This window comes from Streptomyces sp. NPDC029014 (assembly GCF_055564695.1).
Genome location: NZ_JBVHVT010000050.1, coordinates 1 through 56536, shown reverse-complemented (window position 1 = coordinate 56536; position 56536 = coordinate 1). Strand labels below are relative to the sequence as shown.

Annotated in this window: 46 protein-coding genes and 2 pseudogenes (1 of these 48 cut by a window edge); 23 read left to right on the top strand and 25 right to left on the bottom strand. The window is 73.9% G+C overall.

The window, feature by feature from the left end; all coding sequences use genetic code 11:
• Both ACZ4VL_RS25760 and ACZ4VL_RS25755 read right to left on the bottom strand, forming a co-directional pair.
• Positions 1-161, bottom strand: the 5' portion of a protein-coding gene (locus tag ACZ4VL_RS25760) for a FecCD family ABC transporter permease (RefSeq protein ID WP_468204298.1). It extends 1018 nt beyond the left edge of the window; the window shows 161 of its 1179 coding nt (coding positions 1-161); the start codon lies at positions 159-161; the stop codon falls past the left edge of the window.
• Positions 151-1176, bottom strand: a complete 1026-nt coding sequence (locus ACZ4VL_RS25755) for an ABC transporter substrate-binding protein (RefSeq protein WP_468204296.1) — start codon at positions 1174-1176, stop codon at positions 151-153. The genes ACZ4VL_RS25760 and ACZ4VL_RS25755 overlap by 11 nt, the downstream gene beginning before the upstream one ends.
• Before the next feature lie 146 nt (positions 1177-1322).
• Here ACZ4VL_RS25755 and ACZ4VL_RS25750 point away from each other — a divergent pair, with 146 nt between their 5' ends.
• Genes ACZ4VL_RS25750 through ACZ4VL_RS25740 form a run of 3 tightly spaced genes read left to right on the top strand, consistent with a single transcriptional unit; the run spans position 1323 to position 3206 of the window.
• On the top strand, positions 1323-2639 hold the full coding sequence (locus ACZ4VL_RS25750; RefSeq protein ID WP_468204295.1) for an MFS transporter: 1317 nt from the start codon (positions 1323-1325) through the stop codon (positions 2637-2639).
• A 52-nt stretch (positions 2640-2691) separates the two neighbouring features.
• A complete protein-coding gene (locus ACZ4VL_RS25745; protein ID WP_468204293.1) occupies positions 2692-3003 on the top strand; it encodes a hypothetical protein in 312 nt (103 codons plus the stop codon).
• The gene (locus ACZ4VL_RS25740; RefSeq protein WP_468204291.1) at positions 3003-3206 is read left to right on the top strand and encodes a hypothetical protein; all 204 of its coding nucleotides are present in this window, start codon (positions 3003-3005) and stop codon (positions 3204-3206) included. Before ACZ4VL_RS25745 ends, ACZ4VL_RS25740 begins: the two co-directional genes overlap by 1 nt.
• A gap of 69 nt (positions 3207-3275) precedes the next feature.
• Here the strand turns inward: ACZ4VL_RS25740 and ACZ4VL_RS25735 are convergent, their stop codons facing one another.
• Positions 3276-4712: an aminotransferase-like domain-containing protein gene (locus ACZ4VL_RS25735; RefSeq protein WP_468204289.1), complete on the bottom strand. Its 1437-nt coding sequence runs from the start codon at positions 4710-4712 to the stop codon at positions 3276-3278.
• Here ACZ4VL_RS25735 and ACZ4VL_RS25730 point away from each other — a divergent pair.
• Both ACZ4VL_RS25730 and ACZ4VL_RS25725 read left to right on the top strand, forming a co-directional pair.
• Entirely contained in the window at positions 4711-5946 is a 1236-nt protein-coding gene (locus ACZ4VL_RS25730; RefSeq protein WP_468204287.1) for an aminotransferase class V-fold PLP-dependent enzyme, read from the top strand. The two genes, ACZ4VL_RS25735 and ACZ4VL_RS25730, sit on opposite strands and share 2 nt — an antisense overlap.
• Before the next feature lie 35 nt (positions 5947-5981).
• Complete coding sequence (locus ACZ4VL_RS25725) at positions 5982-7382, top strand: MFS transporter (protein ID WP_468204285.1); 1401 nt, start codon at positions 5982-5984, stop codon at positions 7380-7382.
• A gap of 214 nt (positions 7383-7596) precedes the next feature.
• Here the strand turns inward: ACZ4VL_RS25725 and ACZ4VL_RS25720 are convergent, their stop codons facing one another.
• Entirely contained in the window at positions 7597-9885 is a 2289-nt protein-coding gene (locus ACZ4VL_RS25720; RefSeq protein ID WP_468204282.1) for a DUF7779 domain-containing protein, read from the bottom strand.
• A gap of 1400 nt (positions 9886-11285) precedes the next feature.
• The gene (locus tag ACZ4VL_RS25715) at positions 11286-11729 is read right to left on the bottom strand and encodes a hypothetical protein (RefSeq protein WP_468204280.1); all 444 of its coding nucleotides are present in this window, start codon (positions 11727-11729) and stop codon (positions 11286-11288) included.
• Positions 11730-11878: 149 nt separating this feature from the next.
• Here ACZ4VL_RS25715 and ACZ4VL_RS25710 point away from each other — a divergent pair, with 149 nt between their 5' ends.
• The 5 genes from ACZ4VL_RS25710 (at position 11879) to ACZ4VL_RS25690 (ending at position 18012) form a co-directional block, all read left to right on the top strand.
• On the top strand, positions 11879-12289 hold the full coding sequence (locus ACZ4VL_RS25710; RefSeq protein WP_468204279.1) for a hypothetical protein: 411 nt from the start codon (positions 11879-11881) through the stop codon (positions 12287-12289).
• Between the two features lie 125 nt (positions 12290-12414).
• Positions 12415-12861 (top strand): hypothetical protein, encoded by a 447-nt coding sequence (locus tag ACZ4VL_RS25705; RefSeq protein ID WP_468204277.1) that lies wholly within the window; start codon positions 12415-12417, stop codon positions 12859-12861.
• Positions 12858-16016, top strand: a complete 3159-nt coding sequence (locus ACZ4VL_RS25700; RefSeq protein WP_468204275.1) for a tetratricopeptide repeat protein — start codon at positions 12858-12860, stop codon at positions 16014-16016. The genes ACZ4VL_RS25705 and ACZ4VL_RS25700 overlap by 4 nt, the downstream gene beginning before the upstream one ends.
• 73 nt (positions 16017-16089) lie before the next feature.
• Positions 16090-16665 carry a dihydrofolate reductase family protein gene (locus tag ACZ4VL_RS25695; RefSeq protein ID WP_468204273.1) on the top strand — a complete coding sequence of 192 codons (576 nt, stop codon included), beginning with the start codon at positions 16090-16092 and terminating at the stop codon, positions 16663-16665.
• Positions 16666-16809: 144 nt separating this feature from the next.
• Entirely contained in the window at positions 16810-18012 is a 1203-nt protein-coding gene (locus ACZ4VL_RS25690) for a DUF7847 domain-containing protein (RefSeq protein ID WP_468204270.1), read from the top strand.
• Between the two features lie 182 nt (positions 18013-18194).
• On the opposite strand, the gene ACZ4VL_RS25685 is transcribed toward ACZ4VL_RS25690, so the two are convergent.
• Together ACZ4VL_RS25685 and ACZ4VL_RS25680 are read right to left on the bottom strand one after the other, a co-directional pair.
• Positions 18195-18731 carry a hypothetical protein gene (locus tag ACZ4VL_RS25685; protein ID WP_468204268.1) on the bottom strand — a complete coding sequence of 179 codons (537 nt, stop codon included), beginning with the start codon at positions 18729-18731 and terminating at the stop codon, positions 18195-18197.
• Positions 18732-19006: 275 nt separating this feature from the next.
• Positions 19007-19488, bottom strand: a pseudogene (locus ACZ4VL_RS25680) (ATP-binding protein).
• A gap of 158 nt (positions 19489-19646) precedes the next feature.
• Here ACZ4VL_RS25680 and ACZ4VL_RS25675 point away from each other — a divergent pair.
• From ACZ4VL_RS25675 to ACZ4VL_RS25650, 6 genes and pseudogenes are all read left to right on the top strand, one after another.
• A pseudogene (locus ACZ4VL_RS25675) lies at positions 19647-20517 on the top strand (helix-turn-helix domain-containing protein).
• Positions 20514-20765 (top strand): DUF397 domain-containing protein, encoded by a 252-nt coding sequence (locus tag ACZ4VL_RS25670; RefSeq protein WP_468204266.1) that lies wholly within the window; start codon positions 20514-20516, stop codon positions 20763-20765. Before ACZ4VL_RS25675 ends, ACZ4VL_RS25670 begins: the two are co-directional and overlap by 4 nt.
• A gap of 452 nt (positions 20766-21217) precedes the next feature.
• Positions 21218-21505: a hypothetical protein gene (locus tag ACZ4VL_RS25665; RefSeq protein WP_468204264.1), complete on the top strand. Its 288-nt coding sequence runs from the start codon at positions 21218-21220 to the stop codon at positions 21503-21505.
• A 4-nt stretch (positions 21506-21509) separates the two neighbouring features.
• Positions 21510-23870: a helix-turn-helix domain-containing protein gene (locus tag ACZ4VL_RS25660; RefSeq protein ID WP_468204262.1), complete on the top strand. Its 2361-nt coding sequence runs from the start codon at positions 21510-21512 to the stop codon at positions 23868-23870.
• Between the two features lie 141 nt (positions 23871-24011).
• Positions 24012-25502 carry an MFS transporter gene (locus ACZ4VL_RS25655; RefSeq protein WP_468204260.1) on the top strand — a complete coding sequence of 497 codons (1491 nt, stop codon included), beginning with the start codon at positions 24012-24014 and terminating at the stop codon, positions 25500-25502.
• Between the two features lie 39 nt (positions 25503-25541).
• Positions 25542-26210: a TetR/AcrR family transcriptional regulator gene (locus ACZ4VL_RS25650; protein ID WP_468204258.1), complete on the top strand. Its 669-nt coding sequence runs from the start codon at positions 25542-25544 to the stop codon at positions 26208-26210.
• A 14-nt stretch (positions 26211-26224) separates the two neighbouring features.
• Here ACZ4VL_RS25650 and ACZ4VL_RS25645 read toward each other — a convergent pair whose 3' ends face one another.
• On the bottom strand, positions 26225-26509 hold the full coding sequence (locus tag ACZ4VL_RS25645) for a hypothetical protein (protein ID WP_468204256.1): 285 nt from the start codon (positions 26507-26509) through the stop codon (positions 26225-26227).
• A 238-nt stretch (positions 26510-26747) separates the two neighbouring features.
• On the opposite strand from ACZ4VL_RS25645, the gene ACZ4VL_RS25640 reads away from it, so the two are divergent.
• The gene (locus tag ACZ4VL_RS25640; RefSeq protein ID WP_468204254.1) at positions 26748-27878 is read left to right on the top strand and encodes a hypothetical protein; all 1131 of its coding nucleotides are present in this window, start codon (positions 26748-26750) and stop codon (positions 27876-27878) included.
• Between the two features lie 878 nt (positions 27879-28756).
• Here the strand turns inward: ACZ4VL_RS25640 and ACZ4VL_RS25635 are convergent.
• The 4 genes from ACZ4VL_RS25635 to ACZ4VL_RS25620 form a co-directional block, all read right to left on the bottom strand.
• Complete coding sequence (locus tag ACZ4VL_RS25635; RefSeq protein ID WP_468204253.1) at positions 28757-29053, bottom strand: hypothetical protein; 297 nt, start codon at positions 29051-29053, stop codon at positions 28757-28759.
• Between the two features lie 9 nt (positions 29054-29062).
• Positions 29063-31222, bottom strand: a complete 2160-nt coding sequence (locus ACZ4VL_RS25630) for an RHS repeat-associated core domain-containing protein (RefSeq protein ID WP_468204322.1) — start codon at positions 31220-31222, stop codon at positions 29063-29065.
• A gap of 523 nt (positions 31223-31745) precedes the next feature.
• On the bottom strand, positions 31746-34160 hold the full coding sequence (locus ACZ4VL_RS25625; protein WP_468204251.1) for an RHS repeat domain-containing protein: 2415 nt from the start codon (positions 34158-34160) through the stop codon (positions 31746-31748).
• A 69-nt stretch (positions 34161-34229) separates the two neighbouring features.
• On the bottom strand, positions 34230-34781 hold the full coding sequence (locus ACZ4VL_RS25620) for a hypothetical protein (protein ID WP_468204250.1): 552 nt from the start codon (positions 34779-34781) through the stop codon (positions 34230-34232).
• A gap of 33 nt (positions 34782-34814) precedes the next feature.
• Between ACZ4VL_RS25620 and ACZ4VL_RS25615 the strand changes: the two genes are divergently transcribed.
• The 4 genes from ACZ4VL_RS25615 (at position 34815) to ACZ4VL_RS25600 (ending at position 37916) form a co-directional block, all read left to right on the top strand.
• Positions 34815-35081: a ricin-type beta-trefoil lectin domain protein gene (locus ACZ4VL_RS25615; RefSeq protein WP_468204247.1), complete on the top strand. Its 267-nt coding sequence runs from the start codon at positions 34815-34817 to the stop codon at positions 35079-35081.
• Between the two features lie 790 nt (positions 35082-35871).
• Positions 35872-36843 carry a lysostaphin resistance A-like protein gene (locus tag ACZ4VL_RS25610; RefSeq protein ID WP_468204245.1) on the top strand — a complete coding sequence of 324 codons (972 nt, stop codon included), beginning with the start codon at positions 35872-35874 and terminating at the stop codon, positions 36841-36843.
• A 162-nt stretch (positions 36844-37005) separates the two neighbouring features.
• On the top strand, positions 37006-37677 hold the full coding sequence (locus tag ACZ4VL_RS25605) for a TNT domain-containing protein (protein WP_468204320.1): 672 nt from the start codon (positions 37006-37008) through the stop codon (positions 37675-37677).
• A complete protein-coding gene (locus ACZ4VL_RS25600; protein ID WP_468204243.1) occupies positions 37635-37916 on the top strand; it encodes a hypothetical protein in 282 nt (93 codons plus the stop codon). Before ACZ4VL_RS25605 ends, ACZ4VL_RS25600 begins: the two co-directional genes overlap by 43 nt.
• Before the next feature lie 33 nt (positions 37917-37949).
• Here the strand turns inward: ACZ4VL_RS25600 and ACZ4VL_RS25595 are convergent, their stop codons facing one another.
• Positions 37950-38795 carry a thioesterase II family protein gene (locus tag ACZ4VL_RS25595; protein ID WP_468204241.1) on the bottom strand — a complete coding sequence of 282 codons (846 nt, stop codon included), beginning with the start codon at positions 38793-38795 and terminating at the stop codon, positions 37950-37952.
• A complete protein-coding gene (locus ACZ4VL_RS25590) occupies positions 38792-39169 on the bottom strand; it encodes a VOC family protein (protein WP_468204239.1) in 378 nt (125 codons plus the stop codon). Before ACZ4VL_RS25590 ends, ACZ4VL_RS25595 begins: the two co-directional genes overlap by 4 nt.
• A 194-nt stretch (positions 39170-39363) precedes the next feature.
• Here ACZ4VL_RS25590 and ACZ4VL_RS25585 point away from each other — a divergent pair, with 194 nt between their 5' ends.
• Positions 39364-40323: a MerR family transcriptional regulator gene (locus ACZ4VL_RS25585; protein WP_468204238.1), complete on the top strand. Its 960-nt coding sequence runs from the start codon at positions 39364-39366 to the stop codon at positions 40321-40323.
• Here ACZ4VL_RS25585 and ACZ4VL_RS25580 read toward each other — a convergent pair.
• From ACZ4VL_RS25580 to ACZ4VL_RS25565, 4 genes are all read right to left on the bottom strand, one after another.
• Positions 40292-40543 carry a hypothetical protein gene (locus tag ACZ4VL_RS25580; RefSeq protein ID WP_468204236.1) on the bottom strand — a complete coding sequence of 84 codons (252 nt, stop codon included), beginning with the start codon at positions 40541-40543 and terminating at the stop codon, positions 40292-40294. The two genes, ACZ4VL_RS25585 and ACZ4VL_RS25580, sit on opposite strands and share 32 nt — an antisense overlap.
• 229 nt (positions 40544-40772) lie before the next feature.
• On the bottom strand, positions 40773-41723 hold the full coding sequence (locus tag ACZ4VL_RS25575) for an SDR family oxidoreductase (RefSeq protein WP_468204234.1): 951 nt from the start codon (positions 41721-41723) through the stop codon (positions 40773-40775).
• Positions 41720-42319, bottom strand: a complete 600-nt coding sequence (locus ACZ4VL_RS25570; protein WP_468204231.1) for a TetR/AcrR family transcriptional regulator — start codon at positions 42317-42319, stop codon at positions 41720-41722. Before ACZ4VL_RS25570 ends, ACZ4VL_RS25575 begins: the two co-directional genes overlap by 4 nt.
• Positions 42320-42523: 204 nt before the next feature.
• A complete protein-coding gene (locus ACZ4VL_RS25565) occupies positions 42524-42982 on the bottom strand; it encodes a YbhB/YbcL family Raf kinase inhibitor-like protein (RefSeq protein WP_468204229.1) in 459 nt (152 codons plus the stop codon).
• Between the two features lie 172 nt (positions 42983-43154).
• Between ACZ4VL_RS25565 and ACZ4VL_RS25560 the strand changes: the two genes are divergently transcribed.
• Positions 43155-44537, top strand: a complete 1383-nt coding sequence (locus tag ACZ4VL_RS25560; RefSeq protein ID WP_468204227.1) for a serine hydrolase domain-containing protein — start codon at positions 43155-43157, stop codon at positions 44535-44537.
• A 56-nt stretch (positions 44538-44593) separates the two neighbouring features.
• On the opposite strand, the gene ACZ4VL_RS25555 is transcribed toward ACZ4VL_RS25560, so the two are convergent.
• The 7 genes from ACZ4VL_RS25555 to ACZ4VL_RS25525 form a co-directional block, all read right to left on the bottom strand.
• A complete protein-coding gene (locus tag ACZ4VL_RS25555) occupies positions 44594-45325 on the bottom strand; it encodes a formyltransferase family protein (RefSeq protein WP_468204225.1) in 732 nt (243 codons plus the stop codon).
• Positions 45322-48636, bottom strand: a complete 3315-nt coding sequence (locus tag ACZ4VL_RS25550; RefSeq protein WP_468204223.1) for a non-ribosomal peptide synthetase — start codon at positions 48634-48636, stop codon at positions 45322-45324. The genes ACZ4VL_RS25555 and ACZ4VL_RS25550 overlap by 4 nt, the downstream gene beginning before the upstream one ends.
• A gap of 1188 nt (positions 48637-49824) precedes the next feature.
• Positions 49825-51120: an NAD-dependent epimerase/dehydratase family protein gene (locus ACZ4VL_RS25545; protein WP_468204222.1), complete on the bottom strand. Its 1296-nt coding sequence runs from the start codon at positions 51118-51120 to the stop codon at positions 49825-49827.
• The gene (locus ACZ4VL_RS25540) at positions 51117-53471 is read right to left on the bottom strand and encodes an AMP-binding protein (RefSeq protein WP_468204220.1); all 2355 of its coding nucleotides are present in this window, start codon (positions 53469-53471) and stop codon (positions 51117-51119) included. The genes ACZ4VL_RS25545 and ACZ4VL_RS25540 overlap by 4 nt, the downstream gene beginning before the upstream one ends.
• Positions 53472-53476: 5 nt before the next feature.
• A complete protein-coding gene (locus ACZ4VL_RS25535) occupies positions 53477-54352 on the bottom strand; it encodes a hypothetical protein (RefSeq protein WP_468204219.1) in 876 nt (291 codons plus the stop codon).
• A 5-nt stretch (positions 54353-54357) separates the two neighbouring features.
• On the bottom strand, positions 54358-55458 hold the full coding sequence (locus ACZ4VL_RS25530; protein WP_468204217.1) for a 3-oxoacyl-ACP synthase III family protein: 1101 nt from the start codon (positions 55456-55458) through the stop codon (positions 54358-54360).
• A 483-nt stretch (positions 55459-55941) separates the two neighbouring features.
• Positions 55942-56466: a hypothetical protein gene (locus ACZ4VL_RS25525; RefSeq protein ID WP_468204215.1), complete on the bottom strand. Its 525-nt coding sequence runs from the start codon at positions 56464-56466 to the stop codon at positions 55942-55944.
• Positions 56467-56536: the final 70 nt, after the last annotated feature.

Genomic DNA, 56536 nt, shown 5'->3' with positions numbered 1-56536 from the left:
GCCGACCGGCGGGACCGAGCAGCGCGCGGGCCCGCCGCCGCCACCCACCCACGGGCCGCCGGCAGCAACAGGTCAACCGGGGCGCCCGCCGCGACGGGGGAGACCGGGGCGACGGCCGGGGCGACGGGGGCGACGGCCGGGGCGACCGGGTCAGCGGACATACCCGAGGTCCTTCATCCCGTCGGCCAGCAGTTCCAGCGCGTGAACGGAGCGGACCGACGGGTCCAGTTCGATGCCCGGCACCTGGAGGATCTTGCCGTCGCGGACGGCGGCGAGCCGGGAGACGACCGGGTGCCCGGTCATCGCGGCGCGCTTCTCGGCGGCGCTGTCGCCGGGCCGGCCGCGTTCGGACAGGTCGCCGATGACGATGACGTCGGGGTCGCGCTGGGCGACCTCCTCCCAGGTCACCTCGGGCCAGTCCTCGGCGATGTCGTCGAAGGCGTTCCGCGCGCCGACGATGCGGCTCATCTCGCTGGGCAGGCCGGTCCGGCCGGCCACGTACGGCATGCCGTTGAAGACGGAGTAGAGGTAGACGACGGTCGGCTGGTCCGCGCCCCGGGCGGTCTTGGCGGCGTTCGCCCCGGCCCTGGCGACGGCGGCGCGCTGGTCGGAGGCGAGTCGGGCGGCCCGCTCCTCGGCGCCGAAGACCTTGCCGAGGTTCTCGTAGTCGGAGAAGAGCAGTTCGAAGGGGGTTCTGCCGGGCGGGTTCTGCTGCGGGCAGTCCACCGCGCTGACGAACGTGGGGACCTTGAGCGCGGCCAGCTCCTCGCGGGTGCCGGCCCGGTCCTTGGTGAAGAGGTCGGTGGAGGCTGCGACGACGAAGTCGGGTGTGGCGGCGCGCAGTTGCTCACCGCTGGCGATCTTGGGCGCGATGACGGGGACCTTGGCGTACGCGGCCTCGTACTGCGCGGGGATCTTCGTCTTGAGGTTGGCGGTGCCGGCCATCCGGTCCTGGAGCCCGAGTTCGAGGAGGGTCTCGGTCGAGGTCTGGTCGAGGGCGACGGTCCGCTTCGGCGGCTGGGCGGGGAGCGGCACTTGGCGGCCGCAGCTGGTGAGGGAGGCCGCCCGGGCGGAGGCCGTCGGGGCTGCGGTGGGCCGGGAGTTGGCCGTGGAGCAGCCGGTGGTGGCTGCGAGGACGGCGGTCAGGGCGATGGCGAGGCGGGCGGGTTGGCGCACGGGGTCTCCGGTCCGGGAGGAGGCAGGGGCGGGCACCGGGCAGGAGTGCCACGTTCAAAAGGTACTGTAATGGCAATCATTTTCATTAACGACCCCGGGGTGCGGTCTCCGTGCCGCCGCCCCACCCGCCAAGGAGCAACCACACCGTGCCGACCACCCCCGCGCCCACCCCGGCCAAGTCCACAGCCCCGCCCCCGCGTTCGGTCCTGCGCGACACCGCGTTCCTGCGCCTGTGGGCGGGCACCACCGCCTCAGGCCTCGCGACCTGGGCCCTGCCCTTCGTCCTCGGGCTCGCCGTCCTCCACCGCGACCTCGACGCCGCCGCCCTCGGCCTGGTCCTCGCCGCCCGCACCGCGGGCTTCCTCCTCGCCGTCGCCATCGGCGGCGTACTGGCCGACCGGCACTCCCGCCGGGCCGTCGTCCTCTGGTCCGCCCTCGCCGCGGCCGTCGCCGCGCCCCTCCTCGCGCTCGGTCTCGGCCGCTCGCTCCTGCTGATGACCGCAGCAGCCGCGCTCGCGGGCACCGGGCAGGGCGCCTGCCGCCCGGCCTTCCAGGCACTCACCGCCGAGATCGTGGAATCCGAACACCGTCAGCAGGCCAACGCCGCCATGACCATGGCCGTCCGCGCCTCCACCCTCACCGGGCCCGCCCTCACCGCGCTGCTCGCGGCCTTCCTCGACGTGTGGATGCTGCTGCTCGGCATCGGCCTGCTGTGGCTCGTCGCCGCCCTCGTCCCGAGCAGGGTCCGCCGGGCCGCCATCCCCGCCGCGGCGGACCGTTCCGCCACCCCGTCGCCGCGCCGCCCCGCCGTCCAGGCCGTCCAGGCCGTCCAGGCCGTCCGCGCCTTCCACGCCGAGTTCCTGGACGGCATACGCGAGGCACGCCGCCACCCGTGGTTCCTCGCCGGACTCGCCGCCCTCGTCGCGGTCATCGCCCTCGGCTACTCCGCCACCAGCGTCGCGCTGCCCCTGATCAGCCGGGACCGGTACGGCACCGAGTGGGTCCTGGCCGCCGCCATGACCGCGTACACCGTGGGCGCGCTCGCCGGAGCCCTGCTCATCGCCCGCCTGCGGCCGCGCTCCCAGGGCTGGGCGGCCTTCGCCGGGCTGGCCGCGTACGGGGTCGCCCCGCTGAGCCTGATGCTGCCCGTGCACCCGGTGGTGGTTGTCGCCGCGTACGCCGTCGCCGGGATCGGCATCGAGCTGTTCAACGTGCCCTGGTTCACCGCCACCCAGCGCGAGGTCGCCCCGGACAAGCTGGCCCGGGTCTCGTCGCTGGACTTCCTCGTCTCGTACGGCCTGGCGCCGGTCGGGCTCGCCCTGATCGCCCCGGCCCTCGACGCGTTCGGGGTGACGCCCGTCCTCGCCACCTGCGCCACGGCCTGCTTCCTCGTACCGGCGATGGCAGCGCTGGTCCCGACGGCCCGCCACTTCGCCCGACCGGCCCCGCCGGCGCAGGCCTGACCGGGGCCGCCCACCCCGCGGTCCGCCGCGGCACCGCGGATAGCCTCTGCAGATGACCGACGTGCGAGCCGATCGGGGCCCCGAACCGGAGTTGACCTACGCCGAGGAGATCACGCTCGCCGACGTCGAACGGATCGACGCGTTCATCAGGGGGCGCATCGCCAGCGCGGCGGCTACCGCGCGGGACAGCAACGAGCGGCACATGGCCCGCGGGATCAAGGCCCTGCTGCTCAGGCTCGTCGGCACCCTGGAGATCCCGCTCGAAGAGCCGCATCCCGAAAGGCCGCCACGCGCGGAGAGGCAGCGCCGGCTGCTCGCGTCTTTCCGCCGCCTCCCGCTCCCCAGCCGACGGAGGCCGAGCTGATGGCCGAGGCGATCCGGCGGCTGGAGCGCGTCCGGGAGCGGTGGAACACGCTGTGCGCGGTCATCCGCCCGTGGAACGGGTGCGAGGGCTACGACCGGGTCCGGTGGCGCAGGGTCGATCACGTGTCCGCGGCCGCGCAGGCCGAGTACGAGGCGGCTGTTGCCGGCGCGGGGCTGCGGCGGCCCGAGGTGCCGCAGCCCTGAGGCCACCCCCGCCGGGGTTCGTCCGCCGACGGGCAGGGCAGGGGCTGGGCACCGGGCGGAGCCGTGCAATCAGGCGCGGGGCAGGGTGTTCGCCGCCGTCGCCAGGCGGTGGGCGGCTGCGGTCAGGTCCGCGGTGTCGGCGGCTGCCGCGAAGCCCAGGCGGAGGTGGGAGGCGGGCGGGTCCGTGGGGAAGTAGCGGTGGCCCGCGTCGACCGAGACGCCGTGCAGACGGGCCGCGTCGGCGACGGCGGTGTCGGTGAGGTGTGCGGGCAGCCGGAGCCAGAGGTGCAGGCCGCCGGCCGGGATCCGGTCGGGCGTCCAGTCGGGCAGTTCGCGGGCCAGGGCGGAGGCGAGCGCGGTGGAGCGGGCGCGCAGCGCGGTGGCGAGGGTGCGCAGGTGGCGGTCCCAGGCCGGTGTGGAGAGCAGTTCGACGGCGGCTTCCTGGAGGGGGCGGGCGGTGAAGAAGTCGTCCACCTGCCGCATGCCGCGCAGCCGGTGCATGACCGGGCCGCGGGCGATCAGTGCGCCGATCCTGAGGCTCGGCGAGGCCGGCTTGGTCAGCGAGGTCAGGTGGACGACCGTGCCGTCGCGGTCGTCGGCGACCAGCGGCCGGGGCACGGGGCCGCCGTGGCCGAGGTGGCGGGCGAAGTCGTCCTCGACCAGGAACGCCCCGGCGGCCCGTGCCACGTCCACGACCTGGCGGCGGCGTTCGGGCGCGAGCACCGTGCCGGTCGGGTTGTGGAACGTCGGCTGGCAGTAGAGCAGCCGGGCGCCGGTCATCGCGAAGGCGTCGGCGAGCAGGTCCGGGCGGATCCCGTCCCCGTCCATGGGGACGGCGACGGGGCGCAGGCCGGCCGCCCGGGCGGCGGCGAGCGCGCCCGGGTAGGTGGGCGACTCGACCAGTACCGGGCTGCCGGGGGCGGCCAGCGCACGGAACAGCATCGACAGCGCGCCCTGCCCGCCGCCGGTGACCAGGACGTCCTCGGGGTCGACCCCGCCGCCCGCCTGCCGGGCGAAGACCGCGCGCAGCGGGGCGAGTCCGGCGACGGGGGCGCGGTGCCAGGCGTCGGGGCGGCGTGCGGCGCGGGCCAGTGCGGCGCTGAGCTCGCGGGCGGGCCGGAGGCTCTCGTGCAGGTAGCCGCCGGAGAGCACGACCGTGCCGGGCGGCAGTTCGCCCGAGGGGTCGTGGGCGGTGACGGTGGCGGTGGCCGTGGCGCCGGGGTCGAAGGCGCGGCCGGCCAGGGCCACCGTCTGCCAGGAGGTGTCCGCCGGGCCGTCCTCGGCCGCCGGGCGGCGGCGGGGGGCGGCGTACGTGCCACTGCCGGGGCGGGTGACGACCAGGCCCTCGGCGGCCAGCAGGGCGATCGCCCGGGAGACCGTGACCGGGCCGACGCCGTGACGGGCGATCAGTTCCCGGCTGCTGGGCAGCCGTTCGCCCGGTTCGAGGGCGGCGACCTCCGCCCGGAGGGTGGCCGCCAACACTCCAGTACTGCTACTGTCAGACATGGGAATAGAGAATAGCGCTTTCGGATCATCCGCAGAACCGCTCCTCGACCTCGCCGCCCTGCGGGCCGACACCCCCGGCTGCGAGTCGGTGATCCACTTCAACAACGCCGGCTGCGGACTCGTCGCCCGCCCGGTGCTCCGGGCGATGCTCGACCACCTCCGCCTGGAGTCCGAGATCGGCGGCTACGAGGCCTCCGCCGCCCGGGCCGCCGACATCGCCGACTTCCACGCCTCGATCGCCGAACTGATCGGCGCCCGCGCGCGGAACATCGCCTTCGCCGGCAGCGCCACCCACGCCTACACCAAGGCCCTCTCGGCCATCGACTTCCGGCCCGGCGACACCGTACTGACGACACGGAACGACTTCGTCTCCAACCAGATCGCCTTCCTCGCCCTGCGCAAGCGCCACGGCGTGCAGGTCGTCCACGCCCCCGACCACCCGGACGGCAGCGGCGTCGACGTCGCTGCCATGGCCCGGCTGATGCGGACCCACCGCCCCCGCCTGGTCGCCGCCACCCACGTCCCCACCAACTCCGGCCTCGTCCAGCCCGTCGCCGAGATCGGCCGGCACTGCCGCGAACTCGGACTGCTCTACCTCGTCGACGCCTGCCAGTCCGTCGGCCAGTACCCGATCGACGTCGAGGAGATCGGCTGCGACCTGCTCACCGCCACCTGCCGCAAGTTCCTGCGCGGGCCGCGCGGATCCGGCTTCCTGTACGTCTCCGACCGGCTACTGGACGCCGGGTACGAGCCGCTGTTCATCGACATGTACGGCGCCCGGTGGACCGCCCCCGGCGAGTACCGGCCGGTCGACACCGCCGCCCGCTTCGAGGAGTGGGAGTTCCCGTACGCCACCGTGCTCGGCTGCGCCGCCGCCGTCCGCTACGCGCTGCGGGTCGGCCTGGAGCCCGTGTCGCGGCGCACCCCGGCGCTCGCCGCCCGGCTGCGCGGGCAACTCGCCGCGCTGCCGGGCGTACGGACCCTGGACGGGGGGCCGACGCCCGCCGCCCTGGTCACCTTCGCGGTGGAGGGGTGGCGGCCACAGCCGTTCAAGGCCGCCGTGGACGCGCGCGGCATCAACTCGGCCCTGAGCTTCCGGGAGTTCGCGCAGTTCGACTTCGGGGACAAGGAGGTGGAATGGTGCCTGCGGCTGTCCCCGCACTACTACAACACCGAGGACGAGGTCGATGCCGTGGCCGCCGCGGTCGGCGAGCTGGTACGGAGCCGCGGGTGAGGGCGGAGGCGGGGGCGGTGGGCCCGGCAGGCTCGGTGGCTGAGGGGGCCGGCGGAGCTGAGGGGGCTGTCAGGGCTGAAGGGACTGAGGAAGCTGAAGGAGCTGACCGGGCTGAAGGAGCTGACGGGGCTGCGGGGGCCGGTGGCGGCGCCGGCCCGTCGTCGTCCGAGGGGCGGCAGAGCCTCTGGCACAACGGCGACTTCCTGAGGTTCTGGTTCGGGGAGACGGTGTCGCTGCTCGGCACCCAGGTCACCAACCTCGCCCTCCCCCTGACCGCGATCAGCGCCTTCGGCGCCACCGACGAGCAGGTCGGGCTGCTGCGCTTCCTCCAACTCGTCCCGTACCTCGGGCTGGCCCTGCTGATCGGGGTCTGGACCGACCGGGTGCGGCGCCGGCCGGTGATGCTGGCCGCCAACGCCGTCCGGCTGGTGCTGATCGGCTCGGTGCCGCTGCTGCACTGGTGGCACGCCCTCGACCTGACGGTCCTGCTGGTGATCGCCTGCGCCGTGGGCATCGCGTCGGTGGTCTTCGACGTCAGCTGGATGTCGTACGTGCCCGCCGTCGTCCGCACGCCCGAGCACTACGTCGAGGCGAGCGCCAAGATGGGCACGAGCTCCTCCGCCGCCGACGTGGCGGGGCCTGGCCTCGCGGGCCTCCTCGTCTCGGCGCTGACCGCGCCCGTCGCGCTCGTCGTCGACGCGTGCTCGTACGCGGTGTCCGTGGTGTCGCTGCTGCTGGTCCGTACCCGCGAGCCGCGCCCGGAGCCGCCCGCCGCCGAACGGCACCTGCTGCGCGAACTCCGCGACGGGCTCCGGTTGGTCATGCGGAACCGGGTGCTGCGGGCGCTCGCGCTCGTCGGCTTCTGCTGCAACCTCTCCATGATCAGCACGTGGACGATGTTCCTGCTCTACGGCACGAACGACCTCCGCCTCGGCTCGTCCACCCTCGGGGCGGTCCTCGCCACCGCCTCGGTGGGCGGGCTGATCGGCTCGCTGGTCTCCCGCCGGGTCATCGCCCGCTTCCCGCTCGGCCGGGTGTACCAGGTCGCGCAGTCGGCGCTGCTGCTCGGCCCGACGCTGATCGTGCTGGCGGGCGGGCCGAGGCCGGTGATGCTGGCGATGTTCGTGCTGTCCTTCTTCACGACGTACCTGGGCCTGGGCGTGGCCGGGGTCATCATCGTGAGCCTCCGCCAGACCATGACGCCGCAGTCGATGATGGGCCGGATGACGGCGGCGTTCCGGACGCTGCTGTTCGGCGGCGGTGCGCTCGGCGGGCTCGCCGCCGGCCTGCTCTCGGGTCGACTCGGCGCCCACGGGGCGCTGGTCGTGGCGGCCGGCGGCTCGGCGCTGGTCATGGTCGGGCTGATGGTGTCGCCCGTCAACCGGCTGAAGGCGCTTCCCAAGGGGCCTGGAGGGACGGCTGGCGGGCCGGGTTGACGGGACATCCGGCTACTGATCGGACGTCCGGTGGGCGATGAGTCGTCCGGTGGGCGATGAGTCGTCCGGTGGGCAATGAGTCGTCCGGTGGGCAATGCCTGCGGTGTTCGCCGAGCGGCCGATCAGGCCGGCCACGCGCCGGCCCGGGCACGCGCCGGCCCCGACTGCCCGCCGGCCCCGGTCGCCCGCCGGGGCCTGCGGGTGGACCGCGCCGTCAGGCCGGGGTCCACCTGGCCAGGAGGCGGGTGGTGCGGTCCACCGCCGGGTGGTCCAGGCCGAGGGCGGCGATCTGGTCCGGGATGAGCGCCTCCAGGTCGGCGACCGCCCCCGGGACGTCCCCGGCCTCCGCCCGCCACCGGGCCAGTTCCTCGCGGCCGGCCAGGGTGTGGGCGTGCGCCGGGCCGAGTACGCGGGCCCGGTCGGCGTGCAGCTCCTCCAGGAGGCGGACCGCCCCGGCCGGAGCACCCGAGCGGCCGGTCCATTCCGCGACCGCAGCCCGCGTACCGAAGGTGTCGGGGTGGTCCGGGGCGCTCTCCCGCTGGACGGCGGCGAGGTCGGTGAAGGCCCGTAGCGCGAGGAGCGGTTCGCCCAGTTCGCCGCGGTGGCGCATGGCCTCCGCCCGGGCCCGCACGGTCCGCGGGTCGTCCGCACCGAAGCGGGACTCGGCCTCGCGCAGTGCCTCCCCGTGCAGGGCGAGCGCGCCGGTGTGGTCGCCGAGCCTGGCCCGCATGTTGGCGAGGTGGTTGCGGGTGCTCGCGGCCCCCGGGGCGTCCGCGCCCTCGACGCGCACCCAGTCGGTGTGCAGCGCCTCCAGCTTCGCGACGGCCGTACGCGCATCCCCGGCGGCACCCCGCCAGACCGCGGCGCTGCGCCGGGTCTGCAGGATGTCGGAGGAGTCGGGTGCGAGGACGCGCAGCTGGTCGGCGAGGAGGGCCTCGAAGGCTTCGGCGCCGCCGCGCGCGTCGCCCGACTTCGCCGTCCACCAGGCGAGGTACCCGCGGGTCTTGAAGAGCAGGTCCGCGTCGTCGGGGAACCGGGCCCGCACCTCGCCGAGCAGCGCGGCGAAGTGGGCGATGGCGGCGCCGGACCGGCCCGCCTCGCCCAGGCTGCGGCCCATCCGGTACAGCACCTCGTGGGGCAGCGGCGCGAGCAGCGCCTCGCCGGCGGTGGCCGTGAGGGCGGCGGCGTTCGCGCGCAGCGCCTCCTCCGCCGGGGGCGCCGGCTCCGGCTCCCGTTCCCAGACTGCCATCAGGGCATCGGCGGCGGCCGCGATGGCCCGCACCGTCTCTTCACCCGCCGTGTCCTCCCGTACCGCGCGCTGCACCAGCTGGTGAACGCGTACGGGGGAACGCGGTCGTTCCGGATCGAGTTCGACGAGGCTCAGCCGGCGCAGGTTGGCCAGGGCGAGCCGGGCGGCGCGGGTGCCCGGACCCGCGTCCTGCGGCAGGAGCGCGAGGACGCTCGGGGCGGCGAGCACTTCCTCGGGGATGCCGTTGGGGTCGAGGTACGAGGCCACCCGCAGGACGGGCAGGGCCGCACCGCCGGGGGTGAGGGCGTCGGCCCGGCGTACGGACAGCGCCCACGTGAGGGCGACGGGCCCGCTGCCCCGATCGGTGTCGGGGTCCGCGGCCGCCCCTCCCGGACCGGCAGCCCCGTCCGGCACGGCGGAGCCGGACGGGAAGACCTCCGCCAGGGTCAGCCGCCGGTCGGCCAGCTCCTCCCGGTAGGCGGCGCAGGACAGCGTGGGGTTGTCCGCGAGGTAGGTCCGCGCGTGCGCGAGGGCGATCGGGAGGCGGCCCAGGTCCTCGGCGAGGGCGGCCAGTTCGGGCCGCGGGTCCCGGCGGCCGGCGGTGGCGGACCCCTCGGCGAGATAGGCGACGGCCTCGTCGGCCGTGAACAGCCCGACCCGCACCAGGCGCCGCAGGTCCCCGCCCAGCGCGGCCTCCTGGCGTCGCGTGGTGACCAGGGTCCGGCCGTACGGGCTCGGGGGCGGCCACAGTCCGCGCAGGTCGGCCGGGTCTGCGACGTCGTCCAGGACCACCAGCCAGCGGCGGGGCGTCCACCCGGGCCCCGCGGGGCGGGGCAGCAGCCAGGTGAGGAACTCGGCGGCGGCCCGCTCGGGGTTCCCGCCGGAGGCGCCGAAGAGCCCCTCGGCGGCGGTGGCGTAGGCGGCGAGCACCGCGTCCCGGGAGCCGGCCGTCACCCACAGCAGCAGGTCGATCCGGCCGTCGCGCAGCAGTCGGCCGGCGTGGGCGGCGGCGATCTGGGTCTTCCCGGTCCCGCCGAGCCCCATGAGCACCCAGGACGTCAGGTCCCCGGCGCCGGCGCCGTCGGCGGCGGCCGCAGGGCTGACGGGCGCCGGCTCTGCGAGGTCCACGGCCAGTTCCCGGCGGCGGAACCCCTGGGCGCGGTTCGGCGGGAGACCGACGACATAGGGCCAGGCGACGGGGGTCGGGGGTGCGGGGAAGTGGATGTGCTGGACGTTCCCGGACCCGAACTGCACGGCGGTCGGCCCACTGAACCGACTCCCGCCCGGCCCGGGCACACCGCCGGCCAACTGCCCGGGGACGGGGGCCAGCTGCACGCCGGCGGGACCCGGACGCCCGTCGCCAGCGCCCGCCTGCGTCTCGGCAGGGGACCGCTGCTCCGCCGCGGCACCCGCCCGCCCGTCGCCAGCGCCCGCCTGCGTCTCGGCAGGGGACCGCTGCTCCACCGCGGCACCCGCCCGCCCGTCGCAAGGTCCCGCCTGCCCGTCCGCCGGGACCCGCTGCCCCTGCTGGAGGCTCGGCTGCTCATCGGCAGGGAGCGGCGTCCCCTCCTCGGGGGACGGCGGTCCGTCCACCGGTGGCTGCTGCTCTTCTTCGGGGGACCGCTGCGCATCGGCGGCGCTCGCGTGGGCTCCGTGGGCGGACGCGGCCGGGGTGTCCGGGGTGTCGGCGGCGTCAGGGGTGTCCGGGGCGGTTGGTCCAGCTGGTACGCCTGGTACAGGCGGCCACTCCGGTTCCGTCAGACGGTCCGGGCCGCGGCGCCCGGCACCGGCCAGTTCCCCGGCATCAGCAGGTCCCGCCGGACCACGCGGCTCGGCCGGGCCGGCCGCGTCAGGCCTGCCCTCCGCTCCCAGGCCGCCGGAACGCGCCGACTCCCCGACACCGACCTGTTCGCCGGAGCCGCCCGCCGAGTGGCCCGTGCCGTCCGAGTGGCCCGTGCCGTCCGAGTGGCCCGTGCCGTCCGAGTGGCCCGTGCCGCCCGAGTGGTGCGAGCCGCCCGAGTGGTGCGAGCCGCCCGAGTGGTGCGAGCCGCCCGAGTGGTGCGAGCCGCCCGAGTGGTGCGGGCCGTCCGAGTGGTGCGGGCCGTCCGAGTGGTGCGGGCCGTCCGTGCGGCCGCTACCGCCTGCATCGGCCGTTCGGGCAGTGGCAGCCGGACCACCCCGGCCCACCGGCAGGCCCGTGCTGTCGTGTTCGGCCGGACAGTCGGAGACCCGGCCGCCAGCACCAGCCAGCTCCTGGCCACCCGAGTGGTGCGGGCCGGATGGGCCGGCGTTACCGCCGGCAGCGGCCGCTTCAGCGGGACCTTCCGGCTCCGCCGGCTCCTCCGGGCCGTGGCCGCGGCCATCGGTAGCGTCCGCGTCGGCTTCGGCCCGTTCCCCCGCGGGGTCCGGTTCGGCGGGGCCGCCGGGGTCGCCCGTACCCGCCGGGCCGAGCGGGCGCTCCGGACGGCAGGTAGTGCCGGGGGCAGTGGCCGATGCCCCTCCGGCTCCCGGTCCGCCGGTTCCCCCCGGTTCCGCAAGGCCAGCCGCACGGCCCGGAACCCCCGGCCGGCCGGTGCCGTCAGCACCGGTCGGCTCCGCCGCAGCAGCCCGCTCAGCGGCGCCTGCCGGTTCGGTGGGGTCGGGGGCCGGCGGGATCACTCGGTGGTCCGGTCGAAGGTGACCTCCTGGGTGTTGCCGTCCCCCACCTGCACGGCCGTCGGCCCGGAGAACGTGTTGTGCGTGATCTCGATCCGTCCCACGGCCGCGGCCGTGGTGTGCTGGGCCACCAGCGCGCGCAGTTGCTCGGCCAGGGCAGCCCGCTCCGCGTCGCCGACGCTCTCCAAGAGGCCCTCGAACCGGGTCTGCCAGATGATCTCCTGCTGGATGCGCGCGGCGGCCGCGTCGGGCCGCCCGGGCGCCGCCAGTGCGGCCGCGGTCGCGTCGAGGTGCTCCAGCTCCGACCGCTCGCGGTGCGCGTCCCCGCGCCCGAAGAGCCGGGCCGTCCGTGCCCGGGTCTCCTCCCACAACGCCGTCCCGGCCTCCTGCACGACCGCGGACCCGCCCGCAGACGCCAGTGCCATCAGCGTTTCAGCCATCATGTGCTCCCCCTCGCATCGCCGCGTCAGCCGCTTTCCGTCGGTCCCTACCCACCCGTCAACCGTCCTGCACACCTCACCTGACCGGGTTCGTAACCCGCATGGACGGGGAACCGTACAGCGGCAGGGTTGGTCCGTCTGGGGAGGGCGTAATGACTGATCTTTGGCCAGGGGAGAACTTGTTGGGGCAGTGGATCGCCGGGACGGCGGTCGGGAGTCTGCAGATGGTCCGGACCGCGGGCCGGCTGGTTCTCACCGACCAGCGGCTGGCGTTCAAACCGCTGTTGTTCGGGGAGGGCGGCAGCGGCGTGTTCAAGCTCGCGTTCGGTCTGACCAACGCCGTCTCGGGGCTCGACGACCACTACCTCGCGCTGGTCGACATCACCGGGGTCGAGGCCATGAGCGGGCCGTCCCTGATGGCCGTCCACCTCCAGACCGGTGGGACGCGCCACTACCTCGTACTGCGCCGCCGGATCGGCCCGGTGTTCAGCAGCAAGCACGCCCCGTTCCGCGACAACGCGGTCGAGCGGATCGCCGCAGCGGTCGACGCGATCCGCAAGTAGGCGGCGAGGGCCGGGTGGCGCCGGCGCCACCCGGCCCACATCGGCCAAAGGCCCTGTGCACGTACCGCCGGGGCGCTACGTTTTTCAGACCGATCGGCATACAACGACCGACAACAGGGGGCTACATGCTGGCTGAGGCATTGACGGCGCTGGCCGCGGCAGGGGGTGCCGCGGTGGTGCAGGCGGCCGGTACCGACGCCTGGGAGGGAGTGCGCGGACGGCTGGCGCGGTGGTTCGGCCGCGGGAACGCCCAGCGGGAGCGCGACGAACTGGAGCGTCTGGACCGCAGTGCGGCCGAGGTCTCTGCCGCGGAGGACGACGGCACGGCCGACCGGGTCAGGGCGCGCCAGGAGGTGGCGTGGCAGACCCGTATCGAGACCCTGCTGGAGGGCCTGGACGACGAGCAGCGCACCGAGGCGGCCGGGCTCCTGCAGGAACTCCTGGAGCAGGCGGCCGCTCCCTCGTCCCCCGGCGGGGCCCCGGGGGTGTCCGGGAACACGTTCAAGGGCCCGACCGCGTTCCAGGTCGGCGACCACAACCGCCAGGATGTCCGCTTCGGCCCCCAGGCATGACCACGGCCGACGACGCAGGTCCGGTCGCCGGCAACGAAGGCAGGGGCGGGGGCGTAGGCGTAGGCGTAGGCGTAGGCGTAGGCGTAGGCGGCAACACCTTCAACGGCCCCGCCGCGTTCATCGCCGGCGACCACGCAACCCAGCACGTCACGTTCGTCCAGTGGAAGCCCGCCTACCGGATCGAGGGCTTCCCCGCCGCGCCCCGCCCGATACGCGCCCGCGCGCTGGCCGAGCAGCCGTCCCGGCTGCTGCGGGCCACGCACGCGGTGGTCCCGTTCACGGGCCGCGGAACCGACCTGACCGAGTTGGCCCGCTGGCGGGACGACCCGGCGGAGCACCTCGCCGTACGGCTGGTGCACGGCCCGGGCGGCCAGGGCAAGACCCGCCTGGCCGCCCGTTTCGCCGACCTGAGCCGGCGTGCGGGGTGGACGGTGTGGCAGGCGGTCCTCAACGAGACCGGCGCCGACCCCGTCGGCACCAGCCCGCTGCGCGACCTGGGCTCCGGTGTCCTGCTGGTGGTGGACTACGCGGAGCGTTGGCCCACATCGGACCTGCACGGGCTGCTGCGCGACCCGCTCCTGCACCGCACGGGCGTCCCCGTACGCATCCTGCTGCTGGCGCGCCCGGCCGGTGTGTGGTGGGAGGTCCTGCACACCTGGATCGAGGACCACCTCGACGCCCCGGGCGAGGCCCATGCGCTCCTGCCGCTGGCCGACGCCCCCCGGGCACGCGCCGACCTGTTCCAGCAGGCCAGGAACCGCTTCGCCGACCACCTCGGCCTCCCACCCGCAACGGCCGACGCCATCGACCCGCCGCCTGACCTGGACACCGACGTGGACTACGCCCAGGTCCTGACGATCCACATCGCGGCCCTGGCCGCAGTCGACGCCCGCCTCCACGACGACCTGGCACCCACCGACCCCGCCCGCGCCAGCGCGTACCTCCTGAAACGCGAGCGCGGCCACTGGGCCGCCTTGCACAAGCGCCCGCACGAACCGCTGTCCACGCCTCCGCAAGCGATGGGCCGTACGGTGCTCACGGCCACCCTCACCCGCCCCCTGGGACGCGACCCCCACGGCTGGGACGCCCTGCGCCGGGTCGGCCTCGCCGACACCGAGGCCGCCGCCGACACCATCCTGGACGACCACCGCTACTGCTATCCCCCGCCGGGCATCGACCCGGCCGGGACGCCGCCGGTGCTGGAGCCGTTGTACCCCGACCGCCTGGGCGAGGACTTCCTCGGCCTCAGCACACCGGCCGGCGGCCCCGATACGCCGCATCCGGTGCCCGGAACGGTCGACGACTGGGCGGATCGGGCCGCGGAACGCCTGATCCTCGGCCGCGCCGGCACCGACTCCCCCGCGCCGTGGACCCGCGACACGCTGACCGTACTGATCGAAACGGCCCGCCGCTGGCCCCACATCGCCGCCGGTCAGCTCTGCCCGCTCCTCAAAACCCACCCCGAACTCGCCCTGTACGCCGGCGGCACGGCCCTCGCGACCTTGGCCGCCATCGAAACCGTCGACATCACCGTCCTGGAGGCCATCGAGCCCCACTTCCCACCCGGCCGGCACACCGACCTCGACCTAGGTATCGCCGCCATCGCCGACCGCCTGGCCCGGCACCGCCTGGCGAACGCGCAGGACCTGTTCACCCACGCCCACGTCCTGGCCCTGCTGGCGATCCGCCAGTCCTACGCGGGCCTGCACGACGACGCCCTCGTCAGCGCTCAACGAGCCTCACAAAGCTGGCGCGACCTCACGCGAACCGACCCCGCCCATGAATCCGACTTCGCCGCCTCCCTGTCCAACCTCGGCGTCCAACTGTCCAAAGCGGGGCGGCGAACCGAAGCCCTCACCACCACCGAGGAAGCCGTGGCCATCTACCGTCGACTGGCCGCCGCCGACCCGGCCGCACACGCACCCGACCTCGCGGCCATCCTGACCAATCGCGGTGCCCAGCTCCTGGAAGCGGGACGACGGAGCGAAGCCCTCACCACCACCGAGGAAGCGGTAGCGGCCTACCGGCGGCTGGCCGCGGCCGAGCCGGCCGCACACGCACCCGATCTCGCCACCTCCCTGACCAACCTCGGCATCCAGCTGTCGGAAGTGGGGCGGCGGACCGAAGCCCTCACCACCACCGAGGAAGCGGTGGCGACCTACCGACGACTGGCCGCGGCCAATCCGGCCGCACACGAGTCCGACCTCGCCGACGTGCTGACCAACCTCGGGACGCAGCTGTCGGAAGTGGGACGACGGACCGAAGCCCTTGCCGCCACCGAAGAAGCAGTGACGGTCTACCAGCGGCTGGTGGCGGACAACCCAGCCGCGTACGAACCCGACCTCGCCCGCTCCCTGACCAACCTCGGCATCCAGCTGTCGGAAGTGGGACGACAAGCCGAAGCCCTCACCACCACCGAACGGGCAGTGACGACCTACCAGCGGCTGGTGGCGGACAACCCAGCCGCGTACGAACCCGACCTCGCCACCTCCCTGACCAACCTCGGCAAGCAGTTGTCGGAGGCGGGACGGCAGACGGAGGCCCTCGCCGCCACCGAACGGGCAGTGGAGATCCGACAGCAACTGGCCACGGACAATCCGGCCGCACACGGCCCCCTCCTCGCCCGCTCCCTGATCAACCTCGGCGTGGATCTGGCAGCGGCGGGACGGCCCACCGAAGCCCTCACCGCCAGCCAGAAGGCGGTGACGGCCTGCCGGCAACTGGCGGCGGACAACCCGGCCGCGTACGAACCCGACCTCGCCACCTCCCTGGCCAACCTCGCCGTACGGCTGTTCCAAGCGGGACGGTGGGCCGAAGGCATCGCCGCCTGCCGGCAGGCGATGGACATCCAACGGCGGCTGGCCGTGGACAATCCGGCGGCCCACGCACCCGACCTCGCCCGCGTCCTGTTCCTCTGGGCGACGATGCACACAGCGCTCCAGCAGGACCTGCCCGCGGCGCTGCGAGCGACGGGCGAGGCGGTCGAGCTCTACCGCAAGCTCCTGACCGGGGCGCCCACCGAGTACACGCTGCCGCTCCGTGCCGTGCTCGGCCTCCAGGCACACCTGCTCCTCCGGTTCGGTCGGCTCGGAGAAGCCCGCGCGATCCGCAAGTGGCTTGCCGTGACCGACGCCGCCTCCGCACCTGGTGAATAGGGCATCCGGCCGCCCTCCTGCACCGCGTGTCGGCTGCATGCGGCTACCTGCTGGGGAGGGGAACATGGGGGCCATGGGAAAGCTCATCCACTTCGTGCACCAGTCCCTCGACGGCTACATCGAGGGTCCGAACGGCGAGTTCGACTGGCCCGTGATGGGCGCGCAGCTCTCCGCGTACTCGCGGGAGCTGACCCCCGAGGGCACGGTCTTCCTGTACGGCCGCAAGGTCTGGGAGATGATGGCCGGCTTCTGGCCGGAAGCCGAGAAGCTCTCCGACGACCCGCACGACCTCGCCTTCGCCCCTCTCTGGCGCGCCGCGCCCAAGGTGGTGGTCTCCACCACGCTGACTGCGGCCGGCTTCAACACCCGGATCATCTCGGGGAACCCCGCCGAGCAGATCGCCGACATGAAGGGCTCCGGCGCGGACCTGGTGCTGTTCGGCGGTGCGGAGCTCGCCGCCCACCTCACCCGGCACCGGGTGATCGACGAGTACCACGTCGTCGTCCACCCGCTGCTGCTGGGCGGGGGCCGGCCGGCGTTCCCGGCCGGCGCCCACCGTACGGGCCTGGAACTGGTCGACACCCGCCCCTTCGACGGCCGCACGGTCCTGCTCCGCTACCACCTCGCCACCACCGTCGACGGGGCGTAGACCGCGCGTCCGACTCGGCTCCGCCACATCGCACGACGCCGTGCCGAGCACACGGCGGACGGGCGGGCCCGGGGACGCCGCTGGGCTGTTGGCCTGGCGGGTTATGTTGTGGCTTTCGTCGGGGGACTACGTACGGAGCAGGGCATGACACAGAACAGCGGGCAGGGGCACGACCCGGGACAGCAGTACGGGGGCGGCTGGGGCGGGGGCCCGCAGTGGGGGTATCCGCCGCCGGCGGCGCCGCAGCCGGGGGTGATACCCCTGCGCCCGCTGGACCTCGGGGAGATATTCAGCGGCGCGTTCGCCACCGTTCGGGGCCACTGGAAGCAGCTGGCCGGGGTCATGCTGGCCGTGCTGGGCATCGTCCTGCCGGTCATGGGCCTCGCGGTGGGCATCGCGGTGGCTTCGGTGTTCGAGCACTTCGAGCCCGTCTTCAACCCGCCGTTGGGCGAGGACCCCGCCTCCGAGGACGTCGTGCCGCTGCTCGTCGCGGCCGGGGTGCTGTTCGTCGTGCTGCTCGTGGTGGGGGTGTTCGGCACGGCGGTGATCGCCGCGCTCTGCCCGGCGGTGCTGAAGGAGGCGGTGACGGGCCGCCCGACCACGTTCCGGACGGTGTGGCGCGCCTCCGTCCGGCGGGCTCCCGCGGTGGCCGGCGCGACGCTGCTGGCCGGCCTGGTCGCCGGCGCCCCGATGGTCGCGGCGCTGGGGGTGGGGATTCCGGTGACGATCGCCGCGGCCGTCTCGGCGGACGGCGATGCCCCCGCGGCCATCGTCCTGATCCCGCTGCTGATCCTGGCCGCCCTGCCGGTGACCGTCTGGCTCAGCACCCGCTTCGGTCTGGCCTCGGCCGTCGTGGTGCTGGAGGGCCTGGGTCCGGTCGCCGCCCTGCGCCGCTCGACCGCACTGGTCCGGGGCGCCTGGTGGCGGATCTTCGGCATCACCCTCCTCGGCGGCATGATCGCCGGGGCGATCGGGTGGGCGATGCAGCTGCCGTTCAACCTCGTCGGCACGTTCGCACTGCTCCCCGCCACGGCCGGGTTGCCGGAGGACGGTGGCCCGACGGCCGGGTTGATCGCCGGCCTGGTGTTCACGTTCCTGCTCGTGATGTTCGGCGGCGCTGCCGGGCAGATGTTCCAGATCGGATTCACGCAGCTGGTGGGCTCCCTGCTGTACGTCGACCAGCGGATCCGGCGCGAGGGACTCGCCGAGGCGATCCTCGCCGACCTGGCCACCGGCCCGGCGCCGTACACAGCTCCGGCTCCGGCTCCGGCTCCGGCTCCGGCTCCTGGGTCGGCCGCTGGGCCGGCCGTGCCGCCGGAGAGTGGTGGGGCGGACGGCGGGCGGTAGCCCGCAGCGGAGCTGCCGGCCTGCGGGCCGGTCCCGATCGGGGGCCCGCTCCACCGCCCGACCGTACGCGGTCGAAGGGGCGGGGGGCGGGCCCCTCTCCATGCGAAAAGGCCCTGCCCGGGCGCACGCCGCAGCTACGGCACGCGCCCGGGCAGGGCTCGGGAGGACCCGGAAGGGGTGGGTCAGAACGCGGACTTCGACGCGGTGACGACCACGCACTCCTTGTACTCGCTGCCGTCGCCCTTGCCGGTGTACGGCGTGGTGGCCTCGGCCTTGGCGGACGCGCTCTTCGCGACCTTGAGGCCGGTCACCTTGGCCAGGGCCAGGTTGGCGTTCGAGGTGGCGTCCCCGCGGAACTTCATGGTGATGTCGTACGTGTAGTCCAGCGGAGCGCTGTTGGTGACGGTGAGGCGGGCCACCAGGTTCTTGCCCTCCAGCTTGCACCCGTCGATCCGGATGTCCCGCTCCGCCTTGTCGCGGCTGGAACCGTTCGGGACGGAGGTGCCGCCCGAGGTGCTGGTGCTGGTGCCGTCGTTGTCGTGGCTGCCGCCCGTGGTGGTGCTGCCGCCGCTGGTGCTGCCGGAGCTGCCCGAGCTGCTGGAGTGCGAGCTGGAGCCGTGGCCGCCACCGCAGCTCGCGCCGTGGGAACCGCGGGCTCCGGTCAGTGCGAAGACGGCGATACCGAAGACGGCGACGGCGCGGACATGGCGAAGCTTCACGTTTCAACCCCCGTTGAAATGGCAATGGATAAGCGCCCGGTCTTGACGAGCGCACGTCACCCTAGCAGTGGACGGGGATCTTCCGCTTCACAGATCTGTCTCAAAGCGGCCCCCGTCCGTGGACGGGAACGTGCACCCGGAGTCGGGCCCGCTCGCGCCGGGCGACGGAAGAGGGCCCGGACGGATATGCACCCGCCGGGCAACAAAAGGGGCAGTCGCCCGTCAGGAAAGCGTCTTGGCCGTGCTGGTGACGACCCGTTGGGCCCGAAGGGCGGTCAGGTCCGCAGGGCCAGTTCGGCGGCGATGGTCTTGCCCACGGGCGGGCGGTCGTGGACCTCCCAGCGCGTGGCCACGGCCTGTACGAGGAGGAGGCCGCGGCCCGCCTCGGCGAGCAGGTCGGGGCACGCAGGCCCCGAACCCGAACCCGAGCCCGGGGCCGGGGCCGGCGCCGGGGGGCGGCACTCGCCGCGGGTGTCGGAGACCTCGATGCGGAGCACGTCCGCGGTGAGGTCACCACGAGTTCGAAGTTCCGGCCGGGAACCCGGCCGTGGGTGACGGCGTTCGCCGTGAGCTCGGCCAGTACGAGGGCTGCGGCGTCGGAGGTGTCGCTGCCGGGCGGAACGCCCCAGGCGTGCAGCTCGTGGAGGGCGAGGCAGCGCGCGAGCCGGGCGCCGCGCGGGGTGGAGCTGAACCGCTGGGAGAACACACGTACGGTCACCGGCGTCTCCCGGGTCCGCTGTGCAGGGGGTGGCGTCATGACCCCGATGTGGCGGCGGGATTCGGCGTTCGCCAGGGTCGCGGCGCGTACGCTCGGTCAGCGTACGCGCACCGAGGGTGGACAGTACGCATCACCGAGCGTGAGCATGGGCGGGGTCGGGAGCGTTACGGAAGTACGTGCGCGGGAGGTGGCCCGGGATGGCCTACAAGAAGACGGACGAGGGCAGCGGTACGGGCAGCAGGGGGACGCGCGGCCGCGGCCCCTCCGGCGGGAAACCGGAGGCGTCGGACAGCCTGCGCACCTTCGGCGCGGTCGTCCAGGCCCTGCGGGAGCACGCGCGGCTGAGCCGGCAGGAGTTCGGGGAGCGCGTCCGCTTCTCGAAGCACACGGTGGCCTCGGTCGAACAGGGCCGGCGCATGCCGGACGAGGACTTCGTCGAACGGGCCGAGGACGCGCTCGGCAACACGGGCGCACTGCGGCGGGCGGCCCGTCACCTGTCCCGCCAGCCGGGATTGGCCAGCTGGTTCCGGCCCTGGGCGCGGATGGAGCAGAAGGCGATGACGCTGTACACGTACGAGTGCCGCATGATTCCGGGCCTCTTGCAGCCGGAGTCGTACGCGCGCACGCTGTTCGTGGACCAGCTGCCGCCGCTCAGCGACGCCCAGATCGAGGCCCAGTGGACGGCGCGGGCGAAGCGGCAGCGGTTGCTGAGGGGCCGTCCGAACACGACGTTCGGGTTCATCCTGGAGGAGCACCTGTTCCGGCGGGGTGGAGGTGACCCGTGAGCTCATCGACCACGTGCTGGAGGTCGGGGAGCTGCGGAATGTCGAAATCCAGGTGATGCCGCTGGAGCGGCCGGCGCATGCGGGGCTGGACGGGCCCATGCAGCTGCTGGAAACCCGGGAGGCAAGGTGGTTCGCCTACTGCGAGGCGCAGCGAAGCAGCGTGCTGATCGCCGACTCCAAGGAGGTCAGCGTCCTCCAACGACGGTATGCCGGGATGCGGGCACAGGCCCTCTCCCTGGAGGACTCCGTGGGCCTGTTGAGGGAGATCCGAGGAGCGCTATGAGCACGGAAGAACTGGCCTGGTTCAAGAGCAGCTACAGCAGCAGCGGGTCCGGCGACTGCGTCGAAGTCGGCCTCTCCTGGCACAAGTCCAGCTACAGCAGCGGCGGCGACGGCGACGGCGACTGTGTCGAAGTCGCCACCTGCCCCTCCGCGGTCCACGTCCGGGACTCCAAGCACCGGAACGGCCCGCGGCTCAGCCTCTCCCCCACCGCATGGGCCGGCTTCCTGGCGTACGCAGCCGAAGCCTGATCCGGACGCGGATGGTGGCGGGGGCCGCGCCAACGGCCCCCGCCGGGCGGCGTGGATCCGGACCGTCGGCTCCCGCGCGGGTGGTGCGAATCTTCAGGGATCCGCCCCAAGGGCAGTATGCGCGGCCGGAGGGTTGTTCAGTGCGGTCCGTTCTTCGTGAACGCCCGCGGCCGGGCACGCGGCTCTGAGCTGGGAGGACGTACCGGGCGGAGACTTGTTCACGACCGGGCGTGCGGCCGCAGGGATTGTTCGCGCTGGCGCCATATGGCATGACATGCCGGAATTCTGGGCTTTTTGCAGGCCAGTGTTGCGGGGACGCGGGCTCGGGCATGGTGGAGGGGCGCCCGCAGGTCGGAACGCCGACCGCGAGTGGACCGTAGCGCCAACTGCGGTACTGCGAAGGCGCGTTGGGTGTGCGTATCCGGACCGTCGTTCTCGAAGGAGTCGTCGTCATGGTGATGTCCGTGGCTTCCGGTACCTCCGTTCTTCCATGGGCGTGGGGGCGGCGCCTGTCCCCCGTCCTCGTCGTCAAGGTCGTCGTCATCGCGGTGGTGGCCGTGGTCACCGCCGTCCTCGGGGGGCTCGGGCAGGCCCCGGGGACCTCGCTCGCGGTGATCGTCATGGTCACCACCACCGCGCTGGAACTCGCCCGCCGGATCACCGGTGACGGGCCGGGCTCCGGCGAGCGCGGGGGCCCGGCCGGTTCAGGGTCCGGTTCCGGCGTACGGGCCGGCCGGTAGCGGCATGGGTACGGGACGGCAGGGGCGGCCCCAGCGGCCCGTCGACCCCACCGTCCCGGCCCTGGCGGAGCTCGCGCGGGAACTGCGCGAGCTCCGTGCCGCGGCCGGGCTGACCCTCGACGAACTGTCCGCCGCCACGCACTGGAGCAAGGGCGCGCTCAGCGCGGCCACGACCGGGCGCGACCTGCCGCGCTGGGAACTCGTCAAGGATTGGGTGCTGGCCTGCGAGGCGGACGCCAACCTCGACCTGTGGCGCGCCCGGCACGAACGGGCCCGCGTGCAGCACCAGGGCACCCGGGTCGTCCTGCCGGGCCCCACCCCGGCCCCCGCGCCGGCCCCGGCGGCCGACGGGCCGTCCGGTGGTGTGCCGTCGGGCGTACCTGCCGCCGGTTCGCCGCCCCTCGGGGAGCCGCGGTCCGGCACGGGCCCGGGGGCGGCCGGCACCGGCCCGGCGCTGCCCGGCGAACCGGCGGTGACCGGCGGGCCGCTGACCACCCCCGGCACCGCAGGCAGCACCAGTGCCCCGGGCGCCGCGGGCGCCTCCGGCACCCCGGGCGCGGCCGCGGTCCCGGCCGCCGGCGCCCTCCCCGGCCCGCTGGAGCGGGACGCCTGGCGGACCCTCGCCCCCGACCGGCGGCCCTGGGGGGTCAACGCGCACCCGGCGCCGATCCCGATCCGCTACACCACCGTCGGGCCCGACTTCACCGACACCGGCTCCGGCGCCGACGCAGCCGACCTCAGCGGGCGCTACGACCAGATCGCGGAGGTCTTCGCGCTCGCCCGGCACCCGCGGCTGCTCATCCTCGGTGACCGCGGCACGGGCAAGACCCAGCTCGCCCGCCACCTCGGCACGCGACTGCTCACCGCGGACGACGGCCGTGGGGGCGGAGGTGACGCTGGCGGAGGTGTCGGGGGTGGTGGTGGCGCGGTTCCCGTACTGGTGTCGCTGCGCGGCTGGCGGCCCGAGCACGGCCCGGACAGCCTGCTGGCCTGGATCGCGGACGCGCTCACCGACTGCACCACGGAGGACGTCCGCACCCTCCTCGGCCGGCACCACCTGCTGCCCATCCTCGACGACTTCGACAGCCTGAACCCGCGTCAGCGGGTCCGCGCCCTGCACCTCTTCAACCGGCTGCCGGAGCAGGCGCCGTTCGTGCTGGTCAGCGGCTGGGCCGAGTTCGCGAGGGCGGTGGAGAAGACCGACACCGTCATCGCGGGCAGCGCCGGGGTACGGCTGCGTCCCGTCGGGGTCGGGGAGCTGCGCGGCTGGATCCAGCGCAGCTCGCGTTCCCGTGCGAAGGAGCAGGACTGGGAGCCGGTGCTGGAGGCGCTTGCCGCCCGGCCGGACGCGCCGGCCGCCGCCGTCCTCGCCGACCCGATGCTGGCCTGCGCCGCCCGGCTGCTCTACACCGACGGGCGGGCCGACCCCGCCGAGCTGATCGCCGAGGACGCGACCGTCGAGTCGCTGGAGATCCGCCTGGTGCAGCACCTGTTCGGCGCGCTCCCCCCGTACCGCCACCACCCGGGGCGGCTGCACGAGCAGCGCCGCCACGCGGTCCTGCACCTGCTGGCCGGGCGCGAGCACGAGGAGGGCGGGCCCGTCGGCGACCTGCGGGTGCTCTACCGGGGGCGGCGTCCCACCCGGCGGCGGGCCGGCATCCAGGCCGCGGTGCTGGGCCTGCTGTCGTGGCTCCTGCTCAACCTGGCCGAATCCGACGCGGTGCAGGGGCCGTACGCGTCGTCGGACCAACCGGCCCTGGGAGTGGCCGGGTTCGTGGTCGGGACGCTGATCGGATTCGGCTGGTACGGCTACCTGCGGCACCGGCTGGACGACCGGGCACCCCGCGCGGACCCCATCGGCCGCGCCGGGCAGTGGCTGCTGCGGGCCGTCCCGGCCGGGCTGGCGCTGGTCCTCGCGTTGCCGATCAGCGGCACCGCGGCGGAGGACTCGCCCCTGCTGGTGCTGGCCACGCTGCCGATCGGGATCGCCGTGTGGACCGCCGAGCAGGCAGTACGGCAGGCGGATCCCCGCTGGCTGCTGACCGACCTGTTCTTCCCGCTGCTGTTCCTCCTGCTGTTCCTGGGCCTCGCGTCGTCGGCGGGCGGCATCGGATTCACGCTGTGCTTCCTGGTGCCGGTGTTGTCCTGGATCACCGTGAACGGGCACTGGGTGCGGGCCGTGTTCGCCTCCCGGTTCGCTCTGTGGGACCTCCACCCGGGCGTCGTACGGCGACTGCTGCACGAAGCCACGGCCCCGGACATCCTGCGCGTCGGCCCGCGCGGGTGGTCCTTCACGCACCCGGCCGTCGCCCGCTGGTACCGGAGCGCACCGGGGCTGCCGGAGGGGGATACGGGGCGGGTCTAGCGGGGGCGTGGCGACGGCAGGGGCGGGCGGCGGCAGGGGCCGGGGGCGGCGGTTTTGCGGTTCCGGCAAGTTTCCTGGGCCGTTTCGGCACGCGGTCCGAGCATGGGCGGCATCTGCTCCCTACCGGAAGGCGGCCTCCTGATGAAGACCGCGGCGACCCGCTCCGCCCCTGACACCCCCCCTGAAGTCCCGGCCGTCCCGACCGAGTTGAGTGCGCGGAGGCGGTGGACGGTGTTGGCCGTCTGCGCGCTGAGCATGTTCCTCGTCGGTCTCGACACCACCATCGTCAACGTCGGCCTGCCCGTGATCGGGCGCGGCCTCGGGGCGGACACCCGGAGCCTGGAATGGGTCGTGGACGCCTACACGATCATCCTGGCCGGCCTCCTCATCGCGTCCGGCGCGCTCGCCGACCGCTTCGGGCGGCGCCGGGTGTTCCGCTGCGGGCTCGTCGTCTTCGGGGTGGCCTCGGTGGTGTGCGCGCTCGCCCCGTCGCTCGGCTTCCTGATCGCGGCGCGCGCCGTGCAGGGCGTCGGGGCGTCGATGCTGAGCCCGGTGGCGCTGGCGATCGTGGTGAACGCGATGCCCGACCCGCGGGAGCGGGCGCGGGCGATCGGCGTGTGGGCGTCGGTCTTCGGGCTCAGCATGGCGGCGGGGCCGGTGACGGGCGGGGCGCTGGTCGAGGCGTTCGGCTGGCGGTCGGTGTTCTGGATCAACGTGCCGGTGATCGCCGCCGCGCTCGTCCTGGTCGCCGTGTTCGTACCGGAGTCGCGTGGGGAGCGGGCCCGGCGGGTCGACCTGCCCGGGCAGGTGCTGCTGACCCTGGCGCTGGGCGTGTCGGTCGGGCTGCTGATCGAGGGGCCGCGGATGGGGTGGGCCTCGGCGCCCGCCCTGGCGGGGTACGCGGTGGCCGCGGCGGCGACGGCCGCGTTCGTACGGGTGGAGCTGCGGCGGGAGGAGCCGTTGATGGACCTCGGGCTGTTCCGGCGGAGGGGGTTCGCCGCGGCGGTGCTGGGCGCGGTGGCCGTGTTCGTCGCGCTGAACGTGACGCTGCTGCTCACCACGCTGTACCTGCAGCAGGGCCGCGGCTGGACCCCGCTCGCGGCCGGGCTCATGACGCTGCCGATGGCGGTGGGGGCGACGCTGTGCGCACCGTGGTCCGGCAGGCTGGTGGGGCGGGTGGGGCCGCGGCGTCCGCTGGTGCTGGCGGGGGCGTTCATGGCGGCGGGCGGGCTGTGCCTGGTGGGGCTGGGCGCGGACACGAGCGTGCTGCTGCTCCTGGCCGCGTACCTGCTGATCGGCATCGGGTTCGGCTTCGCCAACGCCCCGCTCACGGACACCGCGGTCGGTGGTCTGCCGAAGGCGCGGGCCGGGGTGGCGGGGGCGGTGACGTCCGCCGCCCGGCAGGTCGGTGCGGCGGTGGGCATCGCCCTGGCGGGGGGCCTGGTCGCGGGGGCTGCCGGCCCGGGCGCGATCGCGGCGGCTTCGCGCCCGGGGTGGGCGCTGGTGGCGGGGTGCGGGGTGCTGCTGCTGGCGGTGGCACGGGCTTCGCGGAGCGGGGCGGGGACTGCCGGGGCGGGGACGAAGGCGACGGCGACGACGGCAACGGCAACGACGACAGGGACCCGTTCCTGAACTTTGTGCAGGACGGCCTCCGTTGCCTATCGTGAGCCCATGGCGCGCGAAACCCTGACCAAGGACCAGATCATCCGCACCGCGATCGAGCTGCTCGACGAGGAGGGGCTGGAAGGCCTCAACATGCGCAGCCTCGGCAAGCGGCTCGGCGCGGCGGCGACGGCGGTCTACTGGCACGTCAAGAACAAGGACGACCTGGTGCTGCTCGTCGGCGACGAGGTGTGGGACGAGGTCGAGCTCCCGGACCTGGACACGGTCGACTGGCGTACGGCGGCGACCCGGATGGCGCTGAGCCTGCACGCGATGCTCACCCGTCACCCGTGGCTCGTGCAGGCCTTCGGCTCCCACCTGTTCTACGGGCCCCGGAAGGCGCGCCACGACGACCGCATCCTGGCGGTGTACGAGGCGGCCGGTTTCAGCGGGGCGGCGGCCGACCGGGCGGCGGCGAGCGTGTTCACGTACGTCCTCGGCAACGCGCTCGGCGCCTCCGCCACCGCCTCCCTGAACCGGAAGATCAGCCGCGAGGGCCGCGACCCGGAGGAGGTCCTCCGCGAAACCACGGCGAAGGCGGCCGAGGCCGCGAGCGGCCTCCCGCACCTGCAGAGCCGCCTGAACACGACGTCAGCGGAATACAACGAGGCCCCGGAAGCCACCTTCACCTTCGGCCTGGAGTCCCTCATCGCGGGTCTGGAGACCCAGCTCGGGTAGTGCGGGGCAACAGTTCACTTGTGGGGGATCTGCTCAATCAGGGTGAGGTGACAGGAGGCCTTGAGGGTGGGGTGCTTCGAGACTATCCAGAACGAGCCGTCGGCGGCGCGGCCCACCGTCCGGGACCTGGTCTTCCACGAGGCCGGGACATAGCTCCTGGCACAGTTCAGCAGTTCCTGCTGGGCCTCCTCGCGGAGCTTGTTCCCGCTCAACGGGCGGACCGTTACCTGTCGTTGCGGGCTGGCGGCTCCGTCGGAGGTGAACGTCTCGTCGGTGACGATCAGCCAGGTGGTGGACATGGACGTGCTCCTCGTGTCGTGGGTGCGGGCGGGGGGGGGCCGTTCCCGGTCTGTTTCTTCTGCTCTCCGGGGTGAACCGCGCCCGAGCGGTGCGCCTGTCGCACCGTCGGAAACGAGAATGTCCGCGGGTCCGGGGGTAGGCGGGGCGGCGCGTGCGGTGGAATGCTGCACCCTCCGTTTCACCGCCCTGACCTGCGATTTCAGTGGTCCGGTGGAACATTCGGCAAGGGGTGTGGTCGTGTTGGGGAGTGCTCGTCCGTCCTTCATCGAGCTGGCCGGGGCGCTAGGCGGGGCACTGGACGAGTGGTCGGCAGCGGTCAGGCAGGCGCTCGCCGCCCAAGGCCGCTACCAGAACTGGCTCGCGCGGCGGCTGGGGACGCCACCGCCGAGAGTGTCCTTATGGCTGCGGGGGCGGGAACAGGTCTGGCTGAGCGGCGCGGGACTGCCCGGGGCCGGCACCACGCAGGGCATCGTCCGTGAGCTGGCTCTCGACGGCGAGCCGGCTCAGCGACTGGTCCGCCTCGCCGAGCGGATCGACCACCTGCAACGGCAGTTGGAGGAGCTCAGACCACGGGACTGGCGCAAGCGCGTCGAGGAACAGCTGCGGGCGGACGGGCTCCCCGCCATCGCAGCAGCAGCGCCGGAGCCTTCCCCGATTGCGGACGCGGCCGAACCCGCCGGTGCGCAAGCCCCCACCGCCCACGACTCCACACTCGGGCGGTGGGCCTCCCGGCCGCGTACGACACGGCTGGTGGCGGCCGCCACGGTGGCGGTCGCGGCCGCGGGCCTCGTCGCCTACCTGGGCTCCGGACGGCCGGACGGCCCCGGAACCGCCGGGGCGACCTCCACCCCGGCAGCCGTACGCACGCATGCGGGACCGGGTACGGATACAAGTACGAGCGCGGGTACCGGGCCCGGTGGCTCCGCGCCCGCGCTCGAACAGCCCGGGCTGGAGAAGGACACCCTGGGCCCGGACAGCCGCTGCAGCGAGCCGCTGCCCGGACCGGAGGCCGTGGTGTGGCGGGTCTGTGCGCAGGTCGAGGCGGGCCGGGTCTCGTTCGCCGTCAAGCTCACCAACCAGGCGGACGGGGCGACGACGGCCCGGGTGCGGGTCCGGGTGCAGTACGTGCAGGCCAAGGTGTTCCACCCGTGCCCGATGGCACCGAACGCGCAGCCGGTCGACGTCCCGGCGGGCAAGACGGTCATCACGGACCCGGGCCTGTGCTCCGTCCCCCGCGAGGCGGTGCCGTTCGCGTACCAGGGCGTGGGCTGGGTCGTCCCGGCCAACGCCAACGGCGGCTCGTACGAACTCTCCCCCACGGCGCACGTCTACCCGGACCGCACCCTCTGGAAGCCGGACCTCCTCTGACGCCGCCCGCGTGTTCCACCAGTGTCGGAATCCGCCGGCATACGGAGCTACATGAACGGCGACGCCGCCCGCTGGCGGTGCTCGCGCGCTGTTGGGCTGCAAGCTCTCTCGTGTGCGCCAATGTCGGCGTTGGCATTGCCGTCAGATGGCAACGCCGCGTGAGGGCGGTGGATCAGGCTTTGGGCCGGCTCGCCCGGGTTGGGGTCGGCATGGTCAGGGGGCCGTACGCTGGCCGGCAACTCGGGCAGGCTTTGGGCCTGACCGCAATGTGAACGAGTGGCCCCCTGGCCTTGCCCGACGCGGACCCGAACCGGGGAAGTGGGCACAGCCCACGGAACCGCCCGCCGGACCGCCGACCTTCGTCCCGGTCAACTCCCCACCGTTGCACGGCCGTCGGCCTGACGCTCCCAGTGCTGGCGCGTCCGGGCTCCTCCGCGCTCCCGGCGGTCCGCCATACTGTCTCTGCGCGGCCTGGTCGCTGGCCGGATCTCGGCGGCGAAGCCCAGAGCGGGCCGGGTGGGCGGCCGAGCCGCACGCGACCCGCGGGCCAGCGGGACGCACATCGGAAGCCTCGCTCTGATCCGGCAGCCGGCATCCATCGCGCCAGGCCGACAGGCCCGAGCGCTCAGCCCTCGGCTTGGCACAGGATGCCCGGCGCCAAGACGTTCACGAAGACCACGGATCACACCCGTGACACAGACGCCTCGTACGAGCCGGTCCACCAGGGCAGTTCTCCGCTGACATGGCCGTCAGCGTTGCCGCAGCATCGTATTTGCCGCGCACCCGAAATCCAAGTAGCCCCCTTCATCGGATACAAGGGGGCTACCGTAGCCGCAAGGCCCATCAGATTTGTTCACTCAGGACAAAATTCCACAAGATCAACCCTTCGGGGGCCAGGAAATAAACCCCTCGAACCTCTTCTCGGTCTCCTCGTCCGACAAATCCCCCCCGATGGCATGCCATCGTGTAAATTTTCCGGCCACAGCGAGTCGCATGCCGAAGGCTCGCGCCATGTAATTTACGACCTGGAATGCCGTGCCAGTGCGATCGTCAGACGGGCCCAGTTCGTCCACCAATCTTCGCAGCACCATCACAATCGATTGCTCGGTAACCCAGCAAGAGCGGATCGATTGAATGATCCTGCTTCGTTCCGCTTCATATTTCTCGACACCCATCCATTCCTCCTATCCAGTAAAGTAGACCATCACCTCTTGAAATGTTCCGTCAGAATTTTGGAGTGACATATCGTGATCGATGAATACGCTAGACCACCCCCTCCTCTTGGCCTGCCCACCGGTCCACGTTCCCCGCGCTGCATCCTCAAGCGAGGATCCTCCGCGGATCAACTCGTTGAACTTCCTGAGGTTCGTGTCCAGTGGACCTGCGTTCCAAGACGCCGTGATCCCCCGGATGTTCGCTGCGCCGCCGAATGCATCCAGTGCCTCCTGAAACATCTCACTACCCGTCGGAACCCCTTCGATTCTGGATCCAGTGGGTGTCCTGGCCCTAAGGGTCATCTCCACCATGCCATCTTCGAAGGTGGCCGAGAGCCCACGATTATCCGTCGCTCCGTAGCGATTCTCGTAATACTGGGTACCGCAGTTGTGTACGAGGACCGGCGTGGCGCCTGCCAGCACATAGTACGTGTGGAAGGCGTTGACGGTGAGGTTGTGGGTGGTTACTGCGTAGGGGTAGTTGCGCTTGGTCTTGACCGTGACGGCGGTGCCGTCGGGGCGGCGGAGTTGCTCGCCCGGGTTGAATTCGCCCGCGTCGACCCCCTGGCGGCGGGTCTCGTTCCAGTGCGGGTGGTGGAAGGTGGAGGTGAGCTGGGCGGGCGGGGCCCGGGGGTTGGAATCGTCGGTGAGGGCGAGGTCCGTGAACTCCTTGTCGTCGGGCGTGGTGATGGTGGCCGTCACCTGCTGCGGACGGGTCTCGCCCGTCTGGGGGTCGGTGGCCAGGACCGTGTCGCCGATGCGGACGTCCTGGATCTCCTTCGTGCTGCCGTCCGCCATCTGGACGCGGGTGCCGGTCGGGAAGCTGTTGCGCTTGACCTTGCATGCCGTTCCGGCGTCCGCCTCCGCGCCCCCGCTGCTGTGGGATTCGGCGGAGCCTGCGCCGGCCTCCGCATCGGACGTCTCGCGGGTGGCTTTGGATTCCGTTCCCGCGCTGTCGGTGGCTGTCTCCTTGCCGGCCTTCTCCGATGCCGATTGGGCTGCTTTGGCCTCGGCTTCGCGGGCTTCCTTGACTGCCGTCTTGGCCCGCGTCGCGGCCTCTGCCGCGCGGGACACCCCTCGCTCGGCTTCGTGGACGGCTCCGTACGCCTTGTTCAGCTCCTTGTAGATCTTGAAGGCCTTGATGCCGACCTTGATGGCCTTGGCGATCTTGCCCCAGGGAACGAAGTTCAAGGCCGTGTTGATGCAGGCCATGACGTCGCCCTTGGTGAAGCAGTCGCGGGCGTCGTTGTAGCCGATCAGGTCGCCGACGAGGTTGACGACCTCGTGGATGAGGTGGTCACGCCGCTGCTTGGCCTTGTGGAGGCGCGTCGTGGCAGCCTCCAGCTTGCTGCCGTCGTGGTCGTGGTCGCTCGTCTCCTCGTGGTGGGAGAAGGTCTGGGTCTTGACCCAGCCGCTCCCACCGCATTCGCCCTGCTCGCACTTGTACGCCAGCCCGGTGGGGTCCGACTTGTTGATCGGGTCGTTGTTGGAGTAGGCGTACGCGTTCCACTGCTGCGGATCGCCCGCGTCGACGATCGGGTCGGGGCTGATGAAGCGGCCCGTCGTCGGGTCGTACTCACGGGCTCCGAGGAGGGTGAAGCCGGTCGACTTCTCCCGCATGCCGCCGACGAAGCCCTTGTCCCCGGCCCAGGCGCCCGGGGCCGGCGGAGTCCCGCGCTCGTTGCCGAACGGGTCGGAGGCGCGGCGGACGTGGGCGAGGTCGGTGGCCTTGAACTGGACGCCGCCCGTGCCGTGGTGGTCGGAACCCTGGTAGGTGAGGTCGGACGCGCCGCCGGTGGTGGTGCGGGTGACGGACAGGCCGCCGGGCGCCGCGTAGGTACGGACGTTGCTGACCTTGCCGGTGGTGGTGTTGAGGGTGATCTGGTCGGTGCCGAGGTTCAGGGTGGTGCTGTCCGGGTCACGGCGGATGAGCTGGTTGCCGCCCGTGTCGTAGAGGTAGCTGGTGTTGCCCTTCTCGCCGGTTCCGGTGAGCTTGTCGAGCTTGCCCTGGTCGTTCCAGGTCAGGGTCCGGGTGCCGGGGGTGTCGGTGACGGAGGCGGTGTTGCCGCCCGCGTCGTAGGTGTAGGAGGTGACCTTGGTGCCGGCCGGGCCTGATTCCGTCGAGGTCATCAGGGCGTGCGGGCCGCCCGTACCGCCGCCCGTCTTCGGGTCGGTGGAGGGGGTGTTCTGGCGGCCGCCGAAGGTCTGGGTGACCGTCGTGTCCTTGGCGGTGTCGCCCGTGACGTCCTTGCGGACCAGCTTCTTGCGGTTGCCGATCAGGTCGTACTCGTACTGCTGCCAGTACGGAGCCGGGCCGCCGACGCTGGACTTGCCCGCGGCGTCGACCGCGGGACCGCTGGAGTTGGTGCAGCCTCCGATGCCGGGGACGCTGGGCTTGGGCGTGGTGGTCTGGCTGCCGGTGTCGGTCCAGGCCTGGGTGAGCCGGCCCAGGTAGTCGTGCGTGAAGCACTGCAGGTCGCGCTTGGCGCCGTCCTGGGTGTTGCCGACCGAGGTCAGCTGCCCGACCTGGTTGTAGGTGTAGTCGACGACGTCGACGCTCGCGGTCGCCGCGGTCTGCTTGTCGAGCGTGGAGCGGACGGGGCGGCCGGTCGCGATGTCGTAGTCGAGCGTGGAGACGATCTGCAGGCCGGTCTCACCGACCGTGGTGCGGATGGCCTGCCCGTACGGGTCGAAGGAGACGCGCGCGACGTACGGGCTTTGGACACCGCCGACGGTGCCGTCGAGCGTGGAGAGGTTGCCGGCCCCGTCCGTCCCGATGGCCAGGGACTCGACACCGAGTCCGGCCTTGGGAATGGCCGGCAGCTCCGACCGGACCAGCTGCCCGTACGCGTCGTAGGTGTTCTTCGTCTCGTAGACGCCGGCCAGGCCCTTCTCGACCGGCGGGATCGTCACCCTCGTACCGAGGACGGTAGCCGCCGTCGTAGCCCGTGACTTCGGTGACGTAGGCGCTGCCGCCGGCCCCGCCGACATAGCGGGTGCTCGTGGCGGGCTTGCCCAGGACCTTGGCGTCATAGGTGAAGCCGCCCACCTGCTTGGCCGGGTCGACGGCCTTGCCCTCGTACGTGGCCACGGTGCGGCCGAGGACGTCCACCAGGGTGGTGGCGCTCTTGCCCCTGCCGTCGGTGACGGTGGTGAGGTTCTTGCTGTCGTCGTAGACCGTGGTGCCGGTGCCGGAGTCCGGGTCGGTGGTCTTCACCACCCGGCCGAGGAGGTCGTAGGCGAAGGTCCACTCGTTGCCCGCGGCGTCCTTCCGCCGGAGCTCCTTGCCCTGCGCGTTGCGCTCGTACGTCGTCTCGTCGTACGCACCGGCGGGCGTATTCGACTTGTACTGGCGCAAGAACGACGTGGTGCCGTTGCTGACGGTCGCCGTCGCGTAACCGCCGTTCGGCGGGATCGTGCGGGTCTCGTCAGCGCCCGGGTACTCGGTCCTGGAACGCCACTGCTCCTGGCCGTACGACTGGAACACGGACGCCGTCGTGCGGCCCAGACCGTCGAAGACGCTGATGGTCTGCGCCGGGATCTTGCTGTCCGGGTTCACGCCACCGTTGGGCAGGAACAGCGCTCCCGAAGGCTCGGCCTCGTCGTTGTAGTAGGGGGCGCTCGTCTTGACCTGGCGTCCGTGCGAGTCGAAGAGGGCGTCGGTGATCAGGCGGCCCTTCGCGCCCGACGCCGTGTTCGCCTGGGTCTGGCGGATCCGACCCAGGCCGTCGTAGATCGTGTAGCTGGTGGTGTAGGCCCGCTTGTTTCCCAGGAGCGCCTGGCTCAGGACGCTGGACGGTGCGTTGGTGCCGTTCATCGCGTACGAGTACTTGCGCACGGGCAGGGCGCCGCTGGCCCGCTCCTGGCCGGGCTGCCAGATGAGCGTGACCCGGCCGAAGGCGTCGTACTCGCGCTCGGCGACGTGCTTGTTCTCGTCCGTCGTCTTCAGCGGCAGCGAGCGGCCGGGGTCGAGGGTCGTGGTCGTCTTCCAGCCCAGCGGGTTGGTGTGGGTGACCTCGGTGGGCAGGCCGCCGGTGGCCGGCTTGTACTCGGTCGTGGTGACCGCGCCGTCGGGGTGGGCGGCGTCCTTGCGGACCTTGTTGGTGTTGCTCGTGACGCGGCCGTACGCGTCGTACGTAGAGGTGGAGTTAAGGCGGTAGACCGGCTTGCCCGCGTCGTCGTACTTCTCCAGGACGGCGGTGCCCGTCTGGTCCCCGGTCGCGGCGGACTGCTTGGCGGGCTGGTTGTCGAAGTAGGTGAGGGTGTCGCCGACGGTGTTGGCGGCGGTCGGAGTCGGCCCGCAGGCCCCCGAGAGGACCAGGGTGCGGGAGACCAGCTCCGTCGGGGCGCCACCGGGGCCGGCGGCGTACTCGAACTGGGTGCACAGACGTTGCTCCGGTCGGGACAGGTCCTGTTTGTCGTCGACCCGGAGCGGGCGCGACAGGGGCGTGTCGTCGTACTCGGATGTGCGTTCGCCGGTGCGCCAGGTGCCGTCGGCCAGCTTGGCCCGCCTCGTGACCTTGGCCGTGTTCTGGGCGCGGGCCGTGATGGCGGGCATACCGCCGGACTGCGCCCGGGTTGCCGTGACGTTCTTGCCGAGCCAGGGAACGGTGACCTCGTCGGCGATGACGGTACCGCCGTCGCGGTCGTAGGTCTCGGTCTGGAGGACCCGTCCGGACAGGACCTCCTCGTCCTTGGTGCTGCCCCCGTGGGCGTCGGTGAGGGTGACGCTGCGCTTGCTGCCGTTGGCGAGGACGTCGCCGTCCATGCCGCGCAGGTAGGTGGCCACGCTCCTGGTGCGCGGAGCCTCGGCGGAGTTGCCGTTGCCCGTGCGGGTGGTGACCGTGGCGAAGCCGCGGAACTGGTCCCAGGTGCGGGTCTTGGGGTCGGTGGACTCGGAGTCGTTGCGGTGCCAGGCGATGCCGCCGCCGTACTCGTAGTCGGTCACGGTGGTTTCCTGGCCGGCGACCATGTCCTGCTGGGTGACCGACTGGACGACGACCTTGTGGAACCAGTCGTTCACCGGGTCCGGGTAGGACTGGCCGGGCAGGTACCACTTGACCGGCATGCAGGCCATCGTGTTGCCGTCCTCGGACGACGGCATCATGCCCTTGACCCGGGAGCACTCCGGCGTCTTCTACACGACGTTGATCAGGCCACCCGTCTCGGTGGTGATCTTCTGGATGCGCGGCCGGTTGTAGCGGGGGGCCGAAGCCTCCGTACCGTCCGGGCGCTTGACCACGCCGTCGACGCGATTGGGCATCTGCACCGGACCGAACGACACCAGGGGCAGTTTCTCCTCCGGCTTGCCGTTGGACGCCCGACGCTCGATCGAGTCCAGCCAGAGCGTGGGGGACGAGCCGTCGCCCGGGTCCTGGAAGGACTGGTTGAGGAGGTACGTGTCGACCGGGCGGTAGTTCGCGCCGTTCAGGACCTCGGTCTTGATCTTGGCGATGCGTTTGGTGGTGAAGTACGTCGGCGAGAGGTTGAGGCACTGGCCGGTGGCTGCGCATTCCTGGTCGACAGGGGTGTCGGGCCAGGACTTGGCGTTGGCCTTGGTCCGCTGGGCAGGATCGCAGGTGATGGCGCCCGCTGCGAAGCAGCGCTCCTGGATGTCGAACAGGATCTGGGCGGCGGGCTTGGCCGCGCCCTTGGCCGCGATCTGCTCGGGCAGGCGCTGGCCTTCCATATCCGCGGCGACGGAACCGTCCGCACCCACGGCATGTGCCTCAACGCCACACACGCAGGCACCACGATCACCACGCTGATCGAACTCCGGACCTGTGACGGCTCCGCCCCGAGCCAGCAGTTCCTGCCCCGGGCCGACGGCAGCATCCACCACCCCGCCTCCGGGCTCTGCCTCGACCTGGGCGACTTCGACACCACCCCCGGCAAGCAGCTCTGGCTGTTCAACTGCAACGCCAGCCCCGCCCAGCGGTGGACCGTTCCCGCACTGAGCACAGCTCCGCTGCCCGTCCCCACCCCGTAAGCACATCCCCCCTCCCCCGAACGAACCAGTGGCTGTTCCCTCGGTGTCCGAGGGAACAGCGACCGGCGCTTCGCGCGGCGTTCCCGCACCGCGGAAAAGTGATGGCCCGTGGGCGTCGCGGCGGAGAGGAATCCGGCCATGGGGACGGACATATACGGGTGCATCGAATGCCGCCGGGACCGGTGGCTCGACGAAGACGACCGCTCCTGGCACGCGGCGATCGACCTCGCGCACGTCCACCACGGCCGCTCGTACCCGGCCTTCGGGTGCCTCTTCGGTGTGCGCAGCAGTGCCTTTCCACCGCTCGCCGCGGGGCGGGGACTGCCCTCCGACGTGTCCCGGGAGGTTTGGCTGCTGACGCGGCAGCACTGGCCGGCCGTGCCGAGCAGCCGCAGAACGATGCCCGTCCGTGCCGGAGGGCGGGGTGGGGTTCTATTAGGGTGCCGGGGCGGCTCGGCCGGTGGGGTCGGGGCTGCGGGGCGTGGAGAGGAAGGGGTTTCGGGTGGCGGAGATATCGGGGGCGGGCGGGGGCGTCGAGCGGGAGCGGGCGGGCGGGGCGGGGGTTCAGGGGGACTCCTCGTACGGATCTCCGCACGCCGCGTCCCCGCCCGCGGATCCGTGGGCGGCTCCGCAGCCGGGGTCCGCCCCGCCGGGGGGTGCAGCGCAGGGTTGGCCTCCGCCGCAGGGGGGCGCGGGGCCGCAGGGGTGGGCTTCGGCGCCGGGGGGTGCGGGGGCGCAGGGGTGGCCTTCGGCGGAGGAGTGGGCCGCGGGGTACGGCAGCGGGCCCGGGGTGGTGGCTGCGCCGGGCGGGTCGCGGTATCACGAGCAGGCGCGGAACGGGCGGCAGGGCTGGCTTCGGCGGATCGGTGAACTGCTCGCGGTGGTCGGGCTGCTGGCCGTCGCGATGGTCGTGGTGACCGGGCTGGGCCTGGTGGGTGCGGACGCGCTCGGGCTGGAGTCCGCCGCTGACGGGGCCGAGCAGTTGCTCGCGGATCCCGTGGCGGACAACGCCCTCGGGCTGCTCGGGCTGGCGGTCGGCATACCCGCGGTGATGGTCGCCGTGCGGTGGTGCGGCTCCCGGCCGGCGGGGACGCTGGCCTCGGTGGCCGGACGGGTGCGGTGGCGCTGGCTCGGGGTGTGCGCGGCCGTGGCCTTCCCGCTGATGGCGGTGCAGATGGGCGTACTGGCCCTGTGGGAATGGCTCGCGGAGGGCGACGAGGTCTTCGCCGGGGACACCCCTGCGGCGGGAAGGTTGTTGCTCGGGGCGGTGCTGTTCGCGGTGCTGGTCCCGTTCCAGGCGAGTGCGGAGGAGTTCGTCTTCCGGGGCTGGCTGCCGCAGTTCTTCGGCGGGTTCCTGCGTTCGCCGTGGCCGGGGGTGGCCGTCGCCTCGGTGCTGTTCGCCCTCGCCCACGGGTTCGGGGGCTGGAGCGGTTTCCTGCTGCTCTGCTACTCGGCGGGGTGGTGGGGGTGGCTGGTGATCCGGACGGGCGGGTTGGAGGCCGTGATGGCCATGCACACCGCCAACAACGTGTTCTCGTTCATGACCGCGCTGGTCCTCGGGCAGCTCGCGGACGCGGGTACGGCCGCGGACGCGTCGTGGCAGGCGCTGGTCGTGGAGCTGGTGTGCGCGCCCGCGTACTGCCTGATCGTGGCTCGGCTGGCCGATGCCCGCGGAATCGCCTCCGCCTCCGCCTCCACTTCGGCCGCGGGCTCGGTTGCGGAAGCCGCCCCCGTGCCGGCCGCGGGGCCACAGGCGGGTTGACGGCGTACGGGGCGGCGTGGCCGGATCGTGGCGCACGGTGGTAACGGAGTGTCAGGGATCGCCTAGCGTGGCGCGGGGCCGTAGGGCCGTCCGACCGCGTCGAAGGAGATCCGTGTGGAGCGCAGCCGTACCGAACTGAGGATCCGTGCCGTCCTCGCCGCGATGGGCGTCGGCGTCGCGCTCGCCCTCGCCGCCGCGCCCGGTAGCGCCGCCGCCCAGCCCGCGACCGCCCCAGCCTCCGCCCCCGCCTCCGCCGCGGTTCCGGTTGGCTCAGCCGCCGCGTGCACCGGGGAGTTCCAGGGTGACGGGCGGCTCGGGCCGAAGGTCCTGCCGAAGCGGTGGCAGGAGCCCGTCGGGCCGCTGCTCAAGCACTACCAGCGCACGGGGAAGCTGACCTCCGCCGAGTTCCTGAAGAAGTACTGGGAGGGCCCGGCCGACACCGGCGGTTGGAAGTACCCGCCGAACGACGGCTTCGCCGAGGTCAACGGCACCGTCGACAAGGCACCCGAGCTGCTGGAGCCCGGCGAGCGCCTGGACCGGTTCGGGTCCGAGTACGGCTCGTACCTCGCCCCGGCCGGGGACCCGTACGCCGAGCGCGCCCTGCCCCCGCAGAACCTCAACACCCGGGACGCGGCGTTCCCCTGCGACTACCACGCGTACGAGGTGACCAAGCCGTTCACCGTGTGGGAGGGCTCCATCGCCCCCTGGTTCGAGCAGCCGGGCGGCGGCCGGCAGATCAAACTGGATCCGGCCTTTCTGAACCCGGGCGAGGGGCAGCGGCTGAACGTCAAATGGCTCCTCGACCACGGCTACCTGGTGCCGGCGGCCTCGTGAGCGAACGCCAGGGGCTCGAACGGGCGCTCCGGGAGCACGGGGTGCCCGCCGGGCACTACTGGATCGAGGGCGTGCACGAACCGGCGCCGACACCGCCCGACTTCGTCTACCTGCGGGCGCGGCCCGGGGGCGGCTGGGAGACCGGCGTGTACGAGCGCGGGGTGTACGAGCCCGTCGCCTCGTACGCCACCGAGGGCGAGGCCTGCGGGCACCTGCGGCGGCTCCTGCTGGGCGGTTGAACCCCCCGGCCCGGCCGGGGGGTTCCGCTTCCGTTACGCCGGCTGCGGTCGCCCGGCAGCGGCAGCAGCGGCGAGGGTCGAGGCGACCAGGGAGGCCACGGCCCCCTCGTGTCCCTGGAGGTAGAAGTGCCCGCCGGGGAAGACGCGGGAGGTGAAGCCCGCCGTGGTGAGGTCCGCCCAGGTCGGGAGGGCCTCGGCCGGGCAGCCGGAGTCCTGGTCGCCGCCGAGCGCGGTGACCGGGACGGGCACGGCGACGGGCGGCACCGCCGGGCGGTACCCGGTCAGCAGGGTGAAGTCCGCGCGCAGCGAGGGCAGCAGCAGGTCCAGCAGTTCGGGGATGGCGTAGGGGTCCTGGTCGGCGGGGACGTCGACGGCGTTCTGCCGTCGGGTGTAGGCGATCAGGGAGTCGTCGTCCAGGGCGGGCAGGTCCTTGCGGGCGCGGTGGGGCGCCTCGGCCCCGGAGACGAACAGGTGCAGCGGCACGGACCCCGGCGTCGCCCGGCGTGCCAACCGGACCACGGTCTCGTACGCCACCAGCGACCCCATGCTGTGCCCGAAGACGGCGGTGGGGAGGGGCGGGAGCGCGGCCAGGGCGGTGCAGACCGCGTCGGCCAGCTCCGGCATCGACTCGATGCAGGGCTCCGCGATCCGGTTCTGTCGGCCCGGGTACTGCACGGCCAGCAGTTCGGTGTCCGGGGGAAGGTGGCGGGCCCAGCCCTGGAAGGCGGTGGCGGCGCCGCCGGCGTGCGGGAAGCAGACGATGCGGGTGCGGGCGGGTGTGAGGGCGGCCGTGCGGGCCGGGGGCGCTGCGGCGAGGGCGTCGCGGCTGCCGCCGGTGGTGAACGGCTTCAGCCAGGGCTGCTGGGTGGTGACCGTCATCCCAGTTCACCGCGCTCGACGCAGAACTCATTGCCCTCCGGGTCGGCGAGCACCACCCAGCCGCCGCCGTCCGGGCGGGTCTGGTCGGCGATCACCTGCGCCCCGAGGTCGCGGAGCCGCTGCACCTCCTCCGCGCGGGTGCGGCCCTCGGGCCGGAAGTCCAGGTGGACGCGGTTCTTGGCGGTCTTGCCCTCCGGGACGCGGACGAACAGCAGCGTGGGGCCGCCGCCGGCCGGATCCTTGATGATCGCTTCCGGGTCGCCCGGCTTGTCGTCGTCGGCCAGGGGGCGGCCCAGCACCCGGCTCCAGAACAGCCCGAGGTCGTACGGGTCGCCGGTGCAGTCGAAGGTGATCGCGTGGATGCTCGGATACATGGCGGCTGTGGTTCTCCCTGTGCGGAACGGGTATGTGACGGCCCGACAGACCATCCCAGCAACCAGCATGCGGCGACCACCGCCGCACGCCGCGCCCGGGGTCGGCCGGTGACGGCGTCGTCCGCGGCCCGGCCATACCACGGAGTTCGCCGCCCGGTTGAGTCTCCCGCAGGGGGAGACTCCAAGCTGGGGGCATGGACCGCGACACACTCTGTTCCATCGGGGACCTGTCCCGTCTCACGGGCCTGACGGTGAAGGCCATCCGGTACTACTCGGACCAGGACATCGTTCCCCCGACCGAGCGGAGTCCAGCGGGGTACCGGCTCTACGACGTCGACGCGCTGGCCCGCCTGAACCTGGTCCGCACGCTGCGCGACCTCGGACTGGACCTGACGGCCATACGGAAGGTGCTGGACCGGAAGGCATCCCTCGTCGACGTCGCTGAAGCGCACGCCGATGCCCTCGACGTGGAAATCCAGACCCTGCGCCTGCGCCGGAGCGTGCTGCGCGCAGTCGTCCGACGCGGAACCACTCCCACGGAGGTCAACCTCATGCACCGACTCGCCATGCTGTCCCGTACCGAACGACACCAGCTGGTGGCCGACTTCGTCGACGCTGCTTTCGCCGAGCCCCACGCCCACGCCCGCGCCCACGCCAACCCCGAATTCGAGGCCCTCCTGCGCACGACCCTGCCCGACCTCCCCGACGATCCCACGCCTGAGCAGGTCGAAGCGTGGGTGGAACTCGCCGAACTCTGCCAGAGCGCGCCGTTCCGGACGGCAGTACGCCGTGCCGCCGAGGCGCAGGCGGCGGACTTCGCCACCGGCGACGTCGACGGCCTGCACGAAGGCCTCAACCGGGTACTGCTCGAACGCATCGACGAAGCCGTGGCCGCGGACCTCCTCCCCGCCTCCGCCGCGGTCGCTCCGCACGACCGGGCCATGAGCGACCTCTACGGCCATGCGTTCGCGAGCGCCGGCAACGGTGAAGGTGACCTGCGCCGCTGGCTCCTCACCCGCCTGCAGACCAGCCCCGAGCCCCTCGCCGCGCGGTACTGGAGCCTCGTGGCAGCGGTCAACGGCTGGCCGGCATCACCCACCCTCGCCCCCGTGCACGGCTGGTTCACCACCGCCCTCCCGCGTCGGTCGTCATGAAGTCGCGCATCATGAGGTTCGGCTTGTACGCGGACGAGCAGGGGCTGGCCTGGTCAGGGAGCTCGTCGACCAGACGGTCGGTCGTCGCACCGCCCACGCCGCTCGCACCGCTCGCACCGCTCGGATCGTGCAGGTGGACGTCGTACGTTCCCTTGCACACGGCAGCCTGACGACCGCCGCAGCGTACGAGCCGCTGGCGGAACAGTGGGCCGTCGAGCACCCCGGCCAGGACAGCGGCGAGCGGGAAGCGGTCGAGCTGCGTGTCCGCCTGGCGTGTTCCCTGCGGACGTGGCGGGGCATCCGCAAGGCAGTGATCAAGGGCTTGTGCCCGGAAGGAGCGGGGGCCCACACCTGCCGGGTGCCGTGGTGCACTGCCTGAGCGGCCCCGTTCCCCCGACCGCTCGGCCGGGAGGACGTCGCCGGGCGGAGGACGAGAGCCGCCAGGGTGGTTACAGGGGGGCTCCCAGGGGGCCCAGGGTGGGGGCCAGGGCCGTGGCCCAGTGGGCGGACCAGTCGGGCCGGGTGCCGTCGGCGTCGGTGAAGCCGTACTCCCCGTACAGGGACCAGGTCGCCAGCGCGCGGCCGGACTTGGCCATGACGGCGGGGTCGGCGGCGAGGGCTGCCACGGCACGCCCCAGGTAGGCGGGGCTCTCCGAGTGCGCGAAGTTCGGGTCCGTGGCCACGGCTTCGCGCCAGGTGGCCTCGGTGACGCCGAAGTGTTCCAGCAGGGCCTCCGAGCGTAGGAAGCCCGGGGTGACGGCCACGGCCGCGACGCCGTGTTCGCGCAGCTCGGCGGCCTGCGCGAAGGCGAGGCGGATCACCGCGGACTTGGCGAGGTCGTAGAAGAAGGAGCCGCGGTAGCGGGCGGTGTTGCCGTCGGTGACCTCGACGACCAGGCCGCTCCCCCGCGCGACCATCAGCGGGAGCGCGAACCGGCTGGTGATCACATGGGTCTCCACCGCCTGCCGTAGCAGCCGCAGCCCGGTGTCGAGGTCCTGCTCCCACAGCGGGTGGTCCCAGTCGGTCAGCGGGTCGCCTCCCCACACGCAGTTGACGAGGACGTCGAGCCGTCCGTCCTGCTCGGCGTCGATCCGGGCGACGAGCGCGCGGACCTCGTCGGGGCTGCTGTGGTCCACGCGGACCGGGATGCCGACGCCGCCGGCCGCGGTGACCCGCTCGGCGGTCTCCTCGACGGTCTCCGGGCGGTCCAGCTCGGAACGCCCGGCACCGCCCCGGCTGCTGCGGCCGGTGACGTACACCGTCGCTCCGGCGGCGCCGAGCTCGACGGCGATGCCGCGCCCGCCGCCGCGGGTGCCGCCTGCGACGAGGGCGACCTTTCCGTCGAGTGGTGCCGTCGCTCCGCCGGGGACGCCGGTGGTGTCGTCGTGCGTCGTCGTCATGCGGACCTCCGGGAGGTGCGGTGGGCGGAGAGCACCGCGGCGAGTTCGCGGCGCAGCCTGCCCGCGAGGGTGTCTTGGCGGTCGAGCGCCCAGACCACGCCGGTGCCGGCGGTGACGGCCTGGACGGTGTCGGCGAGGGCTCCGGTGTCCGTACCGGGGCGGAGTTCGCCCGCGGTCACGGCCTCGGCGAGCAGGGCCTCGACGGCGCGCCGCTGGGCCTCGTGGACGACGAGGGCGTGGCGGCGGAACTCCGGGTCGGTCAGGTCGGTGCACAGGAAGGCCAGGTGGTGGGCGAAGGACTCGGGGGTGGCGACCTGGTCCGTCAGTTCCACCACCAGCGCCTCCAGGGCGTCGAGGGCGGTCCCGTACGCCTGCCGTACGCGGGCGGGCAGGGCGTCCGCGTCGCGTGCGGACTGCTCGGCGAGCGCGAGCAGCAGACCGCGCTTGGAGCCGAAGCGCTGTACGAGGGTGCCCGCGACCAGTCCGACCTCGTCCGCCACCGCGGCCAGGGTGAACCCGACGGGGCCGACCCGGCCCATGACCTCGGCGGCTGCGCGGAGGATCACCGCGTCCTCGACCCCGCGGGGACGTGCCATGGTGTCTCCGCCTCCTTTAATAAATGCCTGTTCATTTATTAAACGGGATACGGGGCCCGGCTGCAACCCCCGTCATCCCGCTGACCCTGATCGGCAATCCACTGCCGGGCGTGAAGCCGTCCGAGCAGGGGACGCCGACACCGGACGCCGGCTCGCAGCACGACCGACCCGGGCGCGGGCGGGGGCGCGGGCGGGGGCGCCGGGTCAGTCGCGCTGGAAGCGGCCCATCAGCACCGCCCGTTCCAGCACGTGGTCCCGCATCGCGGCCTCCAGTTCCCCGCGGCCGGCCGAATCGGGCAGGTCCAGGAGCACGTCCAGGGCGTAGAGCGTGAAGAAGTAGCGGTGCGCCCCGTCTCCGGGCGGCGGAGCCGGGCCGATCCAGGTGTTGGATCCGCGGGTGGTCCGGCCCACGACACCCACCGGGCCCTCGTCCGCGGTCATGCGCCGCTGCCCTGCCGGGATGTTCCACACCACCCAGTGGTCGAAGTTCCCGTCCGGCCGCCGGTCCCGCGGGACGTCCGGGTCGTGGACGACGAGGGCCAGGCCCGCCGCCCCGTCCGGCACGGCCTCGAACTCCAACGGGACCTGGGACTCTTCGCCGTCGATGGAGTGCTCGACCGGGATCCAACCGCCGTCGGCGAAGGAAGGGCTCTTGATCTCCATCACCCCATCATGCCCGGAATCGGTATGAACCGGGCGCAGGACATTCGTCTACGACAGGTCGCCAACCTGCCCGGCGGGGCCGGGAGATGGGACTTGCACATAGTTCAAGAGGGACTTACAGTCGTGATCACAGCCACTTGCACTTAGTTCAAGGACTCGGAGAGGGCCCTTCATGACGCAGGACAGCAGCAGGCTCAACGAATTCGTCTCGGCAGCCGCCCAGAAGTTCGGCATCCCCGGCGCCTCGGTCGGAGTGCTGGTGGACGGGCACGAGTCCTACGCCTCGTACGGCGTGACCAGCCTCCGGAACCCGCTCCTCGTGGACGAGCGGACCCTGTTCCCCATCGCCTCGACCACCAAGTCCTTCACGGCCACCGCCCTGGTGCGCCTGGCCGCCGAAGGAAGGGTCGACCTCGACGCACCCGTACGCCGCTACGTGCCCGAGCTCCGGCTCGCCGACGAGGAAGCCGCGGCCGCGGTCACCGTGCTGAACCTCCTCGACCACACCTCGGGCCTCGACTGGAACCTGATCGACACCGACGAGGAGGACCAGAGCCTGGCCGGCTTCGTGGCCGAGCTGTCCCGGCTGACGCTGCTCGCCGCGCCGGGCGCGCGGCCCTCGTACAGCCAGGCCGCGTACAACCTCGCCGGCCGGGTCGTCGAGAAGGTGACGGGCATGCCGTTCGAGAAGGCCGTGGCCTCGCTGGTCCTGGAGCCCATCGGGCTGTCCGACACCTGCTTCGACCTGGACGACGTCGTCGCCCGGAAGCACGCGCTCGGGTACAACCGCGGCGAGGACGGCGGGCTGCGGGTGGCGACGCCGTGGAAGGCGTTCCGGGGCGGCTCCCGCGGCAACAACCCGGGCGGGGGCGCCGTCTCGTCGGCGAGCGACCTGCTGCGCTGGGCCCGGTTCCACCTCGGCGACGGAGGGGGCGTACTGCCGGCCGGGGCGCTGCGCCGGATGCAGGAACGGTCGGTCGAGGTGCGCGGCAGCAGCCTCGGCGACGGCTTCGGGCTCGGCTGGTTCCTGTGCGAGGTCGACGGTGTCCGCGCGATACGGATCGGCGGGTCGGGCAACGGCCAGTTCTCCGAGCTGCTGATCGTGCCGGAGCGGAACTTCGCCGTCGTCTCCCTCGCCAACTGCGGCCCCGGCGGCCACCCGTTCAACCAGGGCGTCGTCCGCTGGGCGCTGGAGCACCACCTCGGCCTGGTCGAGCGGGAGCCGCAGCCGGACCCGTACGACGACGCGCGGGCGCGGGAGGTCGCCGGGCGCTACGAGAACGACGTCCTGTTCCTCGACATCGCCACCGACGGCACCCGGCTCACCCTCGCGGCCCGCATCAAGCCGGAGATCCGGGCGGCTTCGGACACGGAGATGCCGCCGGACCACGCCCCCGCCGGGATGGGTCTGCTGCCCGGCGACGGGGACGAGTACGTCATCACCGGGGGCGGCCTCCAGGGGGAGCGCGGCTTCTTCAGCCGGGACGAGAACGGCACCGTGGTCGGCGTCGACCTCGCCGGCCGGCTGTTCACCCGCGCGCCCGCCCCGATGTGATCCCCCTCCCCCCCTCTCCCCCTCCTCTCCCCCTCTCTGTCCTCCCCCCAGCCCGCCTAGGGCTCCATCGCCCGTACGAGGTCCAGCGCGCGGGCGAGCTCCGGGGCGTGCGCGGCGAAGGGGCCGAGGTCGGTCGCGCGGGCGAAGGCCGGGTCGTGCCGGTGGTCCGCGAGGCGGGCCAGGGCGCGGGTGCCGTAGTACGCGGACGGGGCGGTCCGGGCGGCGGGGGCCGGCGGGGCGGTGGCCGTGGTGGTGGAGGTGGCGGTGGCCGTGGTGGTGGCGACGGCGGGCAGCGTCTGCTCGAACAGGGTCTGGCAGGCGCGGACGCCCCGCAGCATCACCTGGTGGAAACGGTCGTCGGGGCCGACGGGGAAGCGCTGCTCGGCGAGGACCGGGCCGGTGTCGATGCCCGCGTCGACCTCGTGGACGGTGGCCCCGTACTCGGTGTCGCCGTGCAGCAGGGCGAAGGCGATGGCGGCGGACGGCAGTCCGCGGTGCTGGGGCAGCAGGCCGTTGTGGACGTTGACGATCCGCAGACCGCGGGAGAGCAGCGGGGCGCGGAAGATGTGCCGGTTGTTGACGGACCAGACGATGCCGTCGGTGCAGGCTGCGGCGAGGACGCCGGCGTGCGCGTTGACGTCCGGGGCGGGGTCCAGGTGCGGGGTGGCCGGACCGGCGGCCGCGGCGTCGAGCGGGTCGGCGGAGCAGACCAGGTCGACGCGGTGGCCGCGGGCGGCGGCGTGGGCGACGGCCCGGCGCAGCAGCGCGCCGTCTCCGACGAAGATCATGCGGGGGTCTCCTCGCGAACGGTGGTGAGGCGGGCGCAGACCTGCCCGAGCGTCAGCTCGCGGACCAGGCCGGCGAGGTCCTCGGTGAAACGGCGGGCCTGGTCCGGGGTGAGCAGGTCGTCGCTGACCGCGCTGAGCATCTCGACGAGGGCGAGGGAGTCCCCGCCCAGCGCCTGGAAGTCGGAGTCGGGGGTCAGGGCGGAGGCGTCCACGCCGAGGATCGCCGCCCAGTGCCCCGCGACACGGGCGGGGAGGGCGTCGGCGGCCCCGGCAGCGGCTCCGGCGGCCGCGGCGGTCGGGTCCGGGCCGTCTCCGTCCGGGCCGTCTCCGTCCATGCCTTCCGGGGACGGCTGCGGGGTGCGGGCGAAGGGGTCGGGGAGGGCGTCGAAGTCGGTCTTGCCGCTGATGGTGGTGGGCAGGGCGTCCACGGCCACGACGTGCGCGGGGACCAGGTGCCGGGGCAGGGTTCGGGCCAGCTCCTCCCGCAGCACGGCGGCCGCCGCGGCTCCCGCCGTCTCCGGGTCGGCGGGGTGGTTGTCCGGGGTGCGGGCCAGGACCACGTACGCGCACAGCACCGCCGACCGGGCGCCCGCCCGGCGGCGGGCCGTGACCGCGGCGCGGGCCACGGCCGGATGGGCCTCCAGCGCGGCGGTGACCTCGGCCGGCTCGATCCGGTACCCGGAGATCTTCAACTGGCCGTCCGCCCGCCCCGCGAAGGCGACGGCTCCGCCGGGGAGGCGGCGGCCGAGGTCGCCCGTACGGTAGGAGCGCACGCCGTCGGGCCCGGTCGCGAACGGCGAGGTGGCCGCAGCCGCGGTGGCCGCAGCCGCGGTGGCGGCCGGGTCGGCCGTGCGGGGCTCCCCAGCGGGCGCGGCCGGTACGAGGTAGCCGCGGGCCACCTGGGGGCCGCGTACCACGATCTCGCCGACGCGGCCCGTGTCCGCCGGGCCGGTGCCGATGACCTCGCCGTCCTCCGCGACCAGGTCGACGCGGGCGCCCGGGCCGGGGGTGCCGAGGGGCAGGGAGGGGCCGGTCTCGGTGCCGTCGACGACGTGGGCGAGGCAGGCGACGGTGGCCTCGGTGGGCCCGTACCCGTTGATCACGCGGCAGTCGGCGCCGAAGGCCGCGTACGCGGAACGGACGGAGGCCGGGGTGAGTTCCTCGCCGCCGAGCAGCAGGGTGCGCAGCCCGCCGCCGCCGTTGCCGGCGAGGAGGGCGAGGTGGGACGGCGTCACGGCGAGGGTGTCGGCGCGGTGTTCACCGACGAGGGCGCGTAGGGCGGCCGGGGACGGCGCGTCGGGGGCGAGGACGACCGTACCGCCGGCGAGGAGCGGCACGAAGAGCGGGAAGCAGGAGATGTCGAAGGCGTAGGAGGCGGCGAATCCGAAGCGGGTGCCGGAGTCGACGCGGCACATCGCGGTCATCCAGCGGACGAAGGCCAGGAGCCCCCGGTGTTCGACCAGCACGCCCTTGGGGCGGCCCGTCGAACCGGAGGTGTGCATGACGTACGCCAGGTCCTCGGGACCGGGCCCGGGGCCGGTACCGGGCGCGGGAGTCTGTGCCGGATCCGTCGTCTGCGGTATCTCCTCGACGGGGAGCAGTGTCCCGGGGGCGAAGTCGGCGAGGTCCGCGGCGAGAGGGCGCCGGGTCAGGGTCAGGCGTACGCCGCTGGACTCCAGGACGTCGCGGATCCGCGGGCCGGGATGGCCCGGGTCGAGCGGGACGTAGGCGGCCCCGGCCTTGAGGACGCCCCAGAGCGCGCAGATCCCGTCCGGGGTCCGGTCGACGACCAGGCCCACGAGGTCCCCGCGGCCGGTCCCGCGCCGCACCAGCTCGGCGGCGACCGCGTCGGAACGCCGGTCCAGGTCGGCGTAGGTGACGGGACCGTCGGGCCCGTCGAGCGCGACGGCCGCGGGCGTACGGGCGGCCTGGGCGCGGAAGAGGTCGACGACGGTGGCGGAAGCCGGCGGGGCCTCCGGTTCCGCCGGACCGGATGCGGCGCCCGCGGTCGGGGAACCGGGGGCTGCGGCACGGTCCGTGGCGATGGCGGTGGCGACCGTGGCAGTGGCGGTGGCGGTGGCAGTGGTGAGGACCGTGTCCAGGAAGGCCGACGCGTGCCGTCGGAGGTGCGGATCGCAGGCGCGTACGCCGAGGGTGATCTCGGTGGCGGCGGGGGTCTCGGCCACGGCGAACGACAGCGGGACCAGCGGCGCGTGCACGGGAAGCGCGTACGCGGTGGCGGCGGTGAAGCCGCCACCGGACAGCTCCTGCGGGTCCAGCAGGCCGACGTGGGAGACCACGGCCGACGCCAGGTGGCGGTCGGCACGGACGGAAGCGGCCTGCGAGGCGCGCAGCAGCGCGGCGACGGCGGCCGGGGGCAGCCGGGACACGAGGCCCGCCTCGAATCCGGCGGCGAGTTCGGCGCCGTCCGCGAGGCCCGCCAGCAGCCTGGAGTGGGCCGCGGCCCAGTCCTGACCGGGACGGAGGTCCAGGAACAGCGGCAGGGTGAGGTTGCCGGTCGCCGCCTTGAGGTGCGGGCGGTGGCGTCGGAGGTCCACGGGGACCATGACACGGGTGTCGCGCCGTGCGGTGTCGGCGACGGCCTGGGCGAGACGGGCGGTCAGCGCGGGGTGGCGGCCGGGCAGGGTGCGGCGCAGCCACAGGGTGCGGGCCGGGGTGCCGGGCGTGGCGGGGCCGAGCGGCGAGGGCAGGCCGGGCAGCGGGGACGGGCGGCGGTGGCGCCGTCCGGCTGGCAGGGAACGCAGCAGGCCGTGGTCGGTGGCCGGGTCGGCGGCGGGCCGGGCCGGTTCGCCGCGCAGGGCGCGGAAGACCTCCCGTACCCAGGTCAGGGCGCCGTGACCGTCCATCAGGGCGTGCGAGGCGCTGAAGACGAGGGCGGTGGGCGTGCCGTCCTGGCCGGGTACGGCGAGCACCCCGCAGCCGGGCGGGTCGGCGGGGCCGGTACGGCCGGCGGGGCCGGTGCGGCCGGTGAGCAGCTCGGCGGTGGCGGGGGCGGAGGCGTCGAAGGCCTCGGCTGCCGGGTCGGCGTACACGACCTGCGGCAGCGGGCCGGCGGCCACCCACAGCGGGCCGCGGCGCACCAGGCGGGAGCCGGGGCAGGCCTCGGCGGCCCGGGCCACGGCGGCTCGGAGCTCGTCGCGGCCGGGCAGCCCGTCGCCCTCGACGACGATCCGCAGGGCCATGTCCCCGCGTGCCTGACCTGCGGCGAGGTAGAGGCGCTCGGTGGGCGACACCGGGCGCCGGTACGGGGCGATCGAGGCGGCCCGGTCGGCCGCGGCGCCGACGGACACGGCAGGTGAGGCGAATGAGGCGAGTGAGTCAGGTGAGGCGGGTACGGCGGGTGTGGTCGGGTGCGTGGTCATCGCGGGGTGTCCCCTCGGGCGGCCGAACCGGCCTGGTCTGTGGTGCGTGACGGTGGGCCGGCGGCGGTCGCCCGGGAGGCGACCGACCCGCCGGCGGCAGGGGCGGTGGTGGGCGTGGTCGAGCACGTGGTCATCACGGACCGCCCCCTCGGGCGGCCGAGCCCGCCGGTCCTGTGGTTCCGGCCGACGGGCCGGGGGCGACCCGCACGGGAGGTGGCCGAGCCGGCGTCGCCCGGCGCGACACCGGCCGAGCCGGCCGCGACCGGGGCGGGGGCGGTCGCGCATGCGGTCATCGCGGGACGCCCCCTCCGACGACAGGACCGGCCGGGTCCGTCGTACGTGGCTGGGGCCAACGGCATGAGGTGGGCGTGCCGTGGGCGCCTGACGGGTGCCCGCCCCTGAAGCGGGCCGGGGGTCCGGGTGCGTCAGCTGCCGTGCTGGGCGCTGCCCCCCGCACCCGGCGGCTCGGGGCTTCCCGCGGGTCACGCCGGGAACGGGCCGCGGCTGTGACCGGGGCGTCGGCGGCGGTCTGCCCGGGAGCGGAAGCGCAACGGAGGTCGGGGCGCGCCCCGGTCACAGCACGGGGCCCCGATCCGACCCCGGCCGCGTCGGGCGGGGCGACGACGTCCACTGGGCCGAGCCGGTGACCGGGATCGGAACCAGCACCGGAAGCGCGGCGGCAACGGCTGCCGAACCTGGCCCCGGCGCCCGCCCCTGCCCCTGCCCCTGCCCCTCCGGCCTTGACCACGTTCGCCGACGTCACCGGCAGCCGGCGCGCCGGCCACACGTGCGCGCCGGCAACGGCAACGCCTCCGGGCGGGCGACCCGGGTCGCGGCTCGGCTCGGGGCCGTCCGCCGACCGGGCCCCGGTGGAGTCCGTCGAGCGCACGGTGGGCCCCGCCGACTCGGACTCGGCGGTGCCTGCGGGTCGCCGCCCGGGCTGCCCGGGCCACATCCGGCGGGCGGGAGACTCCGCCGCCGACCGGGCGGGACCGAAGCGGTTCGACCGGCCGGGGCCGGCGACGATCGCGGAGGCCGCTGCCGACCCGACCACGGCAGCCCAGGCCGCCGCCCCGGCCGGGGCGGTGAAGGCCGCGGCCGGCGTGGCGGACGTGGTCATCGCGGAATGTCCCCCCGGCCGGCCGAACCGGCCCGGTCCGGGGTTCCGGACGGTGCAGCGGCGGCAGCCGAACCGGCCGCGACCGAACCAGCGGCGGGCCCCCCGCCAGCGGCCCCACCGGCAGCAGACGGCACGGGCGTAGCCGAGCCGACGGCAGGCCGCACGGCCGCAGCCCCGTCGGCGGCAGACGGCGCAGCCGCAGCCGGGACGGCGGCAGGCGGCACGGGCGTGGCCGGGGCGGGGGTGGGCGGGGTGGTCCAGGCTGGGATGCCGCCCTGGGACGCCACCCAGGCGGCCAGGTCGCGGAGGCCTTCGGCGCGGGTGCGGGGGGCCTCGTAGCCGAGGTCGCGTCGGGCGGCGGTGGTGTCGTACGTCGTCGAGCGCGTCAGCAGGGCCATCATGTAGCGGCTCAGCGGCGGGGTGGTCGTGCCCGCGTCGGGCCTGAGCCGCCACAGGGTCTCCACCGTGGCCGCCAGGGCGCGTCCCACCGGGAGGGGGATGCGCGGGGCGGGCGGGGCGCAGCCGAGCAGGCCCGCGGTCTCGGCGAGGAACGGCCACAGGTCCGTGACCTCGCGGTCCGCGACGAAGTACGCGCGGCCGCCGATGCGTTCGGCGGGGGCGGTGACGGCGGCCCGCAGACAGGCGTCCACCGCGTTGTCGACGTGGCACAGCGACACCAGGACGCGCTTGCCGCCCGACAGGTCGGGCAGCCGCCCGGCGTGCAGGGCGCCGACCAGCCGCGGCAGGAACCCGGCGTGGTCGCGCGGCCCCCAGATGCCGCGCGGGCGCAGCGCGCAGGTGGTGAACTCCGTTGTGTCGGCCGCCAGGACGTGCTGCTCGGCGATGGCCTTCGACGCGCAGTAGTGGTTGAACCAGCGGGTGGGGTACGGGGTGCTCTCGTCGATGCCGAGCCGGTCGCCCTCGTGCAGGTGCATCAGCGCGCTCGGGCTCGACACGAACACGAACCGCCGGGCACCTGCCGCCCGGGCGGCCGCCATCAGCCGGAGCGTGCCGGTGACGTTGGCGGCCTCGAACTGCTCCCGGCTGCCGTGGTCGACGACGCGCGCCGCGCTGTGCACCACGGCCTCGCAGCCCTCGGCGGCCCGCTCCAGCGAGGCCGGCTGCGTGAGGTCGCCGGTGACGAGTTCGACGCCGGGCAGGGCGCGCAGCCGGGCCGTGTCGCTGCCGGCGCGCACGAGGGCCCGTACGCGGTGGCCGGACGCGACGCAGGCGTCGACCAGGTGGCCGCCGAGGAAGCCGGTGGCGCCGGTGATCAGGATGGTCGCGGTCACAGCTTCCGCCACCAGGTCGCGCCGTACAGGAGGGTGAGGCCGACCGCCGCGGGGCGGCCGACGCCGGCGGCGCGGGCGCGCGGCAGGGCGAGCGGGATCTGGGCGGCGTGCCCGGCGATGCTCAGTGCCGCGTCCGTCCACCACAGGACGCGCGGGAGACGGGCGGCGGGGACCCCGACGGTCGCGGCCCACACGGCTCCGCCCACGAGGTACGCCCAACCGGCGAGCGGGACGAGCTGTGCGGCGCGGTCCCGCGAGAGCAGTGGGGCGGGCGGGGCGAGGCGGCGTTCGGCCCAGCGGGCGAGCTCCTCGCGGCCGATCTTGGCGTTGTGCCGGATGTCGACGGGGAAGCCGGGGTGGCGGAGGAACTCCGCGAGCTCCAGGCCGGTGGTCGGGGCGTGCGCGCAGGCGAGGGCGCGGAGTTCGCCGACCAGGCGGTGCCAGGCCTCGGGGTCGAGGTCCTCCTCGGTCTCCACGCAGACGACCGGGCGTTGCCCCCCGAGCAGGCCCTTGTCCCCGACTCCGACTCCGACTCCGCCCCGGCCACGGCCACGGCCACGGCCGCTGCTGGTGCCGGTGCCGGTGCCGGTGCCCCAGCCGCTGTCCGCAGTGGTGTCGGGGGTGGTGGCGGTGGCGGTGTCCGTGATGCCGACGAGGGCGGTGCGGCGGACCAGGGGGTGGGCGTTGAAGACGCCCTCGCAGCGCACGGTGTGCAGGTCGCGGTGTTCGGCGCGGACGCGCTGGGCCGCGCGGCCGCAGAACCACAGCCGGCCCTCCTCGTCGAGGTAGCCGAGGTCTCCGGTGCGGTGCCAGGTGCGGCGCGAGGGGGCGTCGCCGCCCGTCGCGGCCGCGTCCACGTCCGCGTGCTCGTGCTCGTGCTCGTGCTCGTGCTCGTGCTCGTCGAGGACCTTGTGCCGGCGGTCGGCGTCCGGTGAGCGGTGATAGCGGGGACTGACGGACTCGCCGTGGACGGCGATCTCGCCGACCCGCCCCGCCGGCAGGCGCGCCCCCGCCGCGAGGCGGGGCAGCGGGCCGTCGGTGACGGGCAGGATCGCGACGCGGGTGCCGGGCACGGGCCGGCCGACGCAGGTCCCGGCGCCCTCGGCGGCCCGCGCCGCGGTACCGGCACCGAGAACGGAACCGGTGGCCGTAGCGGTCACCGCTCCGTTCGAGGCGGGCGTGCCGGCAGCCGCCGGAGCGGTTCCGAGGAGTTCCGCGGCCTCGATCGACGTGATCGGGAGGACCTCCGTCGCCCCGTACGTGACGTGGATGCGCGCATCGGCGTCCAGTACGCGGCGCAGCGCGGCCACGGTCGTGTCGGGGACCGGGGCTCCGCCGCCGACGATGCAGCGCAGGGCGGGCAGCGGGTGACGGCCCGGGGCAGCGGCCGTGAGGTGGTCGGCGAGGGTGCGCAGCAGGGCGGGTGAGGCGAACATCGTGGTCACGGCGAAGCGTTCCAGCGCGTCGACCACGAGCGCCGGGTCGGCCTGCGCCACCCGGGCGGGGGCCAGCGGGGCGAGGACGAGGGTCGAGCCGTAGACCAGGTCGAGGACCCCGTAGAACGGCAGGGTGACCAGGGAGGTGTCCTCGCTGGTGCGGCCGTGGACGGCCTCGATCTGGCGGGCGATGGACAGGGCCATCCGGTGGGTGTACTCGACGCCCTTGGCGGGACCCGTGCTTCCGGTGGTGAAGCCGATCATCAGCAGGTCGTCGCTGCCGGCCGCGACCGGGGCCGTGCCGCCGCGGCGCGCGCTGTCGGCGCCGAGGGCGCGTACCGCGGTCAGGGTGCGGGCACGGCCGAGGCGGTGCCGGCCCAGGGTGACGGGCACCCGGATCCCGGCGAAGGTGCGGCGGCCCAGCAGCCGGACGAGGTGGGCGAGCGGCGGCCCGATGAACGCCTCGGCGCCCACGGTCCGGTAGCAGTGCAGCATCCGGCGGACGCCCATGCCCGGGTCGACGACGACGGGCACGGCGCCGATCCGGAACAGGGCGAAGACCAGCGCGAACAGCTCGGGGCCGGGCGGGGCCATCAGGACGGTCTTGGTGCCCTTGGTGATCCCGGCCCGGGTGAACCCCCCGGCCAGCTGTTCGACGGCCCGCTGCAGTTCGCCGTAGGTGAGGGTGCCGTACGCGGGGGGCCGGACCGGGCCGGCGGGGCCGGCGGGGCCGGAGCCGGGCATGCGGCGTGCGGCGGGCTCCGGGTGGATGACGGCCGGCTTGTCGGGGTGGGCGCGGGCGTTGCGTTCCAGGAGCCCGGCGAGGCTCTGCGCGTCGAGGTCGCCCGAGCCCTGGCCGGGGGTGCCGGCGGCGGGCCGGTGGGACGCGGCCTGCCAGGTGGCTGCCGATGTCATGCCGGTCACCACCCCTGCGGACGGTACGAGACGCAGGCCGCGCTCGGTCCGGCACCGGCGGTCACGAACAGGATCCCGTCGTGGTCGGCGGGCCGGACCGCGCCGCCGCCCTCCAGGGCGCGCAGGTAGCCGAGGATCGGGGCGGCGGTGTGCGCCTCCCCCGTCATGCCGGGCGGGAGAACGGCGTCCAGCGGCACCTGCGGGCCGATGAGCAGGGTGCGGGTGAGGTCGAGGCCGAACTCCCGCGCGTACGAGGCCACCGCGGCGGCGGCGAGTTCGCCGGTCCGCGCGTCATGGCCGGGGGTGCGGCGGACCGTGATGCGGGAGCGGCCGCCCGCACCCATGGTGTCGAGGTCGAGGTAGCCCTCGACGTCGGTGGGCCGGTCGGCGCCGTAGTGGCGTACGGGCCCGAAGCCGGTGTCCGGGTCGGCGGCGCGCTCCAGCAGGAAGGCGCCGGCCAGGTCGGCGAACGGGTAGTCGGGGTCGGCGGCGGCGTCCCCGCCCGGGTGGACGTCGGCGGCGGTGATCAGCAGCCGCTCGGTGGTGCCGGTCGCCAGCAGGGCCTGCGCGGTCTGGATGGCGCTGAGCACGCCGCAGGCCCCGTTCATCAGGTCGAAGGAGAAGCCGGCAGCCGGCTGGGGGTCGGCGAGGTAGTCGAGGTTGATGCCGACTTCCTTCTGGACCAGGGCGGACATGGCCGGTTCGAAGGTGTTGTGCTCGCGGTAGACGCCGACGTTGACGAGGACGCCGACCCCGGACGGGGAGACGCGGGCGCTGTCCAGGCAGCTGCGGGCCGCGCGGCCGGCGAGGTGCACGACGGAGGCCGGGGTGGCCGGGTCGGTGTGGGCCGCGGTGGCGGCGGCGGTGATGACGATGCCCATGCGGCTCACACCCCGGCGTTCGTGATCGTGGCGGACAGGGCTCCGGTGACGACGCCGGAGGCGGCGGGCACCATCAGGTACCGGGCTCCGCCGATGCGGGCGCCCTCGCTGGGGGCGCCGTCGCGGACGGACGGCACGTTGCCCCGCAGGTGCTCGCGGAGGGTGAGGAAGTGGGAGGTGGTGGCGGTGTTGCCGAACCGCTCGACCACCTGGAGGGAGGCCGGCATGGAGGTGCCGAACTCGGCCTCGGCGGTCTGGTTCACGTAGTCGATGAATCGCGTGCCGACCTGGTGGTGGATCACGTAGTCGAATTCCTCGTCGGCGAAACGGCGGCCGTTCTTGGCGAGAAAATCCTCATGGAATCTCGGCCACAGCTTGAGCCGGTCGCGGTCGTGCATCTTCTTGTTGTCGGTGTAGAGGCCGATTCCCTGACTGCGGTCGCTCGGCATTCCCAGGCACAGGTGGGAGTATTCCGAACAGGTCATGAGCTCGATGTAGTGGATGCGGTCGGCGGGGTCCGTCGATTCGTCGAGGATCACCGCGGCGGCCGAGTCGCCGACCGAGAGGGAGGCGAACTGCGGGTCGTAGGAGTCGGTGAGTTCGCGGGCGGCGGTGCGGGCGACGCGGGTGGCCTGCTCGCCGCTGACGACCATGCCGCTGCGGACCGCGCCGGAGCGGATCATGCGGTCGAGGAGCCAGACCCCGGTCATCATGCCGGCGCAGGCGTTGGACACGTCGAAGCTGATGATGCCGGGACGGGCGCCCAGCTCGCCGGCCAGCATGCCGGCGAAGGACGGCTCGAAGTGGAAGCGGCCGCCGTCCTTGACCCGGGTGATCGAGGCGCTGATGACGACGTCGAGGTCGGTGGCGCGGTGGCGGGAGGCGGCCAGGCAGTCGCGGGCGGCGGCCAGGGCCATCCCGAAGGAGTCCTCCCCGGCGGTCGGGTCGGGGTCGTGGACGCGCCGCTCGGCGATCCCGGTGATCCGCTCGACGTCCGCGTCGCCGAGGCCCGGGGCCTCGGCGCGGATTTCGTCGTTGGTCTGCGATCCCGCGGGAAGAAAGGCGCCGAGGGCCTCTATTCGGCTGCGGCGCTCGGTGGTACGCATATTCGCCCTCCATGGCGATCCGCCGGGCCCGCGATTCGGTATGAGCGGGCGGCCGGTCGGGAAATGGCTGAAGGCCGTCAGCGGTGACGGACAGCGAAGTTACCGTAGCGTACAGATTTTCTCGGCAAGGGCGGAGAGCAGCCGGAAGTGGGCCATCCGATCGAATATCGGCCAATCCGGGAGGGGGCTATTCGGGCCGCGGGCCGGGGCCGTCGGCCGCCCGGCGGCGGGGGTTGCGACGATCGTCCCGGTCGTGCACGCCGCGCCGGCGGGGACGGGGCACGGCCGGAGCCGTCGAAAAGATGTCCGGAATCGCCCGGTCCGCCTTGACTGCCCCGTCCCGCAACGTAACTCGCCGCGCACACGACAAGCCAGTTCGTCGGGGTGGGCCGCCGGATGCATCCGTTCGCCCGTACGCCGCCGCGCCCGGCCGGGTGGCGGGCCGCCTTCGGTGCGGCAGTAGTAGTCGGCGTCGACCGTTCGTCAGTGGTGCTGCAGGACCCGTCGCGGGGGCTCGGAGGCGGCCGGGTGGGGGTTCGACGCGGGGCGGGACAGGGGGGCCAGGGCCTGGGCCAGGGCCGGCGCGGTCAGGGTGCGGCCGGCGGCGGCGGTGTAGCCGTCGGGGCGGATGAGGACCCAACCGCCCGGAGGCAGGCCCAGCGCATCGCGGAGCAAGCCGCCGGGATCGCACAGGGGAGCGGGGGCGAGCAAGGGAGCGGGGTCGGGGGCAGCGCGGTCAGCGGCTGCGGTGGCCCCGGTCGCCGGGGCGTCGGTCGCCGCGGCGGCGGTCGCCGGGGTGTCCGTTGCGGTTCGGACCGACAGCCAGTCGGCGTGCTCGGCCGCCGCGGCCGCGGCGGTGCGTGCCGCCTCGTCGGGGCCGCCCGCCGCCCACAGCAGCGACCAGCGGGGGTCGCGGAGCTCGGCGCGCAGCGCCCTCGGGCCGGCGGCGTCCGGGTCCCGGGGGGGGGGGGGGGGGGGGCGGGGGCGGGGGGGGGGGGGGGGAAACAAGAGGGGGGGGTGTGGCAGGTTGTGTTTGGGGGTTAGGGGTGGCCCGAACTCCCCACCCCGGACCCTCTGT

Bases quoted from the DNA above. Each gene is read 5' to 3' on its own strand.
- ACZ4VL_RS25745 (WP_468204293.1), top strand. From the start codon at position 2,692: ATGACCGACGTGCGAGCCGATCGGGGCCCCGAACCGGAGTTGACCTAC.
- ACZ4VL_RS25740 (WP_468204291.1), top strand. From the start codon at position 3,003: ATGGCCGAGGCGATCCGGCGGCTGGAGCGCGTCCGGGAGCGGTGGAAC.
- ACZ4VL_RS25730 (WP_468204287.1), top strand. From the start codon at position 4,711: ATGGGAATAGAGAATAGCGCTTTCGGATCATCCGCAGAACCGCTCCTC.
- ACZ4VL_RS25735 (WP_468204289.1), bottom strand. From the start codon at position 4,712: ATGTCTGACAGTAGCAGTACTGGAGTGTTGGCGGCCACCCTCCGGGCG.
- ACZ4VL_RS25715 (WP_468204280.1), bottom strand. From the start codon at position 11,729: ATGATGGCTGAAACGCTGATGGCACTGGCGTCTGCGGGCGGGTCCGCG.
- ACZ4VL_RS25710 (WP_468204279.1), top strand. From the start codon at position 11,879: ATGACTGATCTTTGGCCAGGGGAGAACTTGTTGGGGCAGTGGATCGCC.
- ACZ4VL_RS25705 (WP_468204277.1), top strand. From the start codon at position 12,415: ATGCTGGCTGAGGCATTGACGGCGCTGGCCGCGGCAGGGGGTGCCGCG.
- ACZ4VL_RS25700 (WP_468204275.1), top strand. From the start codon at position 12,858: ATGACCACGGCCGACGACGCAGGTCCGGTCGCCGGCAACGAAGGCAGG.
- ACZ4VL_RS25695 (WP_468204273.1), top strand. From the start codon at position 16,090: ATGGGAAAGCTCATCCACTTCGTGCACCAGTCCCTCGACGGCTACATC.
- ACZ4VL_RS25690 (WP_468204270.1), top strand. From the start codon at position 16,810: ATGACACAGAACAGCGGGCAGGGGCACGACCCGGGACAGCAGTACGGG.
- ACZ4VL_RS25670 (WP_468204266.1), top strand. From the start codon at position 20,514: ATGAGCACGGAAGAACTGGCCTGGTTCAAGAGCAGCTACAGCAGCAGC.
- ACZ4VL_RS25665 (WP_468204264.1), top strand. From the start codon at position 21,218: ATGGTGATGTCCGTGGCTTCCGGTACCTCCGTTCTTCCATGGGCGTGG.
- ACZ4VL_RS25660 (WP_468204262.1), top strand. From the start codon at position 21,510: ATGGGTACGGGACGGCAGGGGCGGCCCCAGCGGCCCGTCGACCCCACC.
- ACZ4VL_RS25655 (WP_468204260.1), top strand. From the start codon at position 24,012: ATGAAGACCGCGGCGACCCGCTCCGCCCCTGACACCCCCCCTGAAGTC.
- ACZ4VL_RS25650 (WP_468204258.1), top strand. From the start codon at position 25,542: ATGGCGCGCGAAACCCTGACCAAGGACCAGATCATCCGCACCGCGATC.
- ACZ4VL_RS25645 (WP_468204256.1), bottom strand. From the start codon at position 26,509: ATGTCCACCACCTGGCTGATCGTCACCGACGAGACGTTCACCTCCGAC.
- ACZ4VL_RS25635 (WP_468204253.1), bottom strand. From the start codon at position 29,053: ATGGGTGTCGAGAAATATGAAGCGGAACGAAGCAGGATCATTCAATCG.
- ACZ4VL_RS25630 (WP_468204322.1), bottom strand. From the start codon at position 31,222: ATGACCTCGACGGAATCAGGCCCGGCCGGCACCAAGGTCACCTCCTAC.
- ACZ4VL_RS25625 (WP_468204251.1), bottom strand. From the start codon at position 34,160: ATGCCGGTCAAGTGGTACCTGCCCGGCCAGTCCTACCCGGACCCGGTG.
- ACZ4VL_RS25620 (WP_468204250.1), bottom strand. From the start codon at position 34,781: ATGGAAGGCCAGCGCCTGCCCGAGCAGATCGCGGCCAAGGGCGCGGCC.
- ACZ4VL_RS25615 (WP_468204247.1), top strand. From the start codon at position 34,815: ATGTGCCTCAACGCCACACACGCAGGCACCACGATCACCACGCTGATC.
- ACZ4VL_RS25605 (WP_468204320.1), top strand. From the start codon at position 37,006: ATGGGCGTCGGCGTCGCGCTCGCCCTCGCCGCCGCGCCCGGTAGCGCC.
- ACZ4VL_RS25600 (WP_468204243.1), top strand. From the start codon at position 37,635: ATGGCTCCTCGACCACGGCTACCTGGTGCCGGCGGCCTCGTGAGCGAA.
- ACZ4VL_RS25595 (WP_468204241.1), bottom strand. From the start codon at position 38,795: ATGACGGTCACCACCCAGCAGCCCTGGCTGAAGCCGTTCACCACCGGC.
- ACZ4VL_RS25590 (WP_468204239.1), bottom strand. From the start codon at position 39,169: ATGTATCCGAGCATCCACGCGATCACCTTCGACTGCACCGGCGACCCG.
- ACZ4VL_RS25585 (WP_468204238.1), top strand. From the start codon at position 39,364: ATGGACCGCGACACACTCTGTTCCATCGGGGACCTGTCCCGTCTCACG.
- ACZ4VL_RS25575 (WP_468204234.1), bottom strand. From the start codon at position 41,723: ATGACGACGACGCACGACGACACCACCGGCGTCCCCGGCGGAGCGACG.
- ACZ4VL_RS25570 (WP_468204231.1), bottom strand. From the start codon at position 42,319: ATGGCACGTCCCCGCGGGGTCGAGGACGCGGTGATCCTCCGCGCAGCC.
- ACZ4VL_RS25565 (WP_468204229.1), bottom strand. From the start codon at position 42,982: ATGGAGATCAAGAGCCCTTCCTTCGCCGACGGCGGTTGGATCCCGGTC.
- ACZ4VL_RS25560 (WP_468204227.1), top strand. From the start codon at position 43,155: ATGACGCAGGACAGCAGCAGGCTCAACGAATTCGTCTCGGCAGCCGCC.
- ACZ4VL_RS25555 (WP_468204225.1), bottom strand. From the start codon at position 45,325: ATGATCTTCGTCGGAGACGGCGCGCTGCTGCGCCGGGCCGTCGCCCAC.
- ACZ4VL_RS25540 (WP_468204220.1), bottom strand. From the start codon at position 53,471: ATGACATCGGCAGCCACCTGGCAGGCCGCGTCCCACCGGCCCGCCGCC.
- ACZ4VL_RS25535 (WP_468204219.1), bottom strand. From the start codon at position 54,352: ATGGGCATCGTCATCACCGCCGCCGCCACCGCGGCCCACACCGACCCG.
- ACZ4VL_RS25530 (WP_468204217.1), bottom strand. From the start codon at position 55,458: ATGCGTACCACCGAGCGCCGCAGCCGAATAGAGGCCCTCGGCGCCTTT.